Annotated in this window: 47 protein-coding genes, 2 tRNA genes, 1 other RNA gene and 2 pseudogenes (1 of these 52 only partly in view); 18 read left to right on the top strand and 34 right to left on the bottom strand. The window is 70.5% G+C overall.

Translation table 11 applies throughout. The features are described from left to right. The 4 genes from JK363_RS00260 to sp36 form a co-directional block, all read right to left on the bottom strand. Positions 1 to 207: the 5' portion of an MBL fold metallo-hydrolase gene (locus JK363_RS00260; RefSeq protein ID WP_201870435.1), read on the bottom strand. 624 nt of this gene lie to the left of the window's left edge; only the first 207 of its 831 coding nucleotides appear in the window; it begins with the start codon at positions 205 to 207; its stop codon lies off the left edge, out of view. Continuing rightward, positions 204 to 1,355: an NUDIX hydrolase gene (locus JK363_RS00255; protein WP_201870434.1), complete on the bottom strand. Its 1,152-nt coding sequence runs from the start codon at positions 1,353 to 1,355 to the stop codon at positions 204 to 206. The genes JK363_RS00260 and JK363_RS00255 overlap by 4 nt, the downstream gene beginning before the upstream one ends. A 143-nt stretch (positions 1,356 to 1,498) precedes the next feature. Continuing rightward, positions 1,499 to 1,963 (bottom strand): RidA family protein, encoded by a 465-nt coding sequence (locus tag JK363_RS00250; protein WP_201870433.1) that lies wholly within the window; start codon positions 1,961 to 1,963, stop codon positions 1,499 to 1,501. After that, entirely contained in the window at positions 1,960 to 2,118 is a 159-nt protein-coding gene (sp36, locus tag JK363_RS00245; RefSeq protein WP_003967454.1) for a Sp36 family protein, read from the bottom strand. Before sp36 ends, JK363_RS00250 begins: the two co-directional genes overlap by 4 nt. Before the next feature lie 71 nt (positions 2,119 to 2,189). Between sp36 and bagA the strand changes: the two genes are divergently transcribed. Then, positions 2,190 to 3,167, top strand: coding sequence for an ATPase BagA (gene bagA, locus JK363_RS00240; RefSeq protein WP_201870432.1), 978 nt, complete (start codon positions 2,190 to 2,192; stop codon positions 3,165 to 3,167). 154 nt (positions 3,168 to 3,321) lie between these two features. Beyond that, entirely contained in the window at positions 3,322 to 4,704 is a 1,383-nt protein-coding gene (gene bagB / locus JK363_RS00235) for an ATPase BagB (RefSeq protein ID WP_201870431.1), read from the top strand. A 309-nt stretch (positions 4,705 to 5,013) separates the two neighbouring features. On the opposite strand, the gene JK363_RS00230 is transcribed toward bagB, so the two are convergent. Continuing rightward, complete coding sequence (locus tag JK363_RS00230; RefSeq protein WP_201870430.1) at positions 5,014 to 5,349, bottom strand: WhiB family transcriptional regulator; 336 nt, start codon at positions 5,347 to 5,349, stop codon at positions 5,014 to 5,016. Positions 5,350 to 5,735: 386 nt separating this feature from the next. On the opposite strand from JK363_RS00230, the gene JK363_RS00225 reads away from it, so the two are divergent. Next, the gene (locus tag JK363_RS00225; RefSeq protein WP_201870429.1) at positions 5,736 to 7,973 is read left to right on the top strand and encodes a transglycosylase domain-containing protein; all 2,238 of its coding nucleotides are present in this window, start codon (positions 5,736 to 5,738) and stop codon (positions 7,971 to 7,973) included. Between the two features lie 152 nt (positions 7,974 to 8,125). Here JK363_RS00225 and JK363_RS00220 read toward each other — a convergent pair whose 3' ends face one another. Next, positions 8,126 to 8,593, bottom strand: coding sequence for a GatB/YqeY domain-containing protein (locus JK363_RS00220; RefSeq protein WP_201870428.1), 468 nt, complete (start codon positions 8,591 to 8,593; stop codon positions 8,126 to 8,128). Positions 8,594 to 8,670: 77 nt separating this feature from the next. On the opposite strand from JK363_RS00220, the gene JK363_RS00215 reads away from it, so the two are divergent. Further along, positions 8,671 to 9,600 (top strand): metallophosphoesterase, encoded by a 930-nt coding sequence (locus tag JK363_RS00215; protein ID WP_201870427.1) that lies wholly within the window; start codon positions 8,671 to 8,673, stop codon positions 9,598 to 9,600. 88 nt (positions 9,601 to 9,688) lie between these two features. Next, a tRNA-Pro gene (locus tag JK363_RS00210) sits at positions 9,689 to 9,762 on the top strand. Positions 9,763 to 9,839: 77 nt separating this feature from the next. Here the strand turns inward: JK363_RS00210 and JK363_RS00205 are convergent. Beyond that, positions 9,840 to 10,025, bottom strand: a pseudogene (locus JK363_RS00205) (site-specific integrase); the annotation flags it as partial. Positions 10,026 to 10,446: 421 nt separating this feature from the next. After that, positions 10,447 to 13,581, bottom strand: coding sequence for an FG-GAP-like repeat-containing protein (locus tag JK363_RS00200; RefSeq protein ID WP_201870426.1), 3,135 nt, complete (start codon positions 13,579 to 13,581; stop codon positions 10,447 to 10,449). Between the two features lie 763 nt (positions 13,582 to 14,344). Between JK363_RS00200 and JK363_RS00195 the strand changes: the two genes are divergently transcribed. Next, a complete protein-coding gene (locus JK363_RS00195) occupies positions 14,345 to 15,331 on the top strand; it encodes a hypothetical protein (protein WP_236075460.1) in 987 nt (328 codons plus the stop codon). A gap of 227 nt (positions 15,332 to 15,558) precedes the next feature. On the opposite strand, the gene JK363_RS00190 is transcribed toward JK363_RS00195, so the two are convergent. The 3 genes from JK363_RS00190 to JK363_RS00180 form a co-directional block, all read right to left on the bottom strand. Continuing rightward, a complete protein-coding gene (locus JK363_RS00190; protein ID WP_201870425.1) occupies positions 15,559 to 17,121 on the bottom strand; it encodes an IPT/TIG domain-containing protein in 1,563 nt (520 codons plus the stop codon). Positions 17,122 to 17,495: 374 nt separating this feature from the next. Continuing rightward, positions 17,496 to 19,574, bottom strand: coding sequence for a nuclease-related domain-containing DEAD/DEAH box helicase (locus tag JK363_RS00185; protein ID WP_201870424.1), 2,079 nt, complete (start codon positions 19,572 to 19,574; stop codon positions 17,496 to 17,498). Positions 19,575 to 19,684: 110 nt separating this feature from the next. Then, positions 19,685 to 21,175: a membrane-associated oxidoreductase gene (locus tag JK363_RS00180; RefSeq protein ID WP_201870423.1), complete on the bottom strand. Its 1,491-nt coding sequence runs from the start codon at positions 21,173 to 21,175 to the stop codon at positions 19,685 to 19,687. A gap of 360 nt (positions 21,176 to 21,535) precedes the next feature. Between JK363_RS00180 and JK363_RS00175 the strand changes: the two genes are divergently transcribed. Continuing rightward, the gene (locus tag JK363_RS00175) at positions 21,536 to 21,901 is read left to right on the top strand and encodes a hypothetical protein (protein ID WP_201870422.1); all 366 of its coding nucleotides are present in this window, start codon (positions 21,536 to 21,538) and stop codon (positions 21,899 to 21,901) included. Positions 21,902 to 21,920: 19 nt separating this feature from the next. Here the strand turns inward: JK363_RS00175 and JK363_RS00170 are convergent, their stop codons facing one another. From JK363_RS00170 to JK363_RS00160, 3 genes are read right to left on the bottom strand one after another with little or no spacing between them, the layout of a single operon-like run. Continuing rightward, positions 21,921 to 22,337, bottom strand: a complete 417-nt coding sequence (locus JK363_RS00170) for a pyrophosphohydrolase domain-containing protein (RefSeq protein WP_307821519.1) — start codon at positions 22,335 to 22,337, stop codon at positions 21,921 to 21,923. A 59-nt stretch (positions 22,338 to 22,396) separates the two neighbouring features. Beyond that, a complete protein-coding gene (locus JK363_RS00165; RefSeq protein ID WP_201870420.1) occupies positions 22,397 to 23,689 on the bottom strand; it encodes a cation:proton antiporter in 1,293 nt (430 codons plus the stop codon). 3 nt (positions 23,690 to 23,692) lie between these two features. Beyond that, positions 23,693 to 24,163 (bottom strand): cation:proton antiporter regulatory subunit, encoded by a 471-nt coding sequence (locus JK363_RS00160; protein WP_201870419.1) that lies wholly within the window; start codon positions 24,161 to 24,163, stop codon positions 23,693 to 23,695. A 319-nt stretch (positions 24,164 to 24,482) separates the two neighbouring features. Here JK363_RS00160 and JK363_RS00155 point away from each other — a divergent pair, with 319 nt between their 5' ends. The 3 genes from JK363_RS00155 to JK363_RS00145 all read left to right on the top strand — a co-directional run bounded on the left by JK363_RS00155 (position 24,483) and on the right by JK363_RS00145 (position 26,122). Then, entirely contained in the window at positions 24,483 to 24,905 is a 423-nt protein-coding gene (locus JK363_RS00155) for a hypothetical protein (protein WP_201870418.1), read from the top strand. A 232-nt stretch (positions 24,906 to 25,137) separates the two neighbouring features. Next, positions 25,138 to 25,578 (top strand): TOBE domain-containing protein, encoded by a 441-nt coding sequence (locus JK363_RS00150; protein ID WP_201870417.1) that lies wholly within the window; start codon positions 25,138 to 25,140, stop codon positions 25,576 to 25,578. Positions 25,579 to 25,684: 106 nt separating this feature from the next. Continuing rightward, positions 25,685 to 26,122, top strand: a complete 438-nt coding sequence (locus JK363_RS00145) for a DnaJ family domain-containing protein (RefSeq protein ID WP_201870416.1) — start codon at positions 25,685 to 25,687, stop codon at positions 26,120 to 26,122. Between the two features lie 30 nt (positions 26,123 to 26,152). Here the strand turns inward: JK363_RS00145 and JK363_RS00140 are convergent, their stop codons facing one another. Continuing rightward, on the bottom strand, positions 26,153 to 26,539 hold the full coding sequence (locus JK363_RS00140; RefSeq protein WP_201870415.1) for a VOC family protein: 387 nt from the start codon (positions 26,537 to 26,539) through the stop codon (positions 26,153 to 26,155). Between the two features lie 269 nt (positions 26,540 to 26,808). On the opposite strand from JK363_RS00140, the gene JK363_RS00135 reads away from it, so the two are divergent. Next, positions 26,809 to 27,786 (top strand): ATP-binding cassette domain-containing protein, encoded by a 978-nt coding sequence (locus JK363_RS00135; RefSeq protein ID WP_201870414.1) that lies wholly within the window; start codon positions 26,809 to 26,811, stop codon positions 27,784 to 27,786. Next, entirely contained in the window at positions 27,783 to 28,682 is a 900-nt protein-coding gene (locus tag JK363_RS00130) for an ABC transporter permease (RefSeq protein ID WP_201870413.1), read from the top strand. Before JK363_RS00135 ends, JK363_RS00130 begins: the two co-directional genes overlap by 4 nt. 49 nt (positions 28,683 to 28,731) lie before the next feature. Here the strand turns inward: JK363_RS00130 and JK363_RS00125 are convergent, their stop codons facing one another. Then, complete coding sequence (locus JK363_RS00125; RefSeq protein ID WP_201870412.1) at positions 28,732 to 29,478, bottom strand: VOC family protein; 747 nt, start codon at positions 29,476 to 29,478, stop codon at positions 28,732 to 28,734. 320 nt (positions 29,479 to 29,798) lie between these two features. On the opposite strand from JK363_RS00125, the gene JK363_RS00120 reads away from it, so the two are divergent. Beyond that, positions 29,799 to 31,076, top strand: a complete 1,278-nt coding sequence (locus JK363_RS00120; protein WP_201870411.1) for a cytochrome P450 — start codon at positions 29,799 to 29,801, stop codon at positions 31,074 to 31,076. Between the two features lie 82 nt (positions 31,077 to 31,158). On the opposite strand, the gene JK363_RS00115 is transcribed toward JK363_RS00120, so the two are convergent. After that, a complete protein-coding gene (locus JK363_RS00115) occupies positions 31,159 to 31,533 on the bottom strand; it encodes a nuclear transport factor 2 family protein (RefSeq protein ID WP_201870410.1) in 375 nt (124 codons plus the stop codon). Positions 31,534 to 31,659: 126 nt separating this feature from the next. Between JK363_RS00115 and JK363_RS00110 the strand changes: the two genes are divergently transcribed. After that, positions 31,660 to 33,645, top strand: a complete 1,986-nt coding sequence (locus JK363_RS00110; protein ID WP_236075483.1) for a S9 family peptidase — start codon at positions 31,660 to 31,662, stop codon at positions 33,643 to 33,645. On the opposite strand, the pseudogene JK363_RS44995 reads toward JK363_RS00110, so the two are convergent. From JK363_RS44995 to ffs, 10 genes and pseudogenes are all read right to left on the bottom strand, one after another. Next, positions 33,545 to 34,408 (bottom strand): annotated as a pseudogene (locus JK363_RS44995) (SURF1 family protein); the annotation flags it as partial. The gene JK363_RS00110 and the pseudogene JK363_RS44995 overlap by 101 nt on opposite strands. 127 nt (positions 34,409 to 34,535) lie before the next feature. Then, complete coding sequence (locus JK363_RS00100) at positions 34,536 to 35,867, bottom strand: hypothetical protein (RefSeq protein ID WP_201870408.1); 1,332 nt, start codon at positions 35,865 to 35,867, stop codon at positions 34,536 to 34,538. Next, the gene (locus JK363_RS00095) at positions 35,864 to 36,439 is read right to left on the bottom strand and encodes a SigE family RNA polymerase sigma factor (protein ID WP_030829843.1); all 576 of its coding nucleotides are present in this window, start codon (positions 36,437 to 36,439) and stop codon (positions 35,864 to 35,866) included. The genes JK363_RS00100 and JK363_RS00095 overlap by 4 nt, the downstream gene beginning before the upstream one ends. 449 nt (positions 36,440 to 36,888) lie before the next feature. Further along, positions 36,889 to 37,968, bottom strand: a complete 1,080-nt coding sequence (locus JK363_RS00090) for an aspartate-semialdehyde dehydrogenase (protein WP_201870407.1) — start codon at positions 37,966 to 37,968, stop codon at positions 36,889 to 36,891. Next, positions 37,965 to 39,245, bottom strand: coding sequence for an aspartate kinase (locus JK363_RS00085; RefSeq protein WP_201870406.1), 1,281 nt, complete (start codon positions 39,243 to 39,245; stop codon positions 37,965 to 37,967). The genes JK363_RS00090 and JK363_RS00085 overlap by 4 nt, the downstream gene beginning before the upstream one ends. Before the next feature lie 363 nt (positions 39,246 to 39,608). After that, positions 39,609 to 40,277, bottom strand: a complete 669-nt coding sequence (locus JK363_RS00080; protein WP_201870405.1) for a DUF5063 domain-containing protein — start codon at positions 40,275 to 40,277, stop codon at positions 39,609 to 39,611. After that, positions 40,270 to 40,869 carry a recombination mediator RecR gene (recR, locus tag JK363_RS00075; protein ID WP_201870404.1) on the bottom strand — a complete coding sequence of 200 codons (600 nt, stop codon included), beginning with the start codon at positions 40,867 to 40,869 and terminating at the stop codon, positions 40,270 to 40,272. Before recR ends, JK363_RS00080 begins: the two co-directional genes overlap by 8 nt. A 180-nt stretch (positions 40,870 to 41,049) precedes the next feature. Further along, positions 41,050 to 41,385: a YbaB/EbfC family nucleoid-associated protein gene (locus JK363_RS00070; RefSeq protein ID WP_201870403.1), complete on the bottom strand. Its 336-nt coding sequence runs from the start codon at positions 41,383 to 41,385 to the stop codon at positions 41,050 to 41,052. Between the two features lie 512 nt (positions 41,386 to 41,897). Beyond that, positions 41,898 to 44,372 carry a DNA polymerase III subunit gamma and tau gene (locus tag JK363_RS00065; protein WP_201870402.1) on the bottom strand — a complete coding sequence of 825 codons (2,475 nt, stop codon included), beginning with the start codon at positions 44,370 to 44,372 and terminating at the stop codon, positions 41,898 to 41,900. Positions 44,373 to 44,437: 65 nt separating this feature from the next. After that, an RNA gene (gene ffs, locus JK363_RS00060) (signal recognition particle sRNA small type) lies at positions 44,438 to 44,532 on the bottom strand. A gap of 74 nt (positions 44,533 to 44,606) precedes the next feature. Here ffs and JK363_RS00055 point away from each other — a divergent pair. Beyond that, positions 44,607 to 44,691, top strand: a tRNA-Ser gene (locus JK363_RS00055). Between the two features lie 378 nt (positions 44,692 to 45,069). Here the strand turns inward: JK363_RS00055 and JK363_RS44550 are convergent. Further along, complete coding sequence (locus JK363_RS44550; protein WP_372444681.1) at positions 45,070 to 45,270, bottom strand: UTRA domain-containing protein; 201 nt, start codon at positions 45,268 to 45,270, stop codon at positions 45,070 to 45,072. Positions 45,271 to 45,823: 553 nt separating this feature from the next. Here JK363_RS44550 and JK363_RS00045 point away from each other — a divergent pair. Next, the gene (locus JK363_RS00045; RefSeq protein ID WP_201870401.1) at positions 45,824 to 46,156 is read left to right on the top strand and encodes a beta/gamma crystallin domain-containing protein; all 333 of its coding nucleotides are present in this window, start codon (positions 45,824 to 45,826) and stop codon (positions 46,154 to 46,156) included. Positions 46,157 to 46,841: 685 nt separating this feature from the next. Here JK363_RS00045 and JK363_RS00040 read toward each other — a convergent pair. The 4 genes from JK363_RS00040 to JK363_RS00025 form a co-directional block, all read right to left on the bottom strand. Then, positions 46,842 to 48,041 carry an NAD(P)/FAD-dependent oxidoreductase gene (locus JK363_RS00040; RefSeq protein WP_201870400.1) on the bottom strand — a complete coding sequence of 400 codons (1,200 nt, stop codon included), beginning with the start codon at positions 48,039 to 48,041 and terminating at the stop codon, positions 46,842 to 46,844. Between the two features lie 112 nt (positions 48,042 to 48,153). Next, complete coding sequence (sigJ, locus tag JK363_RS00035) at positions 48,154 to 49,098, bottom strand: RNA polymerase sigma factor SigJ (protein ID WP_201870399.1); 945 nt, start codon at positions 49,096 to 49,098, stop codon at positions 48,154 to 48,156. 109 nt (positions 49,099 to 49,207) lie between these two features. Then, on the bottom strand, positions 49,208 to 50,161 hold the full coding sequence (locus JK363_RS00030; protein ID WP_201870398.1) for a hypothetical protein: 954 nt from the start codon (positions 50,159 to 50,161) through the stop codon (positions 49,208 to 49,210). A 90-nt stretch (positions 50,162 to 50,251) separates the two neighbouring features. After that, the gene (locus JK363_RS00025) at positions 50,252 to 51,751 is read right to left on the bottom strand and encodes an amino acid permease (RefSeq protein ID WP_201870397.1); all 1,500 of its coding nucleotides are present in this window, start codon (positions 51,749 to 51,751) and stop codon (positions 50,252 to 50,254) included. 589 nt (positions 51,752 to 52,340) lie between these two features. On the opposite strand from JK363_RS00025, the gene JK363_RS00020 reads away from it, so the two are divergent. Further along, positions 52,341 to 53,768: an NAD-binding protein gene (locus JK363_RS00020; protein WP_215910375.1), complete on the top strand. Its 1,428-nt coding sequence runs from the start codon at positions 52,341 to 52,343 to the stop codon at positions 53,766 to 53,768. Positions 53,769 to 53,848: 80 nt separating this feature from the next. On the opposite strand, the gene JK363_RS00015 is transcribed toward JK363_RS00020, so the two are convergent. Both JK363_RS00015 and JK363_RS00010 read right to left on the bottom strand, forming a co-directional pair. Next, positions 53,849 to 55,489 (bottom strand): PucR family transcriptional regulator, encoded by a 1,641-nt coding sequence (locus tag JK363_RS00015; RefSeq protein WP_236075459.1) that lies wholly within the window; start codon positions 55,487 to 55,489, stop codon positions 53,849 to 53,851. A 220-nt stretch (positions 55,490 to 55,709) separates the two neighbouring features. Next, positions 55,710 to 56,417, bottom strand: a complete 708-nt coding sequence (locus JK363_RS00010) for a TetR/AcrR family transcriptional regulator (protein WP_201870396.1) — start codon at positions 56,415 to 56,417, stop codon at positions 55,710 to 55,712. 114 nt (positions 56,418 to 56,531) lie between these two features. Between JK363_RS00010 and JK363_RS00005 the strand changes: the two genes are divergently transcribed. Next, positions 56,532 to 57,302, top strand: a complete 771-nt coding sequence (locus JK363_RS00005) for a siderophore-interacting protein (protein WP_201870395.1) — start codon at positions 56,532 to 56,534, stop codon at positions 57,300 to 57,302. Positions 57,303 to 57,339: the final 37 nt, after the last annotated feature.

Genomic DNA, 57,339 nt, shown 5'->3' with positions numbered 1-57,339 from the left:
GACCTCGGTGAGGTGAGCCTCGTCGAGTGGCCCGGGGTCGATGACCACGGCGAGGTCGGAGTCCGGCTCGGCGACGATCCAGGTGTTGGTGCCGTCCAGCGTCATGGGCGAGGGGTTCGGCGCCAGGACGCAGACGGCCCGGTCGGTGGCCGGGCCGCCGATCGCGCCTCCGCGCGGCTGACCGGGCAGCGAGGCTGCGTTCGTCATGCGGAGGATCCCCCCGTAGAGCCCGTGGTGCCTGCCGGGCCCGTCGCGCCCGTCGCGCCCGTCCGGATGTGCTTGGTGAACTCGTCGTGCCCCGGCCAGCTCAGCACCAGCTCACCGTTCTCCAGCCGCGCCTGCGCGAGGACCGGAGTCAGATCGCGGTCGGCGGCCGCGGCCAGCGCCTCGCCGACCGAGCCGTACGGCCGCAGCTGGCGCAGGGTCGCGATGGTCGGCGGCATCATCAGCAGCTCACCACGGTCATAGCCGTCGGCCGCCGCACCCGGTCGGATCCACACCGTCCGGTCCGCTTCCGTGGAGGCGTTGCGGGTGCGCTGCCCCCGCGGCAGCGCGGCCACGAAGAACCAGGTGTCATAGCGGCGCGGTTCGAACTCCGGGGTGATCCAGCGGGCCCAGCAGCCCAACAGGTCCGAGCGGAGCACCAGCCCCCGGCGGTCGAGGAACTCGGCGAACGACAGGTCCCGGGCGACCAGCGCCGCGCGGTCCGCCTCCCAGTCGTCGCCCGTCGTGTCCGCGACGACCGTGTGCGGCGTGGGCCCGGCGAGCAGCACCCCCGCTTCCTCGAAGGTCTCGCGGACCGCCGCGCACACGATGGCCTGCGCCTGCGTCCCGTCGCTCGCGTCGAGCCCCAGCCGCTGCGCCCACTGGGCGCGCGAGGGCCCGGCCCAGGCGACCATCCGCTCGTCGCGCGGATCGACGGAGCCGCCCGGATAGGCGTACGCGCCTCCGGCAAAGGCCATGGAGGCGCGTCTGCGCAGCATGTAGACGGCGGGGCCACCAGGGACGTCCCGCCCGTCGCTCATGGATTCCCCGGGCCCCGCGGACTCGCCGTGTTCCCGGGTCTCCCCAGTCTTCTCGGTCTCTCCGGTATTCCCGGTGGTTCCGGTGTCCCGGGTCGTCCCGGTCTCTCCGGTCGCTTCGTCGGCTCCCCCATCGCCCCCGGCACCCCGCGCGGCACTCTCGAGCCGCTCGGATGCGTAAACGCCGTCCCCGTCCCGCCCGTCCTGTCCGTCCCGCAGCAGCAGCACGGTGGCGGCCCGGCGCGGCGTCACCGGTGTGAGCTCTCCGGCCGACAACAGCCGGATCCGCTCTGGCCACTCGGGCGGGTACCACTGGCCATTCGTAGTGGACATGGCCGGATGCTATGCGTTTGTGGGCGGATGTTCGAGGGGCACCCACCGCGCCGGACCGGGACCGGTGGCCGGATCCAGCTGATGCGCCGGCCGGACCGGTCCGCGACCTCGGCCTGAGTCCGCGACCGCCGACCCATGTCGGACTAGTCCGCGACCTCGACCTGGATCTCGACCTCGACCGGCGCGTCGAGCGGCAGCACCGCCACACCGACCGCGCTGCGCGCGTGCACACCCGCATCGCCCAGCACCTGGCCCAGCAGCTCGCTCGTGCCGTTGACCACACCCGGCTGCCCGGTGAAGTCCGGTGCCGAGGCCACGAAACCGACGACCTTCACCACCCGCACGACCTTGTCGAGATCGCCCACGACCGACTTCACGGCGGCCAGGGCGTTCAGCGCGCAGATCCGCGCCAGCTCCTTGGCCTCCTCCGGGGTCACCTCGGCGCCGACCTTGCCGGTCACGCCCAGCTTGCCCTCGACCAGCGGCAGCTGACCCGCCGTGTAGATGTACGAACCGGTGCGGATCGCGGGCACGTACGAGGCGAGGGGCGCCGCGACCTCGGGCAGCGTCAGACCGAGCCCGGCGAGCTTCTCCTCGACGGCGCTCATGCCTTCTCCCGCTTCAGGTAGGCCACCAGCTGCTCGGGGTTGTTCGGCCCCGGAACGACCTGGACCAGCTCCCAGCCGTCCTCGCCCCAGGTGTCCAGAATCTGCTTTGTGGCGTGTACCAGCAGCGGCACGGTCGCGTATTCCCACTTCGTCATGAGCCGACTGTAATGCCTCTCCGCCGGGGCCTGGTGCGTAGCCCGTGGGGCGACTGGTTAGGCTCCCCAGTGTGAGCAGGCTCCATGTCGTCAGTGGCAAGGGCGGAACCGGCAAGACCACGGTCGCCGCGGCACTCGCGCTGGCCCTCGCGGCCGATGGCAAGCGCACGCTGCTGGTTGAGGTCGAAGGCCGCCAGGGCATCGCGCAGCTCTTCGAGACGGAAGCGCTGCCCTACGAGGAGCGGAAGATCGCTACCGCGCCGGGCGGTGGCGAGGTGCACGCCCTCGCGATCGATCCGGAGTACGCCCTCCTCGACTACCTCCATATGTTCTACAAGCTGGGCTCGGCCGGACGCGCCCTCAAGAAGCTGGGCGCGATCGACTTCGCGACCACGATCGCCCCTGGGCTGCGCGATGTGCTGCTGACCGGCAAGGCGTGCGAGGCGGTCCGCCGCAAGGGCAAGGACGGGAAGTTCGTCTACGACTCCGTGGTCATGGACGCCCCGCCCACCGGCCGGATCACCCGCTTCCTGAACGTCAACCACGAGGTGGCGGGGCTGGCCCGGACCGGCCCGATACACAACCAGGCACAGGCCGTGATGCGCGTCCTGAAGTCTCCCCAGACGGCCGTCCACCTGGTGACGCTGCTGGAGGAGATGCCGGTCCAGGAGACCGCGGACGGCATCGCGGAACTGCGCGCCGACGGCCTGCCGGCCGGCGCGGTCATCATCAACATGGTGCGGCCCGCGATCCTCGACCACGACGCCGTCGAGATCGCCGCGAACGGGCAGCGCGCGGCGGTCGCCAAGGCGCTCTCGCAGGCGGGTCTGGGCGGCGCGCGCCGTGGAGGCCTCGCCGAGCGCCTGGTCGATCCGTTGCTGGAGCAGGCGCGCGAGCATGCGGAACGGGTCGGGCTGGAGCGGACGCAGCGGGCCGAACTGTCCGATCTGGGGCTGCCGCTGCACGAGTTGGAGCTGCTCACCGACGGCATCGACCTGGCCGGGCTCTACCGGCTGGCGGCGGATCTGCGCAAGCAGTGGCCGTCGTGAGCGCGGCTGTTGCGGCTGTGGTGAGCGGGACTGTGGTGAGCGCGGCTGTGGTGAGCCCGATCCCGGGCAGGCGCCGCGTGGACGGGCCGGGCCGCGCGGGCGAGGCGGTCGGCAGGGGCTTGATGGGCGGTACGAGCCGTACGCAGGAGGCGGCATGAGCATGGACGTGGCACCCTGGCTGGAGACCGACGCGCTCCTGGACAACCCGCAGACCCGCATCGTGGTGTGCTGCGGCTCCGGGGGCGTCGGCAAGACGACCACGGCTGCCGCCCTGGGCGTACGGGCCGCGGAGCGCGGCCGCAAGGTCGTGGTCCTCACCATCGACCCGGCACGCCGGCTGGCCCAGTCGATGGGCATCGACGCGCTCGACAACATCCCGCGGAAGGTGGCGGGCGTGGGCGACGAGAACGGCGGCGAACTGCACGCCATGATGCTGGACATGAAGCGGACGTTCGACGAGTTCGTCGAGGCGCACGCCGATCCCGAGCGCGCCCGCGCGATCCTGGCGAACCCGTTCTACCAGTCGCTCTCGGCCGGTTTCGCGGGCACGCAGGAGTACATGGCCATGGAGAAGCTCGGCCAGTTGCGCGCTCGCGACGAGTGGGACCTGATCATCGTCGACACTCCGCCGAGCCGCTCGGCACTGGATTTCCTGGATGCGCCGAAACGTCTCGGCTCGTTCCTGGACGGCAAGTTCATCCGGGTGCTGATGGCGCCGGCGAAGGTCGGCGGCCGGGCCGGTATGAAGTTCCTGAACGTGGGCGTCTCGATGATGACGGGCACGGTCAACAAGGTCCTGGGCGGACAGCTGCTGCGCGATGTACAGACGTTCGCTGCCGCAATGGACACGATGTTCGGCGGATTCCGCACCCGCGCGGAGGCCACCTACCGGCTGCTCCAGGCTCCCGGTACAGCCTTCCTGGTGGTGGCCGCCCCGGAGCGGGACGCCCTGCGCGAGGCCGCGTACTTCGTCGAACGGCTGGGGGCGGACCGGATGCCGCTGGCCGGGCTGGTGCTGAACCGGGTGCACGGCAGCGGGGCCGAACAGCTCTCCGCGGAACGGGCGCTGGCGGCCGCGGAGATCCTCTCCATGGCGGACGCCGCCATGGACCCTGCGACAGCTCCGGATCCGGAACCAGAAACGGAAGCAGAACCGGAGGCAGAACTGGATCCGGACGCGAGCGATCCGGCCGACCCTGGCGACGGCGAAGAAAATCTTGCCGACGGCGGATTTGTCGATCGTGACTCAGGGAAGACTCAAGCGCGGAACCCCTCGGCAGCGGACCCCGACGTCTCCCCCACATCGGCGGACACGTCGGCGGAGCGGCTCGCCGCGGGACTGCTTCGGCTGCACGCGGAGCGTATGCAGGTGCTCGGACGCGAGCAGCGCACGCACGACCGCTTCACGGCACTGCACCCCGAGGTTCCGGTGGCCCAAGTAGCCGCACTCCCCGGAGATGTACACGATCTGGCAGGGCTGCGGGCAATCGGTGAGCGCCTGGCGGTCCCGATGGAGCGTCCCCAGCGCGCGGGCTGACCCCCAGCAATCCCAGCAAGCAGCAATCCCAGCAAGGAGCAACCACCCAGCAAGCGGCGCCGACACACACGTGCCGACGCGCCCGTGCCGGTCACGGGGACAGCAACGCCCTGTGCCCGCAGGGGAATTGCGTGCCCGTACGGCGATGCAACGCGCCCACCACGCACACCACACCCGTGCCGAGGCCGAGCCCGAGGGCACCCCCCATGGCGCCCTCGTCACGCTCATGCGTCGTACTCGGAGTGGGCAAACCCCCTGGGCCGCGGGCCACATCGCCCGCCCTCCAGGACACGCCTCACACCGCCACCGCTATCCGACGGCGGCGAAGCGCTCGTACTCCTCGTCGTCGAAGGGCAGGATGCCCGCGCTGCGCTCGTACTCGGTGCGCGCGGTTTCCAGCAGCCTGCGCCAAGAGGTCACCGTCGGCCGGCGGCGCAGCAGTGCCCGCCGCTCGCGCTCGGTCATCCCTCCCCACACACCGAACTCGACATGGTTGTCCAGGGCGTCCGCAAGGCACTCGGTGCGCACCGGGCATCCGGTGCAGACCGCTTTGGCCCTGTTCTGTGCCGCACCCTGAACGAACAGTTCATCTGGATCAGTAGTGCGGCAGGCGGCCTGCGCACTCCAGTCGGTTACCCAGCCCATGCTGGCGCCGTCCTCTCCCGAATCGGAGCTCCCCCACGGCGACAAACGGCATATTCACCGTCGCCAGTTGAGGACGTTACGGAAGGCAGGCAGGGCGCAACACCCCCTGCGGGCCCAATCTTGGATGGCCCGAACGGACTATGGGTACGCGGCAGATCACCCAACGGAGTGAGCTGGCGACATTTGTGATTACTAGTGCAAATCCGGGCAGTTCACCCAAGGAAGAAAGGGCAGCTCAGGACAGGGGACCGCAATCCGGGCAGGTCTCATCACTCACTTGAGTGAGGGTGGGGGTGTGGCACAGCCGTGCGTCTGTGGCTGGCGTGAAACAGCTTATGCGAACGCCCGGTCCCCTGTCCGGCGATTCGACACGTAGGCTGCCCCTCATGGGTAATACGCGCTCGGGCGGCGGACTCTCCACCGCTCAACAAGCCGCCAAGTTCCTCGGCGTCAGCGCGCTGGCCGGCGCGGTCATGGCCGGGCTCGCGCTGCCCGCGGTCGGGGCGTTCGGCCTTGCCGCCAAGGGAACGGTCGAGGGGTTCGACGAGATTCCGGCCAATCTCAAGACTCCACCGCTCAGCGAGCGGACCACCATCCTGGACGCCAAGGGCGGCGAGATCGCGAAGGTCTACTCCCGCGACCGCACCATCGTGAAGCTCAAGGACATCTCCCCCTATATGCGTCAGGCGATCGTCGCGATCGAGGACGCGCGCTTCTACAAGCACGGGGCGGTCGACCTCAAGGGCATCCTGCGCGCCGTGAACAAGAACGCCCAGAACGGCGGCGTCTCACAGGGTGCGTCCACCCTTACCCAGCAGTATGTGAAGAACGTCTTCGTCGAGGAGGCGGGCAACGACGAGAAGAAGGTGGCCCAGGCCACCGAGCAGTCCATCGGCCGCAAGATCAAGGAACTGAAGTACGCGATCCAGGTCGAGCAGGAACTGGGCAAGAAGCGGATCCTCGAGAACTACCTGAACATCACCTTCTTCGGGCAGCAGGCCTACGGCGTCGAGGCCGCCTCCCAGCGTTACTTCAGCAAGCCCGCCAAGGACCTCGCGCTGGAGCAGGCCGCACTGCTGGCCGGTCTCGTCCAGTCGCCCAGCCGCTACGACCCGGTGGCCAACCCGGAGACGGCCAAGACGCGGCGCGACACCGTGCTCCAGCGCATGGCCGAAGTGAAGGACATCAGCCAGGCGCAGGCCGAGGCGGCCAAGAAGAAGCCGCTCGGTCTGAAGGTCAGCCGGCCCCGAAGCGGCTGCATCACGGCCGTCCACGGCGCCGGCTTCTTCTGTGACTACGTCCGCGAGGTCTTCTACAACGACCCGACCTTCGGCAAGACCCGCGAGGCGCGCGCCAAGCGCTGGGACCGGGGCGGCATGACGATCCGCACCACGCTGGACCCGCGGGCGCAGAAGTCGGTCCAGAGATCGATCAAGTCGCATGTCTACCAGTCCGACCGGGTCGCCACCGCCGTCTCGCTGGTCGAGCCGGGCACCGGCAGGGTGCTGGGGATGGGCCAGTCCCGGCCGTACGGCTTCGGCAAGGACGAGACGCAGATCAACCTCTCCGCGGACAAGTCCATGGGCGGCTCGAACTACGGCTTCCAGGTCGGTTCGACCTTCAAGCCGATCACCGCCGCGGCCGCCATCGAACGGGGCACCAAGCCGTACAAGCGCTACTCCTCGCCGTACAAGATGGAGTACCCGAGCCCGGTCAGCACCTGCAAGGGCACCTGGACCAACAACGAGGGCGCGACGGTCGCGAACGAGAACAAGAGCGAGGTCGGCCCGTACGGGATGAAGGAGGCGACCGCGAAGTCGGTCAACACCTACTTCGTCCAGCTGATCAGTGAGATCGGCGTCTGCCCGGTGACGGAGCTGGCCGACAAGATCGGCGCGAAGCGGGCCGACGGCAAGGAGCACCACCAGGTGCCCTCTCTCACCCTCGGCACCGAGGGCTTCTCCCCGCTCACGATGGCCAACGCGTACGCGACCTTCGCCAACCGCGGTGTCTACTGCTCCCCGGTCTTCATCGAGTCGATCACCGGGCCCGGCGGCAAGGCGCTGAAGGTCCCGAAGTCCACGTGCAAGCGCGCCATGTCGCAGAAGACCGCGGACACCATCAACACCCTGCTGCGCGGTGTGGTCGAGGACGGCACCGGCAAGCAGGCCGGGCTCCAGAGCCGGGCGAGCGCCGGAAAGACGGGTACGACGGACGAGCGGAGGGCCGCGTGGTTCGTCGGCTACACCCCGAACCTCGCGGGTGCGGTGTGGGTCGGCGGCCCGGGCGCCGAGGGCGTGAAGATGGAGAACATCACCATCGGCGGCGTCTACCACGACAAGGTCTACGGCGCGGACACTCCGGGTCCGATCTGGAAGGACGCGATGACCGGCGCACTGGAGGGCAAGCCCGCGCCCGGCTTCGTCACCGTCCCGATCAAGGACCCGGACGCCCAGAGGCCGGACCGCCACGACAAGCCGGGCCATGACAGGCCGGGCCGCGGCGACAACGGTGGGGAGGACCCCTGGCCGGACATCTCCCTCCCCCCGGACCTGATCGGCGGGGGCGACAACGGCGGCAAGGGACACGGGGGCAAGGGGAGCGGCGGCTTGCGCCTGCCGTAGGAACGCCGACTGAGCGCTGAGGGGGCCGGGCATGACATGCCCGGCCCCCTCGCCGTATCTGCGCTCACGGCCCCCACCAGCGAAAATCCCGCGAATCCCAGGGCTCCGGGAAGATCGCCGGGGAAGGCCGGGGGAAGCCGGAGGAAGAGGTCTCAGCCCGCGAGCAGGCGCTTCACCGCGGCGGCGACCCGGCCGCCCTCGGCCCGCCCGGCGATCTTGGGGTTCACGATCTTCATCACCGCACCCATGGCTCGCGGCCCCTCGGCACCCGCCGCCGCGGCCTCCCGCACCGCCTCGGCCACCAGCGCGTTCAGCTCGTCGTCCGTCAGCGGCTTCGGCAGGAACTCGGCAAGCACCTCTCCCTCGGCCTGCTCCCGCGCGGCCTGCTCGGCCCGCCCGCCCTTGGCGAAGGCGTCGGCCGCCTCACGGCGCTTCTTCGACTCACGCGCGATGATCTTCTCCACCTCGGCATCGGACAGCTCACGGGCGCTCTCACCCGCGACCTCTTCCTTCTGGATCGCGGTGAGGGTCAGCCGGAGAGTGGAGGAGCGCAGCTCGTCGCGCGCCTTGATCGCCGCGGTGAGTTCGTCCTGCAACCTGGACTTGAGCGTGGTGGTCATGGCGTCGAGTCTGCCAGTAGTGGCCGGGAATCACCCGGAGATTTCTCCCCCACCCGCGTTCTGCGACCATGGTGACCATGCGCGCGCAATACGGAGTACCTCTGGGAATCACGGCGGTCGGCGCAGCCGGCCTCGCCTACGCGGTCGGCTTCGAAGTCCGGTCCTTCCGGCTCCGACGGATCACCGTTCCGGTGCTCCCGAGCGGAATGCGGCCCCTGCGCGTCCTCCAGATCTCCGACATCCACATGGTCAGCGGCCAGCGCAAGAAGCAGCGCTGGCTCCAGTCCCTCGCCGGGCTGCGCCCCGACTTCGTCGTCAACACCGGCGACAACCTCTCGGACCCCGCGGGCATCCCGGAGGTCCTGGACGCGCTGGGCCCGCTGCTGGAGTTCCCGGGCGCGTATGTCTTCGGCTCGAACGACTATTACGGACCGAAGCTGCGCAACCCCGCCCGCTACCTCATGGAAAAGGCCACCGGCCGCCACGGCCTCAACGGCAACGCCCCGGTCGTCGGCGCGATCCACAACCCCTGGCACGAGCTGCGCGACGCCTTCGACGCGGCCGGCTGGGTCGGTCTCTCGAACACCCGGGGCCGGCTGAAGCTGGACGACATCGAGATCGCCCTCACCGGCCTCGACGACCCCCACATCAAGCGCGACCGCTACGCCGAGGTGGCCGGTGGCCCGGAGACGGACGCGGACCTGTCCCTGGCCGTGGTCCACGCCCCCTACCTCCGCGTCCTGGACGCCTTCACCGCCGACCGCTACCCCCTGATCCTCGCGGGCCACACCCACGGCGGCCAGCTGTGCATCCCCTTCTACGGCGCCCTGGTCACCAACTGCGACCTGGACACCCAGCGGGTCAAGGGCCTCTCCAGCCACCAGGCCGGGGGCCACACCTCCTACCTCCACGTCTCCGCGGGCTGCGGCACCAACCGCTACACCCCCATCCGCTTCGCCTGCCCCCCGGAAGCCACCCTCCTCACCCTCACCCCCCAGACCCCCTGAAACCGGACACCCCCGCCCCCACCTGCGAGAGCCCCAAAACCGGATTTCGTCTCTGGCCAGCGGTCCGCTAAAGTAGAGCTCGTTGCTTCGGGGTGTAGCGCAGCTTGGCAGCGCGCTTCGTTCGGGACGAAGAGGTCGTGGGTTCAAATCCCGCCACCCCGACTGAAGGAACACAGGTCAGGGCCACTTACGGAAAATCGTAGGTGGCCCTGATTCGTTGTGCGTGACCATCTGCGTGACTATGGCTTCGGATCGGCCTTGAAGATGCCGTCCATCGCGACCGCTCCGGTCTGGATCACGGGGCGGATCTGCTTCCGGTAGACCTCTTCGGTGACGGCCGTACCGGAGTGCCCGACCGAACACGAGATCTCTTCGAGCGGGACGCCGCTGTCCGACAGCAGCGAGAAGAAGCTGTGCCGTAGCTCGCCACGGAGGTCACCACACCGCGGCGGCCGCTCCCGCGACACCGTGGGATGCGTGGGGCACGGAGGACATCTGCGCCCAGGAGTCCCACCCCGGCACTCATCGCTCGGACGCAGCACTGCCCACCAGCCAGACACACGTGGCCTGGCGCCGGATCCGGAGGCCGCGGGCACGCCCCGGACGGAGACCACCGCCTCGTCATCGGAGCAGCCGGGCTCCCGGGCTTCGCGGCATCCGGGCACTCGCCCACCTGTGACAACCAGTCGGCAGCAGAACACCGACGTCACCGCGCCTGGCACTGCGACGCCGAGCCAGCAGCCGAAGGCCGCCGCCACCGCCCGTGACGAACGGCGATGGGGCCCGTACGACACCGAGTCGCACGGGCCCCATCGCCGGCTATCTGCTCATCGGTCAACTACCTGCTCAGAACAGCCCCTTGTAGCCCTGCCAGCCGGTCGTGATCCGCGTACGGGCACTGAACGACCCCTTGCCGTCACCGCTGTTGCGGTAGACATTGCCGCCGGTGTCGCGGGCGACGAGGTCTGCCTTGCCGTCGCCCGTGATGTCTCCGACACCCACGACGGCGTTGTACGAGGAGCCCCAGTTGGTGAAGACCACGACCCGGCTCTTGAACTGCCCGTCCGCCGTACCGTCATAGCGGTACAGCGTCCCGTCCGTGTGGCGGGCCAGCAGGTCGCCGTAGCCGTCGCCGTTCAGGTCACCGGCCCCGATGAGATGGGTGTAGGCCGTCCATGCCGTGCGGATCTTCGTGCGTGCCTTGAATCCGCCCGCGCCGTTGTCCGCGTAGAGGTAGATGTCCCCGGTGGAGGACTGGCGGGCGATCAGGTCGGTGCGGCCGTCGCCGGTGAGGTCACCGGGCGCGGTCAGCACGTTGTACTGGTCCCAGCCCGTGCCGAGGACGGTGTGCGAGCTCGACGGGGTGTAGCCGCCGCCCGCGCATTTGCCTGTGTAGCGGCGGAGTTCGCCGCCGGGCATCCGGACCAGCACGTCGTTGCAGCGGTCCTCGCCCAGGTCGCCGAACGGGACCGCGACCGTGCCGGCCGGCCAGCCGCTGCCCGACGCCTTGGTGCCGAAGGCGCCCGTGCCATTGCCGTAATGCGTGGTCAGGTAGCCGGACGAGCTGAGCGTCATCAGGTCGCCGGACCCGCCGTTGAGGTCGTGGAAGCCGCGCGTCCCGCCCGTGAGGCTGAACGTGCCGGTCAGCGACAGGTCGGCGCCGGAGCCGTCTTCGGGGGCTGCGCTGAGCTGCCAGGTGTAGGTGCCGTCGACCGCCCACCTGCCGGCGTCCGTACGGCCGTCCCAGCTGGACTTCAGGGCAGCACCGCTGAGTGCCGCGTCGAGCGTACGCACGACCTTGCCCGCACGGTCCTTGATGGTGACCTTGGCGCCCGTGGCGGGCTTGGAGAGCTGCCAGACCGCCTGCCACGTCGGCGCGGTGGCGGACTTCAGGTTCACCGACGTCCCGACCCGCGACTCGATCTTCGTCAGCGGGGAGGTGGGCACCCCGGGATCGAAGATCTGGAGGTCCTTCCTGTTGTCCGCGAGGAAGGCGATGCCGGTGCCGAAGCGGTCCGCGTCGAGGTACTTCCCGCCGGCCCACTCCGGTGTCTGGGCGAGGGTCTTGGTCGCGCCCCCGATGGGCGTCACCAGCAGCCGCTCGTTGTCGGTGTCGTGGGTGAGGATGTAGCCGTCGCCGAGCGTGCCCTCGTGGTAGCCGCCCACCTGCTCCTTGGCCACCCGGTCGTACACACCGTGGTCATCCGAGATGTTCAGCCCGCAGTCCCAGGACACCCAGCGGCCGACAGCCTGCACATCCACCGGGACGCAGTCGTTGCCGGTCTGCACCGTCTCGGTGGCGCCGCTCTTCAGGTCGAGGGACGTGAGCGTGCCCGCGGTCTCCCCCGCCCGCCAGAGTTTCGTCCCCCATACGGCCAGTCCACCGCGGCCCTTGTAGGCACGGATCACCTTGGCGCCGCCCGTGGCCTCAAGATCGACCACGTACTGGACGTCGCTGTCCTGGCGCTGGCGGTCCCCGAAGACCACATACCGGCCGGAGGCGGAGGTCACCCAGGTGCGGACGTCCGCCGGCAGCCGCTCGCCGGTCGCCGGGTCCGCCGGCTGCACCACCGTCTTCTTGCCGCCGGGAGCCACCACCTCCAGTGCGTAACGGCCGTCGTCGCCCTTGGCCGTCAGCGCGTACCGGCCGTCACCGGTGCCCGTGACGTACGCGGCGTAGAACTCCTTCTGGGCGTCCCCCGTGGCCTGTGGATCGGGCTGTGCCAGCAGCGAGCGGTCCCCTGCCTTCGGCGTCTCGCCGAGCGTGATGTCCCGCTGGTAGAGGGAGGCAAGGTAGTTGCTGTCCCGCTCCGTGGTCACCAGCTGTCCGGCGGTCAGCGAAACCTCGTCCACCGCCGCGCGCTTGACCGCCACATCCCGCAACTTGGTCACCGTGAGGCTGCCGTCGTCGGCGGCCGTCACCTTGCGCACGGCCCAGTCCCGCGCCGAGTCGCCACCGGTGACGATGACGCCGCCGCCGGGGACCTGGGCCATCTCCGCCTGTGCGTGCGGCAGCAGCGTCCTGGTCTCGCCGCCGGCGAGCGGGACGGCCTTGAGCGGCTCCCCCCGACGCTGGAGCGGGTCGCCGTCCTTCTCCGGCACGTCCCAGGTGGTCAGCAGCGAATCGCCCACGAGCCCGATCCGCGCGGTGCCTTCGCCGCCGGCCGGCAGCGTCACCTTGGTCTCCGGGCCGTCCAGCGCGTCCCGGCCCAGTACGCGCACGGTGGTGTTCCCGCCCTCGGGCGAGTACCAGGCGAGGCGGGTGCCGGAGAACGCCACACGCGCGCCGGCTCCTCCGGTCGCGCCCGGCAGGATGGGCCGTACGCTCGCCGATTCCAGGTCCAGCAGGCCGACGCCGCGGGTGCCGTCGGGCGCCGCGTACCAGATCGCGACCGAACGGGTGTCGCCGCCGAGCACGGTGTCGTACCGCTCCACCCAGCCGTTCAGCCCGGTGACCGTTGTGTCGGACAGGCCGTCGGCCGTCTTGCGCAGGATGTGCAGGCCGTTGATCTCTCCGCCCGCGTCCCGGGTGGCGGTGAGCACGGCGTCGCCGAAGCTGCCCTTGAAGATCTGTCCGGCGGGCAGGGTCAAGGTCGTGGACGTGCCCGCCTTCATGTCCTTCAGCGTCACGCGGTCCGTGAAGGACGCGCTGACGATGTCGGAGGCGGTGGCGGTGACGGTGTCCGAAGCGGAGCCGGCGAACGTGGCGCTCCCGCCGTACGTCGTCCACTGGTAGTCGCCCAGCGCGGCGGCCGTGGCCGACTCGCGACGCTCCAGGACCCCCGTAGTACCGGCGCCGTAGACCGGGTTGCCCGTCGGCGCGTAACGGTCGGGCGCCGGGATCACCAGCGGGGTCGGCTCGGCCTGCGCCTGGGAGAGAAGAAGCGATGCGCCTCCGGCCGCGAGACCGAGCGCAACGGTCGCGGCGATTCCGCCGCGTATGAGGGTGCGTCTATGACCTGGTTTGTGGCGTGCAGCCACGTCATACCTCCAGCTGAGGGGAGAACGAGGGCGGCCATGCATCGCGGAATGGGGGTCGTCGCGGCGCCAGCCTCTCGAAAGCTGGGGGACGATAACACGGCCTGACCAGCCAAGTCGATGCAAGTCGACAGCAGGCGACCCTCGCCCGATACGCGTTACCGAACAACGCTGACGCATGGTCCGAGGGCTCATCGTTGGCGCCATGAGACCGCCGGGAACGTCATCGGTCGAGGCATCCTCGCCCTCGTGCGACACCCCGGCCAACTGGCCGCGCTCCGCAACGATCCACCGCTCCTGCCCCAAACCATCCACCGGCAGTGACCTGCATCACTTTTTGCAACAACGCTGTGATGTTTCACCAACGGGCGGCGCTGGATGCTTTGGGTCGCATGTGTGGCGGCTGTACTCAAAGCTGCGACAAGGGGTGATGAGGGTGGCTATGCGTGCAGCACGTCATCGGCGTTCAGTGAAAGCCCGCGTTATCGCCGGGGGTTCCGTTGCCGTGGCGGTGGGGATCGCAGCGGCAGTGGCAGTAACCATGCCTGCTCAGGCCGCGTGGTCTTCGGCGTGGAAGGTATCCGCCAATGGCTGGACAGCCGACGATTCACCCCGGGTCTCGGTCGACCGGCAAGGTGATGCCCTCCTGGTCTGGAGAGCCTGCGACCCCGCGACGCCGAGTTGCTCCTACCAGATTCAGTCCAGGACCAAGCGCGCGGACGGGACGACGGGTTCGATCCGTAATCTGTCACCTCTGGGGGCCTCGGTGTCCTGGCCGGAGGTCGACTCCGACGACACCGGCGACGCCGCGGTGGCCTGGGAGCAGGACGGCCACGTCGTGGGCCGACGGATCTCGGCCTCCGGCAGCCTCGTCGGCTCCACGCAAAAGCTCTCCACCTCGGCGCCTGCGACCAACCCGGTGGTAGCTGTGTCGCCGGGCGGAACGGCGCTGGTCGCCTGGTCGGAGAGCCGCGGCGGAAGTTGGTACGCCATGGCGCGCCGGCTCAAGCTGGACGGCACGGTCGGCTCGGCGATCACCCTTGGTTCGGGCTCGGCGGAAAAGCCGGGCATCGGCGTCGACCGCAACGGCCACTTCGTCGTCGCGTGGGTGCAGGGTTCCACCGTCGTGGCCAAGCGCATCACGCCGGATTCCGTCTCCCCGACGAAGGTGCTCACCTCGTCGATCGCGTCGTACGCCGGATTCGGCATGGTGCGGGTCGGCGTCGACCGCGACGGTGACGCGGTCATCAGCTACCGCTCCGGTGGCGGTACCCGCCCTCAGGTATGGGCCTCGCGCTGGAGCCGGACCGGCACGCTGGGAAGCCCTCTTCGCATCTCGTCGTCCACGGACAACGTGGGCGTCCACCACGCCCTCGCAACCGATCTCGACGGCGACTCGATGCTGGTGTGGACCCGGTGGAACAGCAGCAGCCGGCTCGAGATGCTCGGGCGGCAGCTGTCCGCAAGCGGCACCCGCGGAACCACCACCGTCCTCGGGCTCAACGACCGGCCCGACATCGCCCTCGATGACGACGGCGACGGCATGCTCGTCTACCAGACGCCGAGTTCGCCGTACTCGGCGCAGCAGGTCGGCGCTCGCCTGATCAGCCGCTCCGGTTCCTTCGGAAGCGCGAAGACGCTGACGTCGGACGGTCGGGTGCCCCAGGTGGATGCCCGCCCGAGTTACCGCTTCACCGCGCTGTGGCAGCAGGTCTCCTACCCGTACTCGATCAACGCCGTCGCCGGCCCGTGAGATGACGATGCGCCGCCGCCTTCCCTTTGCTTGGCGCTGGAGAGCGTGTTGTTCCGGCGGGAGTGTTGGATCCCGGCCTTTGTCGTGGCGAGCGCGTTCGAAGGGAGTCAGGCTTCCGGGGGGTGTGCATAGGGCCGACTGCGTGATCCCCATGCCGGGGGCGCCGGGCACGGCAAAGGGTTCGGGGCCGGCGCTCCCAGAGGGGTCACGGCCGGCCCCGCCCGGGCTCAACCCACGTACGTGAATTCGTCGGCCGGGCCGGTGGGCGACGTGGCGACGCCGACCGTCACGGTGACGTCCACCGTCTTCGGCCACTCCGGCCGCCGAAGCGGCACCTTCGCCGTGATCTGGGTCGAGGACACGAAGGTGACCGCGCTCAAGGCGATGCCCTTGATCCGCACGGCCGCCCCCGGGGCGAAACCCGAGCCGTTGATGGTGACCTGGGTTTCGGCCTTCCCGCTGCGCGGGGCGATCGAGCTGACCACCACGGGCGCGGGTCCGCCGTCGTAGGCGAACTGCCCCAGCGGAACGGCGGGCGACGTGCCGAGGTTGTTGGTGACGCGGACGTCGACGATCCCATGGCCGTCGGGCACGGTCGCGGTGATCAGTTTGCCGGACGGGTCGATGTCGACCGGGGTGCACGGGATCGGGCCGAAGTCGACGACGCTGTCCGGGCTGAATCCGCTGCCGGTGATGGTGACCGACGTACCGCCCTGCCCAGCCGTGGGATTTACCGCGGTCACCACCGGCTGGGCGGAGGGGACGGGCGTATCCAGCAGTTTCAGGTACGTGGAGTTGGCGTGCTGGAAAGCGACCTGGCCCAGGAAGTCGGCAGTGGTCTCGTTGACCAGCACGCTGTTGTACGCCCCGTAGTCCCCGTTCATCGTGCTGGCGCTGGTGGCGAGGGGCTGGACGTAGACGTTGTCCTTCCGGAGCAGGTCGATCCCGCTCAGCAGGATCTTCACCTCTTGGTTGGCCACCGGGCCCGGCGGCGGGTACCAGCCCTTGGGCGTGGCCAGATCGGACCAGGCCCGCGGGACCACGTCGTACGCGTTGACCCAGCGCTCGTGCAGACTCCACGGCCGGGAGTCGACGTAATCGGCGAAGCTCTTCAGGCCGGCGGTGGGAGCGGCAAAGGTGACGAGTGCGAACTGCGGCTTGTTCGTCCCCCAGGTCTGGGCCTGGAGGTACGTGGCCAGCGTGGTGGCGATGCAGCCGCCGAGGCTGTGTCCGGTCACGTAGACCGTCGGCCGAGAAATAGCCGGTCCGGACATGAGGGCGGCGAGTGCTTGGGTGAGCGTTGCGTCCGAGGGGATGACGGTGTCCGGCCGACCGGGCTCGCCGCCCGGTGCCTCGTCGGACGGCGAGGTGATGCCACGTACGGTGACGATCTGCGTGAACGCGGCCATGGCGCCGGCCGAGACGGCGACGTTCGGCGATCCGCCGGCGGTGAACGGCACCACCGTGCCGACATCGAGGTCCTCCATCATGTCGGTCGGATTGGCGATCGTGCCCCGGACGACCACGGCGATCTGGTTCGGGTCGTCGGATTTCGAGGCGATGTACGCGAGATTCGCGTTGTCCGGGCCGAGCGCCAGCCACTTCAGCTGCCATGTGCCGCGGGTGGCGAGCGCGGCGATGCCCAGTTGCGCGGTGATGCCGAGCCACGCTCGCCGGGTCTGCGCTTGCGGGGTCTCACCCGACGGGCGCGGGGTCGCCGCCGTGGCGGCGATCGCGGCGAGGGTCATGGTGACCTGGGCGGGGGTCGGGTCCGACTGAGTTGCCGTCATGTGTGCTCCTTGCGTGTCAGCGGAGCGGAGTGGGACGCGGCAGCTTTGTACGGGCCTCCGGGTACCTGGGCCCCGGCCCCGCGCCCTGGCGGGTGTGCGCCACTCCGACTGTCGTGTTGATCACGCTCATCCTGTTTCGCGGTGCGGCCGCCCGAGGCCATGCGGCCCCACAGAGCGACGGATTTCAGGCTCCTGGCCCAGTCCCGGGCCGGGCGGCGCCAACGTCGGCCGGAGTCGCCTTCCAGGCGATGCGAAAGCAGCGGCCAGTGACGTCCCACATCCCGCCACCCCGACACAGGTCAAAGGACCTATCCGCTTCTCGCGGACAGGCCCTTTGCGCGCGTGGGGCCCAACAGGGGGCCAACCTGTTTGGATCAAGCTTGGGGCGGGCGGTGGATGCTGCCCAGCCAGAGGACGTCGCGGGCGCGCGTCATGGCCACGAAGAGCTGGCTGCGGGAGAGCTCACTGCGCTCGCATTGGGTCTCGGAGGCTTCCGGGGCAGGGGTGGAGAGAGTCGCTTGGTGGTCGGGGAGGAAGACGCGTTTGAACTCCAGGCCCTTGGCGCGGCGGTAGCTGCCGAGTTTGACGGCGTCGACGGGGCGGCCGTCGTAGTGCTCCAGGAGGCGGGCGGGGATGCCGGCGCGGTCGAGGAGGCGCTGGTACTGGCCGATGGCGCGGGTGGAAGGGCACAGGACCGCGGAGTCGGCGCGGGCTCCGGGCGGGAGGTCGCGGAGTGCGTCGAGGAGGGCTTGGTCGTGCTCGGCCCGGGTGGGCCGGGAGACATGGATCACCTGTCCGTCGTGGTAGGTGAGGTCGACATCCCGGCGGCCTGAGGTGGGCAGCCCGTCGATGTCCTCGAAGGTGTCCTGCTCGACGACGGCGAGTGCCGCGTCGAGGATCTCCTTGCTGTTGCGGTAGTTGGTCCGCAGGACCTGCGCACGGTCGCCACGGATGTCGATACCGGCGTCGGACATGCGGAAACCGCCCGGGTAGACGGCTTGTTGTCCGTCGCCGACCAGGAGCAGTCCGTTGGGGGCGTCGCCGACGAGGCTGTGCAGCAGCCGGACGCCGACGAGGGTGAGGTCCTGGACCTCATCCACGATCACGGCGGTGTGGCGGTGCCGCCCGGTGCGGCGGCGCGCTTCCGTCAGGGCGAGGGAGAGGACGTCGTTGAAGTCGTGCACACCGCGTTCGGCGCGGAGCGCTTCGTATGCCTCGAACAGGGCCCATACGGCTTGCCGGTGGTTCCGTCGCAGGCTGGTACGGCGGCGTAGGCGGGGCACCGTGGCGTACTCGTCGAAGGAGGTGATGCCACGGCCCTTGATGACATGGGCGATCTCCTCCCGCCAGTACGTCGGCGCCGGGTCGATCTCGGCGAGGCAACTGTCGCGGCCGACATGCTTCCAGGCGAGGCTGAAGGCGGTCTCGGCCTTGTCGCCGTTCAACCGGGCCTCGACGCCGCAGTCGCGGAGGAACTCCCGCGCCCAGGAGTGCAGGCTGCGAAAGTCGACCCGGTCGGCGACGGCGGGGGACATGGACGTGAGGAAGGTCGCCTGCACCCGGGGGAGGTTGTTGGCGAAGGTGACGTACAGGACGCGGCCGTTGGTGCGCCGGACGAGATGGGCCGCGCGGTGCAGTCCGACGACCGTCTTGCCGGTGCCGGCCGGGCCGCTGATGCGTGCGGGGCCGGACCAGTTGCGGCGCACCAGGGCGACCTGGTCGGGGTGGAGGAAGGTCATCCACTGCTCGATCGGGGCCTTCAGCGCTTCGTCGAGAGCCGCCTCGCGCAGTCCTTCGAGGTCGAACAGGCCGTCCGCTGAATCCGCCCGGGGGCCGATCGGTTCCGACGCACCCTGGGGTATGGACGACCCCTCGTACTCGGGGAAGACCTGTTCCAGATGGTTGGCGATGGCGTTCACGGTCGGGGCGGGCACCCGACGGCGTTCGGAGAGGAGGGCCGGGCCGACCTCGCGCTCCCCCAGCAGCCGGATCCTGCCCAGCTCGGCGTGCAGACGATGCCCCGCGAAGACCATGAGGGGCTGGACGGCGACCGGGGACATCCCGAGCGACGCCACCGCCGATTCGGCCACCTTCGTCACGGCCAGGAGCCGGGTGGCGTGCTCATCGCGGGACGCGCCGTCGGCGACGAGCCGTCCGTCCAACGCCTGCGGGGCCGAGCGCCAGTTCTTGACGTCGATGACGAACACTCCGCCGGGGCCGATGAGCAGCATGTCCACATTGGCGGCGCGCGTTCCCGGCCATCGGCGGTCCACCAGCAGTCGCCAGCCGCGCTCTGTCAGCACCAACAGCTGTGCGGCGACCCGGCGTTCACCCTCACTGGCGGCTTCCCATCTGCGTGCCTGCCGCCGGGCCGCCTGCCACTGCTCTCTGAGCAGCCGCTCCTGCCGTCGTGCCTCCTGCGCTCGCCGCGACGCGGATCCACCAGCTGCCATGCACGCCCCCTCACGCACCCTCGTACGCAGAGTAATGATCATAAAGCGGTGGGCGAGGACACGACAGGGCGCGAGGCGGCGGGGGTGGCCACGGGGCGGTCAGGTGACGGCTATTGGCGGCTCAGGGAGCGGCTGATGCCCGCGGCGATGGTGGTGGCCAGGATCCAGCCGGTGACGATCAGGGTGTAGGAGAGCCACTGATACCAGCCCTGGGGGCCGAAGGCTTGCTCCTGGCCGAAACCGATGATCGGGAGGAGGAGATCGACGGTGTAGAAGAGGGCGTTGAAGTCGGGGGCCTCGTCGGGCTTCAGCGGGCGGGGGTGGTGGAGGGCGAAGGTGAGGGCGCCGGTGAGGAGGAGGGCCAGGAGCCAGCCGGCGGCGCGCATCGGACGGAAGCCGTAGCCGACGGTGAGGTCCTGGACGTGGCCCCAGAGGCGGGCGTAGCGGGGGAGGGTGCGGCGGTGGCGGCGGAGTTTGGCGAGTTGGACGGTGCGTGCGGCCGCGTCGTCGCCCGCGGTGCGGTAGGCGGTGGTCAACTGCTCGTAGAGGTAGGGGAGATAGCCGCCCTCCTCGTGTTCGAGCAGGGGAAGTCGCTGCTCGGCGGGGAGGTGCGGGGTCAGGCTCCGATAGCTGAGGCCGTCGATCCGGACGCGGTCGGGCCACACCTCCGGCGCGATATGGAGGAGGTCGAGCTGGGCGCCGCGCAGATTCAGGGCACCCTCGATCGGGGCGGCTTCGCGCAGCCACAGCTCGCCGATGGTGGCGCTGCTGGCGCGCAGGGCCTGGCCTTCGGGGTGGGAGAGCCGGACGTAGGCGAAGTTCAGATGGCGCGGGATCCTGGCGCCGCTCAGATTGACGCGGCCCCGGGCCCGCATGCGCATACCGCGCAGATCGGTGCCGACGGTCAGGTTCTCGGCGTGCAGGGCGGTACGGCCGGGGGCCAGGAGGTGGGCGTCGTCGAAGTTCACGTCGCCGTCGACCGTGGCTCCGTTCAGCCGGATCAGGCCGTGGGCGACGAGGCCGCGGGCGACAAGGTCATGGCCGACGAGGGCCTGGTTGAGTTCCAGCACGGCTTCCGGGGGCTCACCAGGGTCCGGTACGGCCGGAGTGAGCGGGGATTCGAGGCGGGCTCCGTCGAGGAAGACGGCTCCGCCGATATGCGCTCCCGCGAGCCGGACCGGGCCGGTGGAACGGCAGCCGGTCATCAGCAGGGCGCCGTCCACACGAATGGCTCCGGCGGTGAGTCCGGGCAATACGGAATGCTTGAGTGCCAAGGTGCGGAATTGGGCGCCGTACAGGGCCGGCGGGTTCTCGAAAACGCAGTGCCGCAAGCGGACCGGGTGCTCGATGGTTCCGTAGCGGAGGTCCAGCTGCCCGGTGATGCGAGCGCCGAGTAATTTCAGAGCGGGTATCTCACCCTCGCTTACCGGACCGTCGAGCAGCAAGGCCCGCAACACCGCGGCGCGTACGGTCCGTTCGGGTCCCCATTCCGTGCCGGGCTCGGGGTCGTCCTCACCGTCGGCGCGGAAATCGACGCCTTCGCCCAGCGGGAATGCTTCCCATACGCGGCGTTCCGCGGGCGTCAGGTCGTTGATCTCCATCGGCGGGATGGTGTCGCGCGGGCCTTTGGGGTGTCAACTCTCCTCTGGAGAGGGCGCGATGGAGGCCCTCGGCCTCGGAGACCGGGGCCGGAGGCCGGTGCGTCGCAGACGTTACGCGGTGGGCAGCTGTTGCGTCAGCAGATCACCTGTGCGGCGTCGCTGCCAACGTCATTGTGGTGAATCTGAGTTGGGACATCGCTGTTGTTACAGAACCCGAGTTGCGGTGTAGCCGTTCCATGAATCCACACGTCCGAAAGGTGGCTGTCCGCGGCCTGAGTCCGCCGGATAGGAAAGGCGCAGCGCCTGGCCGGGTGCCGACAACCGTCGGCGCGGACACCGGCGCCGACAAGGAGACCCGACGTGATCCGTAGACGCATCGCCTGTCTCGCCCTCCTGACCGCCGCGGTCACCGCCACCGGTATGGCGACCGCGAGCGCCGCCCCCGGTGACACCATGAACATGTGCGGCAGCCAACTCACCCCCGCCGGCTATGTGGACACCCAGTGGTGGAACAGCTGGAGCTGCGGCTCCGGCACCTTCGACCCCAACATGAAGCAGATCAAGCAGCTCACCGGCTATCCGGTGGGCACGCAGGTGAACGCATGCTCCTCCACCTTGCCGCCCTCGGGGTGGACGATCACCAACAGGTACTACAGCGGCGCCTGCCGCTATTCGGCCGTTCCCAGCTTCGACCCCAACAGCTGGACGCTGCGCCGTACGTCGTAGGCCCCGCGCCCCGCCCCCGTCACTTCCGGTTCTTGTCGTCCGCGGCTCTCCAGCCCTGCCGGTGCAGTACCGCAGGTACATCCGGCGCCTGGTAGTGGTCCCCCTTGAGGACCTTGCCGTCGGCCCGGAGAGTGGGACGCCCGTCGGGGCCCAGCTTGGTCATATTGGCCCGGTGAATCTCGGCGATCACCGCGTCGAGATCGATCCCATGGACAAGCGCGGTGCCGTACGCGACATAGACCACGTCGGCCAGTTCATGGGCGAGATGGGCGAGGGTGCCCTCGGCAGACGCCTCGGCGACTTCGGCGACCTCTTCGGCCAGCAAGTCCTGGCGTTGCGCGGCCAGTTCGGACGAGACCGCGGTGGGCGTCGTCCGGGCGTCGAGACCGAAGGCCAGATGGAATACGCGGACCAGATCGGCAGGAGAACGATGCACCCGCCGATCGTACGCGGCCGGGCGCCCGTTCCGTTCCGGGCCGGGCGCCCGGCCTCCGCTCATGAGCGGCCGAGCGTGTCGTACTCGTCCGCCACCGTCTCCCGGGGCTCCTCCGCCGCGGGTGCCGCACCGCCGTCGCCTTCGGTCCGTTCCGCCCGTTCCGCCCGTACGGGCCGCTCCGCCCGCCGCTTCGTGCGGCGGGCGGTCAGCCGGGAGACGAGGGGTTCGGTGCCACGGGCGGTGAGCGGGCCGAGCACGACCAGGATCAGCACATACGCCGTGGCCAGCGGCCCGAGCGAGGGTTCGATCCCGGCGGTGACGGCGAGCCCGGCGATGACGATGGAGAACTCGCCGCGGGCGACCAGCGTGCCACCGGCCCGCCAGCGGCCCCGGGACGGGATCCCGGCGCGCCATGCCGCCCAGTATCCGGTGGCGATCTTCGTACCCGCGGTGACCACAGCCAGCAGCAGCGCGGGCAGCAGCACCGGCGGAATACTGGCGGGGTCGGTGTTCAGACCGAAGAAGACGAAGAACACCGCGGCGAACAAATCCCGCAACGGACTGAGCAGATTGTGCGCTCCCTCGGCCACCTCCCCGGACAGCGCGATACCGACGAGGAACGCCCCCACGGCCGCCGACACCTGGAGCTGCTGGGCGATTCCGGCCACCAGCAGGGTCAGGCCCAGCACCACCAGCAGCAGCTTCTCGGGGTCGTCACTGGAGACGAAGCGGGAGATGACCCGGCCGTACCGGACCGCCAGGAAGAGCACCAGCCCGGCGACGCCGAGGGCGACGGCCAGGGTCGCACTGCCCGCGGCCAGGCCCGCCCCGGCCAACAGGGCGGTGACGATCGGCAGATAGACGGCCATGGCCAGGTCCTCGAGGACCAGGATGCTCAGGATCACCGGGGTTTCGCGGTTGCCGAGCCGGCCCAGGTCCCGGAGGACCTTGGCGATCACACCCGAGGAGGAGATCCAGGTGACCCCGGCCAGCACCACCGCGGCCACCGGCCCCCACCCCAGCAGCAGGGCCATGACGGCGCCGGGCAGCGCGTTGAGCGCGGCGTCGACAAGTCCGGCCGGGTACTGCGTCTTGAGGTTGCTGACCAGATCACTGGCGGTGTACTCGAGGCCGAGCATCAGCAGGAGCAGGATGACGCCGATCTCGGCGCCGATGGCGACGAACTCCTCGCTCGCGCCGAGCGGCAGCAGTCCGCCCTTGCCGAAGGCCAGACCGGCGAGCAGATAGAGCGGAATCGGGGAGAACTGGAGCCGTCCGGCCAGCCGTCCCAGCAGCCCGAGGCCCAGGATCACCGCACCGAACTCGATGAGGAAGACGGCGGAAGAGTGCACGGCTCACTCCCGCCCGAGTATCGCCGCGGCGGTGTCCACACCTTCGCGGGTGCCGATCACGATCAGGATGTCCCCACCGGCCAGCCGGAAGTCGGGCGCGGGGGACGGGATCGCGCCGGAGCGGCGCAGCACCGCCACGATCGAGGCGCCGGTCTCCGTCCGCATCCGGGTCTCGCCGAGCACCCGCCCGTTCCAGTACGAGGCCGAGGCCAGCTCGATCCGCTCGGCCACCAGGCCCAGTTCGGTGGTGGAGAGGAGGTTCGGAGTGTGGTGGGACGGCATCAGGGCATCGACGAGTGCTTCCGCTTCTTCGGCCGTCAGCCGTGTGGAGAGAGCGCAGGCGTCCGGGTCCTCCTTCCGGTACGCGCTGAGCGTGCGTCCGCCGTCGCGATGCGCGATCACGGACAGACGGCGTCGCTCGCGCGTGGTCAGGTCGTAGCGCACACCGATCCCCGGCAACGGCGTACTGCTCATCCGCGGAGCGCCCACAGTTGATCCTCCTCCTTGCCGCGCCTTTCGCGCCCAGCCACTTCTGCCATCCTGATGAATGGTAAAGAATGGGTAATGGCAGGCAGTCGGCCAGGGCCGCCGGGACGGTTCCCGCCCCGTGGACCCGTGGAATCGACCGGGGCCCGCGGCGTCCCGTGGCCACCGGGGAGCGGTCGGGCCACGGGAGTGCACGGGTTTCGGGCGCGGCGGGGCCTCGGGAGTGGTTGGCTGTCGAGAGTGGCCGATCGACGGGTGCGGGCCGGCGGCGACGATGAGGCCGCGAGCCATGAGGAGGACGGTGACCATGATCGAGTGGAGGCAGCTCAGCTCCGGTGTACGGCCCGTCCCCGAGCCCGTCGCCACCCCGGTGATCTGGGTCGCCGCGTTTGTCGGCGCGCTGCTGCTGGTGGCGGTCGTCAACTTCCTCGGTGGCCACGGCCGCCCGGGCTTCGCCCTGATCGCGCTGTCCTTGCTGGCCGCGCTGCTGGGGCTGTGTGCGCGTCTTGTGGCGGCCCCGGGCACGGCGGCCCTGTGCTGGCTGTTCCTCAACGCCTTCGCCATCCCGCCGTCGGGGGAGCTCACCTGGGCGCAGGGGCGTGACACCGGATGGCTCGCCTGCCTGCTCGCCGCGGCCGTCGCCGGGACCGCCCTCGCGCGGATCGTCAACGCCCGTGCCGGGTACCGGCGGATCACGCCGCCCGGGCACGGCACCTGGCCGTCGGACTGAACGGCACCTCGCCGTTGAACTGAACGGCGCTCGCCGTCGGACCGAGCCGTTCCGGCTGCTGCCGGAGCGCCGCGCACGGACCGGGCCGATGAGGTTGCGCCGCGACCCGGCCGCCTGCCGCCGCGAGCGCCTCCCGTCGCATACGGGGCGCGATGTCTAGGGTGGGGGCGTCAGCGGAGATCGCCCCCAAGGCTCTCCCGGCCTTCGACTCCGCTTCCGGAGTGGTGCACCCATGAGCCTCAGCATCCGCAATCAACTCCCCGCCACCGTCATCGCCGTGACCCCGGGGGAGGCCATGGCCACGGTCCAGAGCCGACTGGCCGGTGGCCAGATCGTGACGGCCGCGGTGACCCTGGGCGCCGTCGAGGAACTCGGCATCGTGGAGGGGTCCCCGGTGACGGCGTTGGCCAAGGCCACCGAGGTCGCGTTGGCCACCGGCGAGGTCTCGGGGCTGAGCATCCGCAACCGGCTTCCGGGCACGGTCGACCGCCTCGCGCTCGGGGCGGCCATGGCCACCGTTGTCATCACGCTCGAGGGAGGCGGGGAGCTCACCGCCGCCATCACCCAGGAGGCGGTGCAAGACCTCGAACTCGCCGAGGGCACCCGTGTCACCGCCCTGATCAAGTCCACCGAGGTGTCGCTCGCCACCATGGAGCCCACGCAGCCCAGGTAGCCCATGAATTCCGGCGTTTTCGACGCCGCGCTCAGCGCGGTACACATGCGGCTGGGCCGAAAGGGGCTGTAGCGCATTCCGGGGCGTGCGAGGGACAATTGCGGATATGACCGAGCGCAAGCCACCAGGCATCAGCTTCGAGACATGGGCGGACCGGCAGATCCGCGAGGCGGAGGAGCGCGGTGACTTCACCGATCTGCCGGGATTCGGAAAGCCCCTCCCCCACCTCAACCGCCCCTATGACGAGTTGTGGTGGGTAAAGGAGAAGATGAACCGGGAGAATCTCTCCTTCCTGCCGCCGACGCTCGTGCTGCGCAAGGAGGCGGAGGACGCACTCGCGGCGGCCACCGAGGCGCCGTCGGAGCGCGCGCTGCGGGAGTTGCTCTCGGAGGTCAACGACAAGATCCGTGAGGCGATCCGCCGACCGCCGCCGGGCCCACCGCTCAATCTGGCGCCCATCGACATCGATGAGGTCGTCAGGGAATGGCGGGAGCGGCGAGCGGCCGACGAGACCGATGATCCAGCCGACCGGAAGACCGACTAGGTCGACCGGAAGCCCGACTGGATCTCCCTCCTACTCCTCGTTGCCGTACGGCCGGGTGAGGATTTCCATCGCATGACCGGACGGGTCCAGGAAGTACAGCCCGCGCCCGCCGTGATAGTGGTTGATCTCACCCGGTTCCTTCCGGTGCGGATCAGCGTAATAGGTGATGCCCCGGTCCTGGATTCGCGCGAATGCCGCGTCGAACTCCTCGTCGGAGATGAGGAACGCATAGTGCTGCATGGCGATGGACTCGGCGGGAATGGTGGCGAAGTCCAGGGTGACGCTGTTACTGGTCTGCACCGGGATGAACGGGCCCCATTCGGCCCCGACCTCAAGATCCAGGATGTTCGCCAGGAATTCGGCGGATTCCCGCTTGTCGCGGGCGTGGATGATCGTGTGGTTCAGCTCGACTGACACGGTGGAATGCCTCCGTAAGGCAGTCTCACGGGCACCTCCATGTCTCACCCGGCCGGTGACCGACACGCGATGCCGTACTTCCGATCGTAGGCGGCAGCAATCTGCGGCGTCGAGACCATGACCGTTTGTGACCGATTTCTGCGCTCCGTAGTCAGCGCTCCTTTCCCGCGCCGCGCCCCGGGAGCACGGGCCACCTCGGCGCGTGAGCAGGCGGCGTCCGGGTACTCCCGGAGAGTCCGCTTTCTTCCCTCGGGCCCATGGGGAGCACCATGGCGACGATCGAGAACACGCGTCGCCCCGAGACGGTCATCCACACCGCCGGGCTGACCAAGATCTATCCCCATACGGACTTCGCCGCCGTGGACCGGCTGGATCTGGAGGTCTACCACGGCGAGATCTTCGGGCTGCTCGGCCCCAATGGAGCGGGCAAGACCACCACGGTCGGGATGCTCACCACCCGTGTTGTCCCCACGGCCGGTTCGGCGTACATCGGCGATATCGATGTGATCGCCCATCCCGCGCTGGCCAAGCAGGTCATCGCGGTCGTCACCCAGCAGAACACCCTGGACCGTTCGCTCACCGTCTGGGAGAACCTCTACTTCCACGGGCTGCTGTTCGGGATGTCCGGCAAGCGGTCACGCCAGGTGGCCGACGGGCTGCTGGAGGAGTTCCGGCTCTCGAAGTGGGCGTCGTCCTCGGTGTACGCGCTGTCCGGCGGGATGGCTCAGCGGCTGATGGTGGCCCGTGCGATCTTCCACCGCCCGGCCGTGCTGTTCCTCGACGAGCCGAGCGCCGGTCTCGATCCACAGAGCCGCATCGCCCTGTGGGAAATTCTGGACCGGCTGATCGCCGACGGTCAGACGATCCTGCTGACCACGCACAACATGGACGAAGCCGATCAGCTCTGTGACCGGGTGGCCATCATCGATCACGGCCGGATCCTCGCCCTGGACACCCCCGCGGCCCTCAAACAGAGCGTGGACGCCGACACCGTCGTCACCGTGCTGGCGCGCGGTGACGCGGATGCGCTCGGCGAGTTGCTGACCCGTGAGATCGCCGAGGTGGTCCGGGTCCGGCCGATCAAGGGCGGGGTCGAACTCCAGGTCAAGGGCAATGAACGGCTGCTGCCCCGGATCGTCAACGCGGCGGAGAACGGCGGCTTCCGGCTGATCGACCTGTCCGTCAGCGCGGCCACGCTGGAGACCGTGTTCATCTCCCTGACCGGGAAGGAGCTGAGGGACGAATGACCGCGGCGAGCGGCCGCCCCCGCCCCACTCCCGGTCCCCCGGAGGGCCGCATCACCGTACGTCCCGCCCGGTCCGCGGCGGCGGCCAGCCGTTCCGCCCTGGCCGCGCTCATCCGGCGGGATCTGACCGTTCTGATGAAGAACTTCGGCGAATTCGTGGGCCGCACGCTGATGCAGCCCTTCCTCCTCGTCTTCGTCTTCCTCTATGTCTTCCCCACCATCGGACAGGGCATTGGATCGGGCGGCGGCGAGGCCGGGGAATCCGCGTTCGCGACCGTTCTGGTGCCGGGGGTGGTCTCGATCGCGATCATGTTCCAGGGGATTCAGTCGGTGGCAATCCAGATGTCGCAGGAATTCGGCTTCACCCGGGAAATCGAGGACCGGGTACAGGCGCCCTGCCCGATCTGGCTGGTGGCGGTCGCACGGGTGCTCTCGGGAGCGACCCAAGGGCTGATCTCGGCGATTCTCGTCTTTCCGATCGCGGCAGTGGTGCACGCCCCCGGGGTGCGCGCCGATCTGGAGGTCCACTGGTGGGTCGTGATCACCCTGATCCCGCTGGCCTGTATCGCCATGACGTCGCTGGGGCTGCTGCTCGGCACCTCGTTCGAGCCGCAGAACATCGGCGTCATGTTCGGCTTCATCGTGCTGCCGCTGGTGTTCCTCGGGGGCACGTACTACCAGTGGACCAAGCTGTCCCTCGTCCATCTCGGCGGATTCCACTGGCTTCAGATCCTGGTGCTCGTCAATCCGCTGATCTATATCACCGAGGGCATGCGGGCGGGACTCACCCATGCTTCGCATATGCCGCTCTACGTTGTTTATCCGGTGCTGGTGGGGTTCTGTGTGGCCTTTCTCGGGTTCGGCCTCCGGAATTTCCGCCGCCGGGTGCTCTCGTGAACGCGATGCCCCCGCCCGGACGGACACCGGGTCACGGACGGACACCGGGTCAGGTCCGCGGGAGCGCCGCCACGCTGAAGATTCCGCCCTCCGGATCCCGGAGCGCCGCGATCCGCCCATAGGGGGTGTCGGCCGGCGGGGAAATCATGCTGCCCCCGAGTTCCACGGTTCGGGCGGCCACGAAATCGACGTCCACCACCTGGAAGTAGACATGCCAGCGGGGCCGGACATTCGGGTCGGGCGCGGCCTCCAGGGCGCCACCGCGCAGCCCCGCCACCGCTTTGCCGTCGATGTGCAGCACCACCCGGTCGTGCTCGAACCGCACGTCGAGCCGCTCCCGCTCCTGCGCGTCCCAGCCGAAGACCTGGCCGTAGAAGAGCGCAGCGTCGAACGCGTCACGGGTGCGCAGTTCCAGCCATACGGGCGCGCCCGGCCGACGCTCGCCCCACCAGGCGGAGGTGAGATCACCCTCCCAGATGCCGAAGACCGCGCCCTCCGGATCGGCCGCCCAGGCCACTCGGCCGCTGCCGAACTCCAGCGGCCCGACCGCGACCGTGCCCCCGCGCTCCTGGGCGCGCTGGGCCACCTCGTCCGCGCTGTCCGCGGCGAAGTACGTGGTCCAGGTGACCGGGAGTGTCATCCCCGCCGACGGCGACGACGCCCCGATGCCGACGGTCGGTACGCCGCCCTCGGTGTACGCGATGGTGTAGCGGCCGTGGCCCTGTCGGGTGGGCCGGAAGCCCCAGCCGAAGAGGTCACCGTAGAAGGCGTGCGCGCGGTCCAGATCCGCTGCCATGAGACTGACCCAGCACGGCGCCCCCTGGACAGCGCGGAATCTCTCCCGCAAGACCGCTCACCTCACTCCGCTTCCCACTCCGCCGTGCTCGCCGCGCCGCGCTCGCCGTGCGGCGCGCAGCCCTCACCGCACGGGCATCACGCCCGGTATCTCCACTTTCCTCCGGATCGCCGGACCCCGCCACCGCGACCCTCCGGGCCGAGGGCCGCGCCGCCGGACCGACGGGTGGAAGGGCGGACGAGGGCTTTGTGGCGTATCACACCGATGCGGGCTTGGCGCCTGTGGACGGTCGCCCTGCGGAGGCAGTGCAGTATTGCGCCATGTCGAATCTCCGCTCAAACATCGTCACCTGGCTGGGCCGCAAGTATTTTTCGAGGATTCACAGAAACGGCTTCGACCTGTCCAAGATGTCGTTTCTCCCGGACGCCACCCTGGCACCTCTGAGGCGTGAGGGACTCGACCCCGTTGCCGATCTGTCCCGAACCAGGGCGAAGGAGCCCATCAGCAAGCTCCCGCTCCCCTTTGGGATAAATGCCTGGCTTGTCACCGGATATGACGAGTCCAAGGCCGTGCTGGGGAAAGCGAAGGGCTTCAGTTCCGATTTCACCAATCTCGCGGAGCGGAACATCGGGGTCGCCGCGCAGCAGAATCCGGGCGGCCTCGGCTTCAGCGATCCACCCGTGCACACGAGACTGCGCCGCCTGCTGACGCCCGAATTCACCATGCGGCGGCTCAGCAGGCTCACCCCACGCATCCACGCGATCGTGGAGGAGCGCCTCGACGCGATGGCCGCGGCGGAGGGGCCGGTCGATCTGGTGGAGGCGTTCGCGCTCCCCATCCCGGCCCTGGTCATCTGCGAGTTGCTGGGCGTTCCGTACGAGGACCGGGAGGACTTCCAGCGGCACAGCACGGCCCGCTTCGACCTCTTCGGCGGGGCGAACGCCTCCTTCGGCGCGATGTCCGACCAGCTCGCGTATCTGCACGGCATCGTCCGCAAGCAGCGCGAGACACCGGGCGACGGACTGCTCGGCATGCTGGTGAAGGAGCACGGGGACGATCTCGACGACCAGGAGCTCGCGGGCCTGGCGGACGGGGTGCTGACCGGCGGTCTCGAGACCACCGCGAGCATGCTGGCCCTCGGCACGCTCGTCCTGCTCCAGGCGCCCGACCAGTTCGCCGCGATGCGCGACCGGGACGAGGTGGTCGACCCGTTCGTGGAGGAGCTGCTGCGCTATCTCACCGTGGTGCAGGTGGCGTTCCCGCGCTTCGCCCGCGAGGACATGGAGATCGGGGGCACGAAGATATCCACAGGCGATCTCGTGCTGTGCTCGCTCAGCGGGGCCAACCGCGACGAGAAGCTGGGCCCGGACATGGAGCGCGTCGATCCGCACCGGCAGTCCTCGTCCCACCTGGCCTTCGGCCACGGCATCCACCGCTGCATAGGCGCCGAACTGGCCCGTATGGAACTCCGGGCGGCCTACCCCGCGTTGGTGCGGCGCTTCCCGCATATGCGGCTGGCGGGCCCGGCGGAGCAGCTCTCGTTCCGGAAGCTGTCCATCGTGTACGGCGTGGACGAACTGCCGGTGGTGCTGGGGTAATCGCCCCGGTGGCGATGAGAAGGGGCGGCGAACGGGCGGGAACGGGGCGGGGCGCAGGAGGGGGAAGGGACGGGGACGACGGTCAGAAGCGCTCGGCCATCTGCTCGCGCTCCAGCGGGGGTTCGTACGGGGCGGGCCAGAAGTCGGTGATGGTCTGGATCCGGCCGTCCGGCGCGGAGGTGAAGAAGCTGATGCCCTGGGTCTCCTCCTCGTCCACGGTGAACCGGACCCAGGAGACCGCCTGGGTGCTGTCGGCGACGACGCGCTCGACCTCAAGGCTCCACTCACCCATGTACTCGGCGTTGAAGCGGACCACACCGTCCCGGCCGACCACCCGCTCGCGGGTCTGCGGCAGCTCGTAACGGACGTCGTCGGCGAGCGTGGCGCCGAACGCCCGCCAGTCCCTGGCCTGGGCTGTCGCCCAGTACGTCTCGACAGTCGCGCTTATGTCGCCCATCAGTCCCCCTCCATGTACGCAGGCCGTTCGTCCCCGTCGCGAACGTTATCCACAGGCGCGGGGGGACGCCAGCGCGAGGGGGCGGTGCGACGCAGAATGGGGGACATGACTGAGAGCACGGAGTCCATGCCGGACTGGGAGAAGCGCTTCCGGGCGCCGCGAGTGGGTCTGCCCGACTGGGCGGAGGACGCTCCGGACCGCTCGCTGTTCGTCTCGAACGCCACGGGGACGTACGAGCTGTACGCGTGGGACCGGGCCACCGGTGCCCAGCGGCAGGTGACGGACCGGCCGAACGGGACGACGGATGGGGTGCTGACCCCGGACGGACAGTGGATCTGGTGGTTCTCGGACACCGATGGCGATGAGTTCGGGGTGTGGCTGCGGCAGCCGTTCGACGGCGGCACGGACCGGGGCGCGGCGGAGGCGGGCACCGCGGCGGCCGGAGACCGCGCGGCGGGACAGAGGCAGGCCGACGAGCCCGCGGCGGCCGGTCTTGAGCCCTCCTATCCGGCCGGGCTCGCGCTGGGCCGGGACGGCACGGCGGTCATCGGCCGCTCCACCGACGAAGAGGGCTCCACGATCCATGTGGTGCGGCCGGGAGCGGAGCCGGAGGAGATCTACCGCCACCGGGAGTCGGCCGGGGTGGGTGATCTCTCTCACGACGGCTCGCTGATCGCCATCGAGCACACCGAGCACGGTGACGCGATGCACTCGGCGATCCGGGTCGTGCGGCGGGACGGCACGGCCGTTGCCGAGCTGGACGACACCAAGGGCGGCACCGAGGAGCTCGGGCTCTCCGTGATGGGCTTCGCACCGGTCGAGGGCGACACCCGGCTGCTCGTCGGGCATCAGCGGCGCGGCCGCTGGGAGCCCGTGGTGTGGGATCCGCTGACCGGTGTGGAGACGGCGCTGTCGATCGATCTGCCGGGGGACGTCGGGGCGGACTGGTTCCCGGACGGTGCGGCGCTGCTGGTCGAGCACAGCTATCAGGCGCGCAGCGAGCTGTGGCGGTACGACCTCGGCTCCGGCGAGCTGACCCGGATCGAGACGCCCGCGGGCACGATCTCCGCCGCCTCGGCGCGGCCGGACGGCACGGTGGAGTTCCTGTGGTCATCGGCCGAGCAGCCGCCGCGGGTGCGCTCGACGAGCGGGCGGACCGTGCTCGACCCACCGGGGTTCAAGGCCCCGGCCTCCGTGGCGGTCACCGACGCATGGGTCGAAGGGCCGGGCGGCCCGGTGCACGCGCTGGTGCAGAAGCCCGAGGGCAAGGGCCCCTTCCCCACCGTCTTCGATATCCACGGCGGGCCCACCTGGCACGACAGCGACGCGTTCGCGGCCGGTCCGGCGGCCTGGGCGGACCACGGCTTCGCCGTGGTCCGGGTCAACTACCGCGGTTCGACGGGTTACGGGCGGGCGTGGACGGACGCCCTCAAGCACCGGGTCGGGCTGATCGAGCTGGAGGACATCGCGGCGGTCCGGGAGTGGGCGGTGGCCTCCGGGCTGGCCGACCCCGAGCGGCTGGTGCTGGCGGGCGGCTCCTGGGGCGGCTATCTGACCCTGCTCGGGCTGGGCACCCAGCCCGAAGCATGGGCGCTGGGGCTGGCAGCGGTCCCGGTCGCCGACTACGTCACGGCCTACCACGACGAGATGGAGGCCCTGAAGGCGATGGACCGCACCCTGCTCGGGGGCACCCCGGAGGAGGTGCCGGAGCGCTTCACGGCGTCCTCCCCGCTGACATACGTCGACGAGGTGCGGGCCCCGGTCTACATCTCCGCGGGGGTGAACGACCCACGCTGCCCGATACGGCAGATCGACAACTATGTGGAGCGGCTCAAGCGGCGCGATGCCCCGCACGAGGTGTACCGCTATGACGCGGGACATGGCTCGCTGGTCGTCGAGGAGCGGATCAAGCAGTTGCGGCTGGAGATCGAGTTCGTCCAGCGCCATCTGGCGCCCTGGCCGGGTTCTCCCGCGGGCTCTAGCCTGCCGGGTTCTCCGCCGGCGTCTGCTCCGGCCGGTCCTCCGCAGTCCGCTCCGGCTGCTGTGCCGGAGCCTGTGGTGCCGGAGCCCGTTGCCCCGGAGTCTGTGGTGCCGGGTCCTCCGACGGGATGAGGCCGAGCGCGAGGTCGCGCGCCGTCTCGACCTCGCGCCGGAACAGCCGGAACCACATGAAGACCACGAACCCCGCGAAGACGAACCACTCACCGGTGTAACCGAGGTTCTGGAACGCCTTGAGGTCAAGCCCGGTGCCCGCGGCCACCACGGGGGGCACCGGCTTCAGGGCCCCGGTCGCCTCGGAGGAGGTGATCCACGCGTCGTACACCTCGTACGGCACCAGATTGACCAGAGAGGCCGCGCTGATCATGCCCAGCTGCCCCGTCGGAAGACCGCCGGAGCCCACCCCGCCGCTGCCCTGGTGCTCGGTCGCCTGAAGGGCCCCGGTGACCGTCACCTCACCGGTCGGTGGTGCGGGCACCTTCGCGGTGGCGGCCTTGCTGTCGGCGTTTCCGGGAAGCCAGCCGCGGACCACGGGCAGCGCCTTGCCTCCGTCGGTGCGCAGCAGGGTCAGCACATAGAAGCCGTCGCGGTCGTCCAGCCGCCGGTCGGGCACGAGGAGTTGGTGCTCGGTGTCGTATCGGCCGGTGGCGGTCGCCCGCCGCCCCGCGGTCTTCTCGCTGACCGGCAGCAGCTCGCTCAGCGGCCGGGCCGCGGCGCGCCGGGCACCGGATGCCCGGTCCTCCTGCTGCTTGTGCGTGTCGACGCGCGCCTCGAACCGGCTGAGCTGCCAGCTGCCCATGAACAGGCAGAACGGGATCGCCAGCACGGTGAAGACGTTGATCACCCACCAGCGGGGCGTCAGCAGAAACCGATACACACCACCACGGTACGGGCCCCCGGGTCCACCTCCGGCGTCGCCCCCTGTGCCGGAGGAGTGCCGGAACGGCCGGGCGGGCCGTTCCGACGCTGCCGGGAGGCGGCCACGGCGGCCGACGGACCGCCCGCTAGGAGGCGGCCAGCAGTCCGGTGCGGTAGACCGTCCCCGCGCAGGCCCCGCTGACGGTCACGGATCCGGCCGCCGGGTCGCCCGCCTCCGGCGTATGGCTGACCAGGACGCTCGCGGCCGGTGGCTCCTCACCGCCCGGGGTGCCGCCCGATTCGCCCGCGCCGGGGTCGTCCGGGGACGAACCGTCCGGGGGCGGGGTCGGGTCGGGGCTCGGGGTGCCGCCGTTGGTGGAGCAGCCGCTCGTCCCTCCGCCCGACGCCGGGATCCACGCGAACCGCACCTCGTACGCCTGGCCCGGCTGAAGGATCAGCGTGCCCGGCTGGGTGGCGGGGTCGGGCAGATCCGTGGCCGCGTCGCCCGCCGTGTGGTCCACCACGAAGATGCGCGAGGTGTCCGCGCCGCCCTGCGCGCTCGCGTTGACGGCACCGCTGCCCTCCACCGTGCACGCACGGTCCGAGACGTTCGAGACCCGGAACGAGCCGTAGACCCGGCCCTCGGCGTCCGCGCTCCCGGCCGACCCCGCACCGCTGCTGAGCTGGGTGCGGGTACAGGTGGGCGACGTGGCGTTCAGCGTGCCCGAGGGGTCGGGCGCGGTACCGCCCGAGTCGCCCTTGGGGTCCTCCTCGGTCGGCTTGTCCTTCTTGCCGCCGTGGCGCCGGTCGTGCTTGTCCGTCTCGACGCGGTCGGAGGGCCGGTCGGTGCCCTGGCCGCCGCTGCCGCCGCCGCGCTGGCCCCCGGCGGTCCCCGGGGTGCGGTGGCTGCTGCCCGCGTTGGCCGGACGGTCGTTCGCGCCACCGCCGCCGGTGGTCGCGACATGGACCAGCGCCGGAAGCGCGGCACCGCCGAGCACCACGGCCGCCACGGCCCCCACGAGGGCCTGACGGCGCCGGGTGCGGCGAACGGGCACCGCGCGCCGCAGCTGCTCCAGGGAGTGGGGCGAGGGTGCGAGATCGTCGACCGCGCGGTGCATCAGCAGCCGCAGCGCCTCTTCGCCCACGCCACCGGAGTCCGTTCCGCCGAGCTCAGCACCGTCGGACCGTTCGCCCTCCGGCCCCGTTCCGCCGAGCTCAGCACCCTCGGAGCGCGCGCCCTCGGACTCCGTACCACCGGAACCCGTACCACCGGACTCCGTACCACCGGACCCCGTACCACCGGACCCCGTACCCGGCGCACTGTCCGGGCCGTCGTCCGTACCAGCCGCGCCGTCCGCGCCCTCGGGCGCGACGGCGTCCAGGTCACGGTCGCGGCCGCTCTCGGGTTCGGGCTCGGGCCCGTGGCCGTCCCGCCGGTCGGGGTTTCCCGGGCCCGGCTTCTGTGTGCTGTCGTTCATGCCGGAGCCTCCATGGCGACGCGAAGCGCCGCGATGCCACGCGAACCGTACGCCTTGACCGAGCCGAGCGATATGCCCAGCGTCTCAGCCACCTGGGCCTCGGTCATATCGGCGAAGTAGCGCAGCACAAGGACCTCGCGCTGGCGGCGCTGAAGTCCCCTCATCGCCTTGATCAGTTGGTCGCGCTCAAGCTGTTCGTACGCCCCTTCCTCGGCACTGGCCATATCGGGCATCGGCTTCGAAAGCAGCTTGAGCCCGAGGATGCGGCGGCGCAGCGCGGAGCGGGAGAGATTGACGACCGTCTGCCGCAGATAGGCGAGGGTCTTCTCGGGGTCCCGGACTCTCTTGCGCGCCGAGTGAACACGGATGAACGCCTCCTGCACGACGTCCTCGCAGGACGCGGTGTCATCGAGCAGGAGCGCGGCGAGACCGAGCAGCGACCGGTAGTGGGCGCGATAGGTCTCGGTGAGGTGATCGACTGTGGTGCCCGCTGCCATCGCGTCGTCAGTGTCCTCGCGCCCTGTGGTGATGTGCGCGGGGCGGGCAGTCGGCCATGGCGCGATCACCGGCATGCCGCCTGGAGCACGCCGCCGCGGGGGTTGTACCGCCGCGCCGCCGCGCCCAGGAACCGTTGCGATGCCGAATACCTCTGCCACGCCTGTTGGACACGCTGCCCCCCGTCAGGGTTGTACGCGCGAGGCACCGCTTTTGACGACGCATCGAATGCCCCCATGCGCACCAACTCTTCCCCTATGACCCAGTTTCCACAGCGCCCCGCCAAAGGGCGGCTGGAAAGACGCTCCCCGCACGCAGCGGGTTGCTGCGTGCGGGGAACGAATTCGCCTGCCATGTCATCGGCCCAGGTCGTCGGAGCCCGGCCCGTCACATGCGCACAGGATATTCACATCCTGCCGAAGCTGCCGACAGAGGTGCGCTGCGGAAACGTCACTTTACGCCGTCGCTCCGCAACAGTGCGCGGCGGCACCGGTGGATCCCGGGAGCCGCTGGACCCCGGGAGCCGCTAGACCCCGGTCAGCTCCGCCGCCACGACCTCGGCGATCTGCGCGGTGTTGAGTGCGGCGCCCTTCCGCAGGTTGTCGCCGCAGACGAACAGCTCCAGCGCCTTCGGGTCGTCCAGCGAACGCCGTACCCGGCCCACCCATGTCGGGTCGGTGCCCACCACATCGGCCGGGGTGGGGAATTCCCCCTCCGCCGGGTTGTCGCACAGCACCACGCCCGGTGCGGCCGCCAGGATCTCGTGCGCCGCCGCCACCGTCACCTCGTTCTCGAACCGCGCGTGCACGGCGAGCGAATGCGTGGTGATGACAGGAACGCGCACACAGGTCGCGGTGACCCGCAGCTCCGGCAGACCGAGGATCTTGCGGGACTCGTTGCGCACCTTCAGCTCCTCGGAGGACCAGCCGTCCTCCTTGAGCGAGCCCGCGAACGGCACCACGTTGAGCGCCATCGGCGCGGGGAACGGCCCGGTGTCGCCGACCGCCCGCCGTACGTCCCCGGGATGCGTACCCAGGTCCGTACCGGCGACCAGCGCCATCTGCTCGCGCAGGGTGTCGACGCCTTCCTTGCCCGCGCCGGACACCGCCTGGTACGAGGAGACGATCAGCTCGCTCAGCCCGAACTCGGCGTGCAGCGCGCCCAGCGCGACGATCATCGACAGGGTGGTGCAGTTGGGGTTGGAGATGATGCCGCGCGGGCGGACCCGGGCCGCGTGCGCGTTCACCTCCGGGACGACCAGGGGGACGTCCGGATCCATCCGGAACGCGCCGGAGTTGTCGACGGCGACCGCGCCCTTGCCGACCGCGATCGGCGCCCACTGCGCCGAGACCTCGTCCGGCACGTCGAACATCGCGACGTCGACGCCCTCGAACGCCTCCTCGCTCAGCGCGACGACCTCGACCTGCTCTCCCCGGACGGTCAGCTTCCGGCCGGCCGAGCGCGCCGAGGCGATCAGCCGGATCTCGCCCCAGATGTCGGCGCGTTCGGAGAGGATCGAGAGCATGACGGTGCCGACGGCGCCGGTCGCGCCGACCACAGCGAGTGTCGGCTTCCGGCCACCGGCGGCACCGCCGGCGCGTGTCATCGGCCGGTCCCTCCGTACACGACGGCCTCGACGCTGTCACTGTCCAGGCCGAACGCGCTGTGCACGGCGACGACCGCGTCCTTCACATCGTCGGCGCGGGTGACGACCGAGATGCGGATCTCGGAGGTCGAGATCAGCTCGATGTTGACCCCGGCGTTCGACAGCGCCTCGAAGAAGGTCGCGGTCACACCCGGGTTGGTGCGCATACCGGCACCGACCAGCGAGATCTTGGCGACCTGGTCGTCGTAGCGCAGCGAGTCGAAGCCGATCAACGCCTTCGCCTTGGTCAGCGCCTCCATCGCCTTGTGGCCGTCCGTCTTGGGCAGCGTGAAGGAGATGTCGGTCAGACCGGTCGACGCGGCGGAGACGTTCTGCACCACCATGTCGATGTTGATCTCGGCGTCGGAGATGGTGCGGAAGATGGCCGCGGCCTCACCCGGCTTGTCCGGCACCCCGACGACCGTGACCTTGGCCTCGGACGTGTCGTGCGCGACCCCGGAGATGATCGCCTGCTCCATGCCTTGCTCTCCTTCTCCCGCCTCCGGCCGATTGCGCACCCAGGTGCCGACATGACCGGAGAAAGACGACCGTACGTGGATGGGGATGTCATAGCGGCGCGCGTACTCGACGCAGCGCAGATGCAACACCTTGGAGCCGCTCGCGGCGAGCTCCAGCATGTCCTCGTACGGAATCTCGTTGATCTTGCGAGCCTTCTTCACCACACGCGGATCGGCGGTGAACACGCCGTCCACGTCGGTGTAGATCTCGCACACCTCGGCGTCCAGGGCCGCTGCCAGTGCCACCGCGGTGGTGTCCGAGCCGCCCCGGCCGAGGGTAGTGATGTCCTTGCTCTCCTGGGACACGCCCTGGAAGCCCGCGACGATCGCGACGGCGCCCTGCTCGAGCGCATCGCGGATGCGGCCGGGCGTGACGTCGATGATCCGCGCTTTGTTGTGGACCGCGTCGGTGATGACTCCCGCCTGGCTGCCGGTGAACGACAGCGCCTCGTGCCCCAGGTTTTTGATCGCCATCGCCAGCAAGGCCATGGAGATCCGCTCTCCCGCGGTCAGCAGCATGTCGAACTCGCGGCCGGTGGGGATCGGGGATACCTGCTCGGCGAGATCGATCAGCTCGTCCGTCGTGTCGCCCATGGCGGAAACCACAACAACGACCTGGTGGCCGTTCTTCTTGGCTTCCACGATTCGCTTGGCGACCCGCTTGATGCCCTCGGCATCGGCAACGGAGGAGCCTCCGTACTTCTGCACGACAAGGCCCACGTGCGCTCCTCGCAGCTCTCAATAATGCGGTCGGCTCAGTCTAACGAGCGGCCGGAATTTGCCGGTCCAATGTCACATAGCGAGACACACGACTCACTCAGTGATCAGCTGGACCAGGGGGACCAGGAGGATCAGGCGGTACAACGTCCAGGTACCGGCGTCTCTCCCCGCATCCCACACCACTCGCTCAGCGACCAACCCTGCCCGCTTCCAGGCGATGCATACAGAAACGTAATTCAGCTCACAGGGCGGGACAGCCGGTGGACAGTCGGTGGACAGTCGGTGGAACGGTCCTGGGCACGGGCTTGAGCACCGCCCCGGACCACCCCCCGGACCGCCCCCGACCCCGTGTTCCCGGCCGCCTCAGCGCTGGACGGAGCGGATCCCGAGCGGCCCCGCGATCTCGGCCGCCATGACCCGCCCGGCCTCCTCGGCGAGCTCCTCGTCACCGCCCGCGGCGCCGCTGTCGGTGTCCAGCCCGTCCAGCTCGTCGAGCGGGCTGTCCAGCCGGACGTGCGCAACCAGCGACTGGAGGGCGCGCAGCGCGGCGGAGGCCATCGTTCCCCAGTTGGACAGGTACGAGAACTGCCACCACCACAGCGCCTCGCTGATCCGCCCCTCGCGGTAGTGGGCCATTCCGTGCCGCAGATCGGTGATGATCCCGGCCAGGTCGTCGGAGATCCGGCTGGCGACGGGCTCGGCGCGCGGAACGTACGGGTCGAAGACCTCCGAGTAGACGTCGACCGGCTCCAGCAGCTGGGCGAACCGCTCCCGCAGCTCGTCGACGTCCGGCTCCGGGCCGACGTCCGGCTCGTACCGCTCGTCCGGGACGAAGTCCTCGTGCGCCCCGAGCCGCCCGCCCGCCAGCAGCAGCTGGGACAGTTCGAGCAGCAGGAACGGCACAGCGCTGTCCGGTTCGTCGCCCTTGGCGACTTCGGTGACCGCGACGATGAAACTCTCGATCTGGTCGGCGATCTGGACCGCGAAGTCGTCCGGATCCGGGTGGGCGTCGTGCAGCGTTGCGTCAGACATCGAGAAGTCTTCTCCCTTCGAAGGCACGACCCAGCGTGACCTCGTCGGCGTACTCCAGGTCTCCCCCGACTGGGAGACCACTGGCCAGACGTGTGACCTTCAAACCCATGGGTTTGACCATGCGCGCGAGGTACGTGGCGGTGGCTTCGCCCTCCAGGTTCGGATCGGTGGCCAGGATGAGTTCGGTGACCGTCCCGTCCGCGAGCCGGGCCAGCAGCTCCCTGATCCGCAGATCGTCCGGGCCCACGCCCTCGATCGGGCTGATCGCTCCGCCGAGTACGTGGTAACGACCGCGGAACTCGCGGGTCCGCTCGATCGCCACCACATCCTTCGGCTCCTCGACCACGCAGATGACCGCCGGGTCGCGGCGCGGGTCCTGGCAGACCCGGCACTGCTCGGCCTCGGCGACGTTCCCGCACACCGCGCAGAACCGCACCTTTTCCTTGACCTCGGTCAGCGCATGAGCGAGGCGGCGGACGTCGGTCGGCTCGGACTGAAGGATGTGGAAGGCGATCCGCTGCGCGCTCTTGGGACCGACGCCGGGCAGCCTGCCCAACTCGTCGATGAGGTCCTGGACCACGCCCTCGTACACGCCTTCATCCAATCTCGCGCCGACGCGCGGTGGCTGTACTTCACATGAATATTCGGTTTCGCTGCCCGACCGGAGCCGTCAGGCCCCGAAGGCACCCCGAGCCGCCCCGAGTCGCCACCCCCGAAGACGCCGTCCGCCCCGGAGACACCGTGCGCCTCCGGAGAAGAGGTTCCCGCAGCCTCAGAAGGGGAGGCCCGGCATGCCGCCCAGCCCCTGGGCCAGCGGGCCGAGCTTCTGCTGCTGGAGCTCCTGCGCGGCGTGGTTCGCGTCGCGGACGGCCGCGACGACGAGGTCCGCGAGGGTCTCCGTGTCCTCAGGATCCACGGCCTTGGGATCGATGACCAGGCCCTGGAGCTCACCGGCCCCGGTCACCGTCGCCTTCACCAGGCCACCGCCCGAGGAGCCCTCGACGGGGGTCCGGGCCAGTTCCTCCTGGGCCGCGGCGAGATCCTGCTGCATCTTCTGAGCCTGCTGCAGCAACTGCTGCATGTTCGGCTGGCCACCACCGGGGATCACGACTTCGCTCCTGGCTGTCGACGGTCGTTCTGTCGTTCCTTCGATAGCCCGAGCCTACGTGCTCGGAGGACACCTCGCTCTACGCCGTACGGAGGAGGCTACGGGTCCGGGTCATACGCGACGGCGAGGTGGAGTGAGCCCGTGGAGTGAGCCCTGGCGGGGCGGGGAGGAGACGTGGCAGCGGGGGCGCGGGGCGCATGGCGAGGCGGACAGCGGGGGCGCACGGTAGCCCGCGGTGGAGCCCTGACGGGCAGACGCGGGCGGCGCGCCGTCGTGTGACCGGGCCCGCGCCGGCAGCGGGTCCAACGGGGCGGGCACACCTGATGGGCTCACGCCGGAGCCGGCCCCGGTCTCACGGCGAGACCGGGGGAGTCCCGCGGCAGCGGGCACGGTGGGGCAGGGGGGCCGGACGCGGGCCGCGGTGAGACTGGGCGCGGGCCGGCACCTGGGCCCCATGAGCCCTGCGGGAGCGTCGTGCGGCAGGGGAACGCGGGGCCGGACGTGCTCAGGCTCTACTCGTTCACGATCTCTTCGACAACCGTGGCGCCCAGCTCGCGCACGATGAGGTCATGGCCACTCAGGGCAGTGTCGTCCAGATCCGGATCGTCCTCGGCCGGGACGTCGTCCTCGGGCGAGATGGGCGGCGGCTCGGGCTCCCGGTACGCCGATGCCGCGGCGGGCGGACCCCCGGCACCGGGCCGCGGCGCGGGGTCGGGCGCGGAGGGCGCGGGGGCGGCGGCCGGCCGGGGAGCGGGCTGCGACGGCGCCGCGGACTGGCCACCGCCGAAGCCGCCACCGCCACCCGCGCTACCTGAGCCACCTGCGCCGCCACCGCCAGATCCGCCGAAGCCGCTGCCGGAACCACCGCCGTAGCCCCCACCGGAGCCGTAGCCACCTGAGCCTCCGCCGCCGGAACCGCCCGGGCCACCCGGGCCGCCGGGGCCACTCGCGCCCCCGGCACCACCGGCACCACCACTGCCGCCGCCGGAAGGATCGACGATGGACTCGATCCGCCACTGCACACCGATGGAGTCGCTGAGGGCCTGCCGCAGCACGTCCTCACTGCCGCCGCTGACGAAGCTGTCGCGCGCACCGGCGTTGGAGAAGCCGAGCTGGAGGGTGGTGCCGTCGAATCCGGACACCGTCGCGTTCTGACTCAGCAGGATCCAGGTGAAGCGGCGGCGGTTCTTGACCGCCTCCAGGATGTCCGGCCACATCTGGCGCACCTGTACGGCTCCCTGCGCCATGTTCGGCGCGCTCTGCGCGCTCTGTGTGTTCTGCGCGGGGGCCGCCGGTGCCGGGGCGGGGTTGGTGGGCTGTGCGGGCGGGGCGCCACCGGCCGCCGGGGCGCCACCGGCCGCGGCGGCCGTGGGCCAGCCGCCGGGCTGACGGCCCGCGCCCGCGGCATCCGTGCCGGGCCGGTCACCGCCGGAACCGGGCGCCGAGGCGGTGGGCCAGGCTCCCGGCCGGGCCGCTCCGCCGCCGCTTTCGGGAGCCGCGGTGGGCGCGGCCGCGGGGGGCTGCTGGGCGTTGGCGGGCCATGCGCCGGGCCGGGCCCCGGCACCGCCGCCTCCGGCGGGTGCGGACGGCTCCCCCGAACCAGAAGCCGGAGCACCGGAAACGGGGGCGTCCGGAGCGGGACCCCGACCGCCCATCGCCGCACGCGCGGCGGCGGGGCCTGCCGGTCCCGCCGGACCGGACGACGGATCCGCCGGAACATGAGCATCCGGCCCCGGTACGTACCCCATCGCGGGCGAAGCCGCGGCGCTCGCACCACCGCCACCGGCCATCCCAGCGCCACCGCCGAAGCCACCGAGGCCGCCCGCCAGGGCACCCCGCTCCAGCCGCTCCAGCCGCGACTGGACCGACCGCTCGTCGTCGAAGGCGGCGGGCAGCAGCACCCGCGCACAGATCAACTCCAGCTGGAGCCGCGGCGAGGTGGCGCCACGCATCTCCGTAAGCCCCTCATTGACCAGGTCGGCCGCGCGGCTCAGCTCGGCACCGCCGAAGACCGAGGCCTGCGCCTGCATCCGCTCGACCACATCGGCCGGGGCGTCGATGAGCCCCTTCTCCGCCGCGTCCGGCACGGCCGCGAGGATCACCAGATCGCGCAGCCGCTCCAGCAGATCGGCGACAAAGCGCCGCGGGTCGTTGCCCCCCTCGATCACACGGTTGACGACCTCGAAGGCGGCCGCCCCGTCCGTCGCCGCGAAAGCGTCGACGATGGCGTCCAACAGCGAGCCGTCCGTATAGCCGAGCAGCGCGGTGGCCATGGCGTAGGTCACACCGTCGTCAGCCGCGCCCGCGAGGAGCTGGTCCATCACCGACATCGAGTCCCGTACGGACCCGGCGCCCGCCCGGACCACCAGCGGCAGCACGCCGTCCTCGACCGGAATGGCCTCCCGCCCGCAGACCTCCCCGAGGTAGTCGCGGAGCGTCCCGGGCGGCACGAGCCGGAAGGGGTAGTGATGGGTACGCGACCGGATGGTGCCGATGACCTTCTCGGGCTCCGTGGTCGCGAAGATGAACTTCAGATGCTCCGGGGGCTCCTCGACCACCTTCAGCAGGGCGTTGAACCCCGCCGAGGTGACCATGTGGGCCTCGTCGATGATGTAGATCTTGTAGCGACTCGACGCGGGACCGAAGAACGCCTTCTCACGCAGCTCCCGCGCATCGTCCACACCACCGTGGGACGCGGCGTCGATCTCGATGACGTCGATCGACCCCGGACCGTTCCGCGCGAGATCCCGGCACGACTGGCACTCCCCGCACGGCGCCGGAGTGGGCCCCTTCTCACAGTTCAGACAGCGGGCCAGGATGCGCGCGCTGGTCGTCTTGCCGCAGCCCCGCGGACCGCTGAACAGATACGCGTGATTGACCCGGTTGTTGCGCAGCGCCTGCTGCAACGGGCCGGTGACATGCTCCTGCCCGATGACCTCCGCGAAGGTCTCGGGGCGGTAGCGGCGGTACAGCGCGAGGGACGACACGCTTACGACGATATCGGTGCCCACCGACAACCGAAGCCGCCCGCTCCTCCACCGCCCCCACCAACGCAAGGGCCCCCCACGCACCCGCCAGAGCTCACTTACCCTTGCTGCCTTCCGGCCCTGGGGGAGTTCGGTGAGATAGCGCCACGTGAGGGGCTGGCCCCCACCCTAGCGGATGGACCGGGGTGGGAACGAGTTCGCGAGCACGGCATCCGGTCTTGTATTGTTCTCGGCGGAGGATTCGCCTAGAGGCCTAGGGCGCACGCTTGGAAAGCGTGTTGGGGGCAACCCCTCACGAGTTCGAATCTCGTATCCTCCGCCTCCGCCCGCCAGGGCGAACGAAGGGCCCGACCGCACAGCGGTCGGGCCCTTCGTCGTATCCGGTCTCTGTCGGCCGGCGGGACCGATCCCGGATGATGACCTCCGCGGATGCGGTGTGAGCCACACCACTAAGGGATAGCGGCCCCGTGCTCCAGCGCCGCACGGTGTACGCGGCCTCGGGGACGGCCGGGGGAAGTGCTGTCCGGCTGGGCCTGGCGGCCGTCGTCGCTGCGACCGCATTGACGGGATGCGGAGGAGAAGGACACCAGGACGCCGAGCCACCGAAGCAGCGGACGACAGTGGGCCAGTACGAGCAGACATCGTCGACGCCGTACGCGGAGACCTCATGCGACGACTCTCACGCCCCATTCACCGCTCAGTCGGCGGGCAGCTCACAGGCGAGGACGTACGCGTCAGCGGCCATCACGGTGTCGCAGACTTCGACCGCGCGCCTTTCGGTGTCGTAGGCGGTCCGGACGAGGCGGATCACCGGCACGCCGACGGCGAGTTGGAGGGCACGTACTACCTGCGGAGAGAGCCTCCGGACCTCCTGCTCGACGTGGTCCGGGCGGTGCACCGTCTTCTCCAGCCAGGGGTGGATGCCGCTGGGGCTGGGCGTTGGGGTCGGCGATGGGCCTGTTCTTGGCAAGGTCGAGCGGCAGGCAGGAGACGGCGAACTCCACCGGCCGTCCATCCCGCAGCCTTTCGGGGCGAGCCGAGGCGGGCGGAGAGGCCAGCCATGGCTACAGCGCAGAACGAGTCGAATCAGCCTGCTTTCTGGTCGGAGCCGTGGCCTAAGCAGCGCGGGACTTGGCGCCGCGCCGGTATCCGGAATTGAGGAACGGACGTAGGCGGCTTCCCGGGGGAAGACGTTGAAGCGGCGGTGGAAAGCCTCCATCTCGTTGAGTACCGCGGCTCCGGCGTCGGCGATGCGGATGGTTGGCTCCCGATGGGCACCACCGAGCCTGCCTCCCCACTCCGCGGACCATACACGGCCAGGCAGAGCCCAATATCCGTTCCTAGGAGTTTCCCAAGAACCTCCCGCAATCAGCACGTGCTGAGCCATGGGAACGGAAATACACAGCTAGCCTCGGAACGCCCAATTGACCAGATACATAGGAGGGCGCTCAATGAAGCACCTGCTCAAGCGAGTTGTGGCCACTGCCGCCGCCGCGGTAGCTCTGTCCGCGGTCATCCCCATGAGCTCGGCATCGGCAATCGGCCGTGTGGACTGCACCGACAACGGCTTCGTCTGGATTACGAAGCTGCACTCAGGCGACCCCGACGTGTGCTTCGCCAACGCGGGCTCTCTGGACGTCAACATCTACGACGTGAACCGCGTGTATTCAGGGAAGAACAATGTCAAATTCACGTCGGACGGCATCGAGACCACCATGGGCAAGAATCAGGTACGTCGCAACATCGATAACAATGGACATATGACGCGGATTGAGATCTGGTAAAGGCTACCAGCTCCCATGGAGCGCCGATGGCCTCCGCGATATCCCGCACCACGATGTCGGGTTCGCGGGGGCCATAGATACCGCCAGCCCCATTCGCTGCTGACGCCCGAGACATGGCTCCAAGCTCGCCACTCTGCAATTCAGCCACTGGGGCGGGCGCAGGCCGCAGAGGAGATGGCCGCCCTTCTCCGGACCAACTTCTCCTGCGCTCGCTGCTGATGCTCTCCACGAATGGGTTGGGGAACCAGAGCCCCGTTGTGGGCTGCTGGGACTTACCCAAGGTGCCATACTCACTGCAACTCGCACGGTCAACCGCCGTCTTCAGCAGAAGCTGCACCGGCACGATATCGGCGAGGGGATGCAAGGACTCGATCCCAAACCACCATGGGAGACCGGGACACGCCCGTAGGGGAAGGCACGACAAGAGGGAGCGAAATACCTGTCCGCAGGGCGACGCACGAGGAGAAAGCGTTCAGACGAGACCCTGGACCGTGCCCACGTCGGTGACCGACCTTCGGTGAACACAGGTGAACGCCCAGAGCCTCGACCCATCACCCCACCACCAGAGTTGGAATGCGATCGGTGCACCACCCAGCAGGGCGAGCGAAGGGCCCGGCCGCTGAGCGGTCGGGCCCTTCGTCACCTTCCGCCCCCGTCGCCCCCGTCGCCTCCGGAGCAGCGAGCGTCAGGCCGGGGTCTTGGCCGCCGGGGCCGCCGCCCGGGTCGGCTGGTGCACGACGCGGCGGCGTCGGGTGGGGAGGCCGATCGTGGGGTTGGCCACGCCCCAGGCCGCGCCCTTGCAGATCAGTTCCTTGTAGACGGCGGCGAGACGTCCGGTCAGGGCCGCCCCGCGGGCGCGGTCGTCCGCGGTGACGTACTGGATCAGCCCTTCCTTGCGGCCCAGCGAGATGCACTGGTTGAAGTAGCGGAGCGGCACGTTCGGGAGCTTGCCTCCGGTCAGGCGCGCGGCGATCGTGTCGGCGGCCTGCCAGGCCATGGGGACACCCGTGGCGCACGACATGCGCAGCGGCTTGCCCCCGGGCCCCATGGCCATGGCCGCGTCGCCGATGGCGTACACGTCCGGGTGCGAGACCGAGCGCATGGTGCCGTCGACGACGATCTGGCCGGTGTCGGTGGTCTCCAGGGTCGTGGCCTTCGCGATCGGGTGGACGGCGAAGCCCGTGGTCCACACGGTGACCGCGGCCGGGAGGGAGGTGCCGTCGGCCGTGGTGACGTGGTCGGCCTCGACGGCGGTGACCGCGGTGTGCTCGTGTGCGGTGATGCCGAGGTTGTCGAAGACCTTGCGCAGGTGGCGGCGGCCCTTGGGGGAGAGCCAGTCGCCGAGGCCGCCGCGGGCGGCGAGGGCGACGTCGAGGTCGGGGCAGGACTCGGCGATCTCGGTCGCGGCCTCGAGACCGGTGAGACCGCCGCCGACCACGACCACGGGCGCGCCGGTGTCCAGGCGGGCCAGGCGCTCGCGCAGCCGGAGTGCTCCGGGGCGGCCGGCGATGTCGTGGGCGTGCTCGGCGGTGCCGGGGACACCCTGGTCGTTCCAGCCGCTGCCGAGGGCGTACACGAGGGTGTCGTAGACCAGTTCCCCGGCGTCGTTCGCGTCGGCGACCGTGACGGTCCTGCGGTCGGCGTCGACAGCGGTGACCGCGGTGAGCCGCAGTTCGACACCGGTTCCCGCGAACATCTCGCTCAGGGGCCGGGGTTCGAGGTCCTGGCCGGCCGCGAGCTGGTGCAGCCGGACGCGCTCGACGAAGTCGGGCTCGGCGTTGACGAGGGTGATGGCGACGTCTTGGCGGTGCAGCCGCTTGGCGAGGCGCCCGGCCGCGGTGGCTCCGGTGTATCCGGCTCCGAGGACGACGATGCGGTGCTGCATTTCCTGGCTCCTGTCGTGGGCGAGTTCGGCGGGTCCGCCCCTTGAACCGGGCGGCCCGCCATTTCCTGACAGAAGCGCGATGTGAAGCACCTCACATCGGGGGTCGGAACGGTCAGAAGGCGATGAGCAGGGGTTCGCCGTGGTCGGCGGCGGCCCACCGCTCCGTCGCGCGTTCGAGCTTGTCGGGGTTGGCCTGGTTGCGGAACGCGGCGATGCCGTCGGCGGTGATCTCCAGGCATATGACGCCGATGACCCGGCCGTCGATCACCGCCACCAGGGCGGGGCCGCCGTTGGCGGTCGTGGCGTAGACCTCGGGTGAGCCGCCGACCAGGGCGCGCTTGGCCTTGCTGGGCTTGAACAGGCCCCGCATGAACTTCGCGACCGCGAGGGCCCCCTCGAACGCCTTGGTGCGGGCCGGGACCTTCCCGCCGCCGTCGCCGATCGCGACGGCGTCCTGGGTGAGCAGCCGGACGAGCGGTTCGGTCCGGCCGCTGGTGGCGGCGGCCAGGAACTCGTCCACGATCCGCCGGGCGGCGGCCTCGTCGATCTCGCTGCGGGCCTTGCCATCCGCGACGTGCTTCTTGGCGCGGTGGAAGATCTGCTGACTGGCGGCCTCGGTGATGCCGAGGATCCCGGCGATCTCCCGGTGCGCGTAGTCGAATGCCTCCCGCAGCACGTACACCGCGCGCTCGTTGGGGGACAGCCGCTCCAGCAGGGCGAGGACCGCGTACGAGACCGATTCGCGCTGTTCGGCGGTGTCGGCCGGGCCGAGCATCGGATCCCCGGCGAGCAGCGGCTCGGGAAGCCACTGGCCCACATAGGTCTCGCGCCGCACACGGGCCGAAGTCAGCTGGTTGAGGCACACGTTGGTGAGCACCTTCGTCAGCCAGGCCTCGGGGACCTCGACGCGGCCGACATCGGCGGCCTGCCAGCGCAGGTAGGTCTCCTGCACGGCGTCCTCGGCCTCGCTCGCGGAGCCGAGGAGGCGGTAGGCGATGGCCTCCAGGCGGGGCCTGGAAGCCTCGAACCGCTCGACGTCGTTCAGGGTCAGGGCCATGGCCCGGATCCTAGCTCTCGCGGTGCGCGACGGCCGGTGCGTTGTGGCTCCCGCCCCCAACGGTCCGCAGGCCCCGGGGGATTACCGCACCCCAGGGCCCTCTCCCGCGTTACGGATCCGTGGCCGCCAGTCGCTCGTACTGCTGGGTGAAGCGCTCCAGCGGATCGCCCTCCGCGTTCCAGGGCCAGGGGGTCGCCACGCCCGTGGTGGCGCGCAGGGCGGTCGCGGCCTCTGTCGTGCGGCCGGACTTGACCAGGGCGAACGCCAGGACGTTGAGATCGGCCAGGGCCGTCGCATGGCTGAAGAAGCCGGAGCGGGGCCAGTCCTGGGCCGTGCGGTCGAGGACCGAGGTCACCTCGGGGCGGCGCCAGTGGTCCCCGGCGCTGATCGCCGCCAGGCCGCCGGTGGCCACGGCGCGCTGGTGGCCGCGGACGATGGAGGTCATCTCCAGTCCGGCGGCGGGGGCGTCGGCGGGCATGCCGTAGCGGATCGAGTCGAGCAGATCGACGACCTGCACCGTGGAACCGCATTCGTCCGGGGAGAGATAGCCCAGGGCCTGGAGGTGCGCCTCGCGGTTCCAGGGATCGCGGGCCTTGATCTCCCGCCAGACCGCGGACAGTTCCTGGTAGGGCCGTCGCTCATGGCGCAGGGCGGCCAGGTACACGACCCAGGGGGTGGGGTCGGCGGGGAGCAGGTCGGCGGCCTGGAGGCAGGTGGCGCGGGCCTCGCCGAGGTCGAGCGATGAGCCCTGCCTGCCCGCCTGGACCAGCTCCGACCACGCGTGCAGCAGTAAGGCGTTCTGGTCGTTCGGCTGGTGACGCCGCCAGATCCCCGGCAGGGCCCGCCCGGCGGACCCGGCGAGCACACCGAGCCGGTGCGCCTTGCGGTCCCAGTCCTCCCCGGCGTCCTCGACGACCCGGGCCACCTGGGCGATCACCGTGGTGTCGAGTTCGCCGCGGGCCCAGCTCGTTCCGAGGCGCTGCCGGACGCGGCCGAGGGGGACGTCGTCGAGTTCAGGAACCAGACGGGGGCGGCTGCCCTTGCGGCGTCTGAAGACGGGCATCTCGGTCGGCGACCTTCCAGTGGTGGGGGAGGGCCGGCGGTGTGCCTCGCACACCGCCGACCCTGGCGTTCACCCGGCCGCCGCGCTCGGCTACCGGGCCCTGGCGGTGTCCTCCTCGGTAACGGTGTGCACCGCGGCGCGGGCGGTGGCGGGGCGGAGGCGATCGCGGATCAGGGCGATGGCGACCACCAGGGCGGCGACCAGTACGGACAGCAGCACCTGAATCCTTCCTCCGCCCTCACTGTCGTCGGTGAGCATGTAGACGAGCACAAACGAGATCATCCCGATCGTCACCCATGTGAGGTAGGGGAACAACCACATTCGCACCGAGAGCTTCTCGGGCTCCTCGCGCAGGATGATCCCCCGCATCCTCAGCTGGGAGAAACAGATGACCAGCCACACGAACAGCGCGACGGCACCGGAGGAGTTCAGCAGGAACTGGAAGACGGTGTCCGGCCACAGGTAGTTGAAGCCGACGGCGACGAATCCGAAGACGACGGAGGCGAGGATGGCGGTCTGCGGGACGCCGCGGACGCTGGTCCGGGCGAAGGAGGCCGGGGCGTCGGAGCGCTGGCCGAGCGAGAAGGCCATCCGGGAGGCGGTGTAGAGGCCGGAGTTGAGGCAGGAGAGCACGGCGGTCAGCACGATGACGTTCATGACCTGTCCGGCGTGCGGAATGCCCATCACGTCCAGGGCGGCGACGTAGCTCCCCTTGTCGGCGATCGCCTTGGAGTCCCACGGCAGGACGGACACCACGACCAGGATCGAGCCGAGGTAGAAGACGGCCACCCGCCAGATCACGCTGTTGGTGGCCTTGGTGACCGCGCGCCGGGGGTCCTTGGACTCCCCGGCGGCCAGGGTGACGATCTCGCTGCCCATGAAGGAGAAGACGACCAGCAGCACACCGTTGAGGATCGCGCCCGGGCCGTTCGGCAAGAAGCCGCCGTGTTCGGTGAGGTTGCCGAAGCCGCTCGCGGCGCCCTCGGATCCGGGCAGCACACCGGCGATCGCCAGCGCGCCCAGGACGATGAAGGCGGCGATGGCCACGATCTTGATGCCCGCGAACCAGAACTCGAACTCACCGAAGGAGCCGACCGAGGCCAGGTTGGTGGCGGTGAGCACGGTCATCACGATCAGTGCCCAGGCCCACTGCGGAACGGCCGGTACCCAGCTCTCGAGGATCACCGCGCCCGCGGTCGCCTCGACGGCCAGCACCACGACCCAGAAGAACCAGTACAGCCAGCCGATGGAGAAGCCCGCCCAGCGGCCGAGCGCCCGGTCCGCATAGGCGGAGAAGGAACCCGAGGTGGGGTTGGCCGCCGCCATCTCGCCGAGCATCCGCATCACGAACACGACCAGCACGCCGACCAGGGCGTAGGAGAGCAGGATGCCGGGGCCGACCTTGGCGATACCGGACGCCGAGCCGACGAAGAGGCCCGCGCCGATGACTCCGCCGATGGCGATCATGGACAGATGGCGGTTCTTGAGTCCGCTCTGGAGCCCCGAGTCGTGGGGAGCGCCGCCCGGTGGGCCGGAGGAGCCCGACGGCGCGGAGGGAGAAGACACGGAAGCAGGGGGACGTGTAGTCATCTCGACATCCATTGCATGGTGGGTGAGGGTTTCGGCGGACCCGGCTGCCGGGATCGCGTCATCAGCGGTGCGCATGAGGGGAGGTCGGTGCGCAGGGGGTGTCGGCCAGTCGCGGCCCCACCGGGCCAGGGGCTCGAGGCCCGAGGCCCGGGGACATGAAGCGGCTCGGTCTACGGGCAGCGGCTCGGTCTTCGGCTGTGATCGCCGGCACCTACGCGGAGGACACGGCGCTGACCCGTGCGTTCCGCGCGTCGCTCCGTCTCCTTGTGGGAGATGAATCGCAGCGACTCGGGATGAATGTGCGCAAGCGTAGGCAGGAGGGCGAGGCGGCGTACCTGTGAGGTTCGCCAATATCCCCGCCAAGAACTGTGCGAGCGGCCAATGCGTTCGCCGGAAGCCCCGGACTCCCGGGTTCCGTGCGCTCCCGTCCGGTGTCCCGGCCGGGCCGGGGCAACGTACGCGCGCACAACGCGGCGGCCCGCACGTTGGCCTGCCGCACAGCATGACGGGCCCCGGCCCCGGCCTAGCGTGAGTGTCCGAGCCGACCGAGCTGACCGAGCCGACCGAGGGAGCCCGAGGAGCCAGCGCCATGGACACGTACAACGGGGCGGGGACGGGTGCGGGCCCGGGGAGCCGGAGCGACCGGATCGTGGTCATCGGCGCGACGACGCTGGCGCGGCGGGTCTGCGCGGCCGTCACGGAGAACGGCCGCCCCGTCCAGCACCTCGCCGCCCCCGACGACCAGGATCTGCGGCGCGCGCTCGCCGCACGGCCCGCCGGGGTCGCGGTACTCGTCGGCGACGACCTGTCCGCCCTGCGCTACGCCCTGGCGGTACGGCATGTCTGCGACACGGTCCGGATCGTCGCCACGGTCTTCGACCGCACCGTGGCACGGCAGCTCCAATCGCTGCTGCTGCGCTGTGTGACGGTCTCCCCCGCCGATCTGCTGGCGCCGTCGCTGGCCGGGCCGTGTGTGGAACGCGGTGTGCTGGCCGTATGGGACGACGGGCAGGGCCCGGTGGCGGTCCGCCGGACGGACGGCGGTCTGGTGGAGACGGCCTGGCGGCGCAGTCCGGCGGCCCGGCGGCGTGCCGTGTTCGGGCGGCTGCGCGGCCAGTTGCAGCCCCATGACGCGGACGCCCGGCTGCTGCTCATCGGGCTGCTCGGCATCGCCGCGGTGCTGGCGCTGGACTGGCTGTGGCTGGTGAGCGCCTTCCACAAGCCCGCGAGCACCGCCTTCCTGGAGGCCGCGCGGGTGGTCGCCGGGGTCGGGCCCGCCGCCCCGCACGACGGCCACCCGGGATACGAGGTGATGTCCGGTGTGGCCATGCTGGTGACGGTCGGTTTCACCGCCCTGCTCACCGCGGGCATCGTGGACCGGCTGCTCGGCGCCCGGCTGGTCGGTGTGCTGGGGCGGCGGGTGCTGCCGCGCGCGGGTCATGTCATCGTCGTGGGGCTCGGGCAGGTGGGGCTGCGGCTGTGCCAGACGCTGCGTCAGGTGGGGGTGCCCGTCATCGGGGTGGAGCGGGAGCCCGCCGCCCCCAACCTCCGTCTCGCGCGGTCGATGCGGATCCCCGTGGTGCTCGCGCACGGCGAGGACCGTGAGGTGCTCGCCCGGCTCGGCCTGGGCCGGGCGGACGCGCTCGCCGCGGTCGGCTCCGAGGAGCTGGACAACATCGCCGTCGCCGTGGCCGCCCACGGGGTGGCCCCGGAGGTCCGGGTGGTTCTGCGGGCCGGTGAGGACGAGGCGATCGCCGAAACCCGCGCACTCCTCCCCCTGGGCCTGACCCGCGACATCATCCGCACCAGCGCCGCCTATGTGACCGCCCATCTGACCGGCCCGCCACCGCGCCGGGTCATCGCCGACGCCGACTGCGACTACGTCGATCTGCCCGGCCGCGGCCTGGTCGGCTGGCCCGTCCCGGCCCGGGACGACTGCGACCACGTCGACACCGCCGGTACGCCGGGCCCGGCCGCCCCGGGAGCCGACGGACTCGCGCCGCTCCCCAGGCCCTGACGGACACCGGGCGCCGACCGCGCGGCCCGGTGGCGCCCGACCGGCCGCGGCGGTGGCGCCTACGGCCCGCGGGGGGCCGCTCAGGCTTCGGACGGGGGAAGGCGGAGCTGGAGCATGGCCAGCAGGCGCTGGTCGGCGCGGGTCAGGTCGAGGCCGGTCAGCTCCTCGGCGCGGCGGATCCGGTAGCGCAGGGTGTTGGGGTGGACGTGCAACTCGGCGGCAGCCGCCCGCACGTCGCCGAACGCGTTCAGATACGCCAGGATCGACGCCGCCAGCTGCCCCCGGTGGCGGTCGTCGTGGTCGACCACGGCGGTCAGCCGGGGGTCGCGCATACCGGGGCGTTCGGCGAGCAGTCCGAGGATCTCGCTGACCAGCACCTCCGCCTGGATGTCCGGCAGTGCCGCGACCGTCGTGGCCACCCCGGCACGCACCATCGCGTCGAGGATGCGGTCCGCCTCGCGGCGGGAGGCGGGGACGTCGGCGAGACCCGGGACGATACGGCCGATGGAGCCGCGCAGCGGCAGCCCCAGGTGGCGGTGTGCGGCCTCGACGATCTCCTCGCCCCAGCTCCGCAGTGTGCCCAGGTCGATGCTGCGCGGCAGCTGCGGCAGCAGGACATAGATGCGCTGGTCGAGCGGGGTGACCAGGGCGCTGCGGTGGCGGGCGGCGGTGTGGACCGAGATCAGGTTGGTGACCTCGGCGCGGGCCAGTTCCGGGCCGGTGGCCCCGGCGGCGTCGTAGGAGAAGCCGAGGACGGCGGCGGGGCGGCCCGGGTCCACGCCGACATGGGTCGCGAGCGGCTGCGGTCCGGTGCTGCCCTCCAGGAGCCCGGCCGAGAGGGTCGCGGTGAGCGTGACGTCCGCGGACGGCTCCCGGCGGCGCCGTACCAGGTGGAGCGCGGCGACGCGGGCCGCGCCGGTGAGGGCCTGTTCGGAACGCTCGGTCAGCGGCGTCGCGCCCTCCTGCACCCAGATGGTGCCCAGCTGCCGGTCGCCGGACCGTACGGCCACCGCGAGACGGCGGCGGATGCCGAGCTCCGGGTGGCTGTCGATGGAGATCACCTCGTCGGAGGCGCGCAGCCGCTGGAACACACCCCACCGGCGCAGCCGGGACAGATACGCCTCGGGGCCCTGCCAGCCGAGGATGGAGAGCCGCCGCAGCTCGTCGACCTCGTCGGAGTCGGTGGAGCGGGAGTAGGCGAGGACGCGGTTGGCGGTGTCCTCGATGCTGACGATGCCGCCGGTGAGGACGGCGGTGGTCTGGGCGAGCGAGAACAGATCGCCTTCGCCCTCCTCGAGCCCGACTCCTTCGCGGTCGAGCGGTACGTCCTCCAGGGCCGCGCGAGCCAGGGCGTCCACCTGTTCCCAGCGCGCTTCCCCCCGTACGGAGAGCAGGGCGACCCCGGCCTCCACGGCGGCCTCGGTGAGGGCGGCGGCCTGGCCGGGGGCGTCCAGTTTGACCGCGACGGCCGCGGCTCCGCCCCGTCCACCGGCCCGCAGCGCGGGGAGGGCGGCGCGGCCCCGGACGCCGATCGCGAGAACCAGCTCGCCGGGGTGGGCGACCGGCTCGTCCTCGGGGTCGAGCAGCGCGACGCGGCGGATGACAACATCGAGCCCGGCCGGGGCGGCCTGGAGCTCCACCAGGGGTTCGCCCAGGGACATCAGCAGCTGGCGCAGGCTGATGCCGCTGCCGGGGTGGGGCGTCTCGGCTGCTGGATCCATGATCGACGCCTCTTGCTCGGGGTTCGGGGCCCGCGCTCGTGCCGTGACACCGTGGTCACCGGGCGCGAGGCCGCTCCGCCGCGCCGGGGGAACGACGCCCACAGTAGTACTGATGTTTTCGGCCGGGGCAACCGCCGATGACGATCCAGCCCGTCGCAGGTCAGCGCGGTGCGCTCGGGCCCGATGGGCTACCGGGGAGTAGCGCGCTCCCCGCGCGGAGCTACCGCGTGTACGCCAGCCCCAGCCGCTCGCACACCTCCCGCAGACACTCCTCGAAGACCGGCTCCATGTCCGTGTAGGCGAAGTCCAGTTGGTGGAGGACCTCCATGCACAGCAGCCCGTACAGCCGGGTCCAGCAGGAGAGACAGACATGGACGGCCTCGGGCGGCAACCGTCCGTCGAGGGTGTCGGCGTAGGCGGCCACCTGCTCGCGCAGCGAGGGGTCGAGATCCTCGGGAACGGGGAAGGGGCGGATGTCCCAGAGGGCGGCCACCTGATCGAGCAGCACCCGCTCGAAGCGCTGTCCGGCGCGATGGCGCGCCGAGTCCTGCCGCCGGCCGGACGGCGGGATCGGGCCGGCGAAGATCCAGCCGAACTCGGCGGGATGCTCGGTCGCCCAGCTCCGCATGGCGCGGCAGGTGGCCAGCAGCCGCCGGGCGGGCGGGCCGTCGGCGTGGCGGTCACGGGCGGCCTCCATCCGCGCGGTGAGCTCCTGGAAGAAATCCGCGGTCACCGCGCCGACAAGCTCTTCACGACTGGTGAAGTAGTGGTAGAGCGCGGGACCGCTCATCCCCACCTCGCGCGCCACGGCGTTGATCGTCACCGCCTCGGAGCCCTCGGCGGTCAGCAGGCCGCGCGCGGCGGCGCGGATCTCCTCCAGGGTGGCCCGTCGAAGCCTTTCCCGTCGGCTTCCGGTCTGCGCAGCCATCCAATCGGCCCTTCTCTCCGTGCTGTTGACGCCGTGACGTCATTGACAGTCTAGGGCATCTATGTTTGCTTAATGACTCTAAAAATTCCTAGAGGCCATAGAGAAAGGGTGAGGATGACCGGGAAAACGGACGCGGGCCGAAGGAGGCGCAATCCCCTGGCCGGAGCGCTGACCAAGTACACGGTGGACGCGGTCGTCACCGAGACCGGGCCGGTGACCCCGAGCATGCGGCGGATCCTGCTGCGCACGGACGGCCCCGTCCCGTTCGCCTGGACACCGGGCCGGCATGTCCGGGTGCAGCTCAACGACCCGCTGTCGCTGTCCGGGATCGTGCGCCCGGGTCAGACCCTGCGCACCTACACCATCTGGGAGTTCGACGCCGGGGAGCACACGCTCGAACTGCGGGCCCACCTCTACGGCGGTGAGGGCATCGGCCTGGCCTGGGCGCGAAAAGCCGCCCCCGGGGACCGGGTCACGCTGTGGTGGCCGCAGGGGGACTTCGTCCTGCGGGAGGCGCCGTACCACCTGTTCGTCGGCGAGGAGACCGCGAGCGTCGCGTTCGGCCCGATGATCCGGGCGCTGGGGCCCTCGGCCCGGGTGTACGGGGTGCTGGAGAGCGAAGGCCCCGAGCACGACCCCCCGATGCCCGGCCCGCATCCGCTGCGCCGGGTCCATCGCGACGGCGCGTCCGCGGCCTCCTCCGCCATCCTGCTCAACGCGGTCGCCGCGCTCGAACTGCCCGCGGACGCCGGGTTCGCGTATCTGGCGGGGGAGGCCAGGACCTGCCGGATGGTCCGCGACCATCTGACGCGGGACCGCGGCTGGCCGAAGACCGCGATCAAGCTGAAACCGTTCTGGGCACCGGGCAAGCGCGGACTCCACTGACAACACCCGTCCCGCGCACGGCACATCGACGGGACAC

The organism is Streptomyces coffeae (genome assembly GCF_016741875.1).
Classification (GTDB): Bacteria; Actinomycetota; Actinomycetes; order Streptomycetales; family Streptomycetaceae; genus Streptomyces; species Streptomyces coffeae.
The sequence above is the reverse complement of the archived record's forward strand: the minus strand, read 5'-3'. Positions and strand labels throughout refer to the sequence as shown.

Coding starts and splice junctions, on each gene's coding strand:
- JK363_RS00255 (WP_201870434.1), bottom strand. CDS start 1,355: ATGTCCACTACGAATGGCCAGTGGTACCCGCCCGAGTGGCCAGAGCGG.
- JK363_RS00250 (WP_201870433.1), bottom strand. CDS start 1,963: ATGAGCGCCGTCGAGGAGAAGCTCGCCGGGCTCGGTCTGACGCTGCCC.
- sp36 (WP_003967454.1), bottom strand. CDS start 2,118: ATGACGAAGTGGGAATACGCGACCGTGCCGCTGCTGGTACACGCCACA.
- bagB (WP_201870431.1), top strand. CDS start 3,322: ATGAGCATGGACGTGGCACCCTGGCTGGAGACCGACGCGCTCCTGGAC.
- JK363_RS00230 (WP_201870430.1), bottom strand. CDS start 5,349: ATGGGCTGGGTAACCGACTGGAGTGCGCAGGCCGCCTGCCGCACTACT.
- JK363_RS00225 (WP_201870429.1), top strand. CDS start 5,736: ATGGGTAATACGCGCTCGGGCGGCGGACTCTCCACCGCTCAACAAGCC.
- JK363_RS00220 (WP_201870428.1), bottom strand. CDS start 8,593: ATGACCACCACGCTCAAGTCCAGGTTGCAGGACGAACTCACCGCGGCG.
- JK363_RS00215 (WP_201870427.1), top strand. CDS start 8,671: ATGCGCGCGCAATACGGAGTACCTCTGGGAATCACGGCGGTCGGCGCA.
- JK363_RS00190 (WP_201870425.1), bottom strand. CDS start 17,121: ATGACGGCAACTCAGTCGGACCCGACCCCCGCCCAGGTCACCATGACC.
- JK363_RS00185 (WP_201870424.1), bottom strand. CDS start 19,574: ATGGCAGCTGGTGGATCCGCGTCGCGGCGAGCGCAGGAGGCACGACGG.
- JK363_RS00180 (WP_201870423.1), bottom strand. CDS start 21,175: ATGGAGATCAACGACCTGACGCCCGCGGAACGCCGCGTATGGGAAGCA.
- JK363_RS00160 (WP_201870419.1), bottom strand. CDS start 24,163: ATGAGCAGTACGCCGTTGCCGGGGATCGGTGTGCGCTACGACCTGACC.
- JK363_RS00155 (WP_201870418.1), top strand. CDS start 24,483: ATGATCGAGTGGAGGCAGCTCAGCTCCGGTGTACGGCCCGTCCCCGAG.
- JK363_RS00150 (WP_201870417.1), top strand. CDS start 25,138: ATGAGCCTCAGCATCCGCAATCAACTCCCCGCCACCGTCATCGCCGTG.
- JK363_RS00145 (WP_201870416.1), top strand. CDS start 25,685: ATGACCGAGCGCAAGCCACCAGGCATCAGCTTCGAGACATGGGCGGAC.
- JK363_RS00135 (WP_201870414.1), top strand. CDS start 26,809: ATGGCGACGATCGAGAACACGCGTCGCCCCGAGACGGTCATCCACACC.
- JK363_RS00130 (WP_201870413.1), top strand. CDS start 27,783: ATGACCGCGGCGAGCGGCCGCCCCCGCCCCACTCCCGGTCCCCCGGAG.
- JK363_RS00125 (WP_201870412.1), bottom strand. CDS start 29,478: ATGGCAGCGGATCTGGACCGCGCGCACGCCTTCTACGGTGACCTCTTC.
- JK363_RS00120 (WP_201870411.1), top strand. CDS start 29,799: ATGTCGAATCTCCGCTCAAACATCGTCACCTGGCTGGGCCGCAAGTAT.
- JK363_RS00115 (WP_201870410.1), bottom strand. CDS start 31,533: ATGGGCGACATAAGCGCGACTGTCGAGACGTACTGGGCGACAGCCCAG.
- JK363_RS00110 (WP_236075483.1), top strand. CDS start 31,660: ATGCCGGACTGGGAGAAGCGCTTCCGGGCGCCGCGAGTGGGTCTGCCC.
- JK363_RS00100 (WP_201870408.1), bottom strand. CDS start 35,867: ATGAACGACAGCACACAGAAGCCGGGCCCGGGAAACCCCGACCGGCGG.
- JK363_RS00095 (WP_030829843.1), bottom strand. CDS start 36,439: ATGCCGGTGATCGCGCCATGGCCGACTGCCCGCCCCGCGCACATCACC.
- JK363_RS00090 (WP_201870407.1), bottom strand. CDS start 37,968: ATGACACGCGCCGGCGGTGCCGCCGGTGGCCGGAAGCCGACACTCGCT.
- JK363_RS00080 (WP_201870405.1), bottom strand. CDS start 40,277: ATGTCTGACGCAACGCTGCACGACGCCCACCCGGATCCGGACGACTTC.
- JK363_RS00045 (WP_201870401.1), top strand. CDS start 45,824: ATGAAGCACCTGCTCAAGCGAGTTGTGGCCACTGCCGCCGCCGCGGTA.
- JK363_RS00040 (WP_201870400.1), bottom strand. CDS start 48,041: ATGCAGCACCGCATCGTCGTCCTCGGAGCCGGATACACCGGAGCCACC.
- sigJ (WP_201870399.1), bottom strand. CDS start 49,098: ATGGCCCTGACCCTGAACGACGTCGAGCGGTTCGAGGCTTCCAGGCCC.
- JK363_RS00030 (WP_201870398.1), bottom strand. CDS start 50,161: ATGCCCGTCTTCAGACGCCGCAAGGGCAGCCGCCCCCGTCTGGTTCCT.
- JK363_RS00025 (WP_201870397.1), bottom strand. CDS start 51,751: ATGACTACACGTCCCCCTGCTTCCGTGTCTTCTCCCTCCGCGCCGTCG.
- JK363_RS00020 (WP_215910375.1), top strand. CDS start 52,341: ATGGACACGTACAACGGGGCGGGGACGGGTGCGGGCCCGGGGAGCCGG.
- JK363_RS00015 (WP_236075459.1), bottom strand. CDS start 55,489: ATGGATCCAGCAGCCGAGACGCCCCACCCCGGCAGCGGCATCAGCCTG.
- JK363_RS00010 (WP_201870396.1), bottom strand. CDS start 56,417: ATGGCTGCGCAGACCGGAAGCCGACGGGAAAGGCTTCGACGGGCCACC.
- JK363_RS00005 (WP_201870395.1), top strand. CDS start 56,532: ATGACCGGGAAAACGGACGCGGGCCGAAGGAGGCGCAATCCCCTGGCC.